The sequence below is a fragment of the Marisediminitalea alba genome (assembly GCF_002993365.1).
GTDB lineage: Bacteria > Pseudomonadota > Gammaproteobacteria > Enterobacterales > Alteromonadaceae > Alteromonas > Alteromonas alba.
Map to the genome: position 1 here is coordinate 1 of NZ_PVNP01000030.1, position 43,944 is coordinate 43,944.

General features: G+C 48.1%; 59 protein-coding genes and 1 rRNA gene. 27 read left to right on the forward strand and 33 right to left on the reverse strand.

The features are described 5' to 3' along the window. Positions 1-100, forward strand: a 5S ribosomal RNA gene (rrf, locus tag C6Y40_RS03625); the annotation flags it as partial. A 561-nt stretch (positions 101-661) separates the two neighbouring features. Here the strand turns inward: rrf and C6Y40_RS03630 are convergent. The 28 genes from C6Y40_RS03630 to C6Y40_RS03755 all read right to left on the reverse strand — a co-directional run bounded on the left by C6Y40_RS03630 (position 662) and on the right by C6Y40_RS03755 (position 17,485). Then, complete coding sequence (locus C6Y40_RS03630) at positions 662-1,876, reverse strand: phage minor head protein (protein ID WP_105933384.1); 1,215 nt, start codon at positions 1,874-1,876, stop codon at positions 662-664. 4 nt (positions 1,877-1,880) lie between these two features. Next, positions 1,881-2,783, reverse strand: a complete 903-nt coding sequence (locus C6Y40_RS03635) for a DHH family phosphoesterase (protein ID WP_105933385.1) — start codon at positions 2,781-2,783, stop codon at positions 1,881-1,883. 17 nt (positions 2,784-2,800) lie between these two features. Then, a complete protein-coding gene (locus C6Y40_RS03640; RefSeq protein ID WP_170308398.1) occupies positions 2,801-4,246 on the reverse strand; it encodes a phage portal protein family protein in 1,446 nt (481 codons plus the stop codon). Beyond that, on the reverse strand, positions 4,236-5,867 hold the full coding sequence (gene terL / locus C6Y40_RS03645; protein WP_105933387.1) for a phage terminase large subunit: 1,632 nt from the start codon (positions 5,865-5,867) through the stop codon (positions 4,236-4,238). The genes C6Y40_RS03640 and terL overlap by 11 nt, the downstream gene beginning before the upstream one ends. Then, positions 5,860-6,357: a DUF1804 family protein gene (locus C6Y40_RS03650; RefSeq protein WP_105933388.1), complete on the reverse strand. Its 498-nt coding sequence runs from the start codon at positions 6,355-6,357 to the stop codon at positions 5,860-5,862. Before C6Y40_RS03650 ends, terL begins: the two co-directional genes overlap by 8 nt. Then, positions 6,357-6,575: a hypothetical protein gene (locus C6Y40_RS03655; protein WP_105933389.1), complete on the reverse strand. Its 219-nt coding sequence runs from the start codon at positions 6,573-6,575 to the stop codon at positions 6,357-6,359. Before C6Y40_RS03655 ends, C6Y40_RS03650 begins: the two co-directional genes overlap by 1 nt. After that, positions 6,575-7,093, reverse strand: a complete 519-nt coding sequence (locus C6Y40_RS03660) for a hypothetical protein (protein WP_105933390.1) — start codon at positions 7,091-7,093, stop codon at positions 6,575-6,577. Before C6Y40_RS03660 ends, C6Y40_RS03655 begins: the two co-directional genes overlap by 1 nt. Next, on the reverse strand, positions 7,081-7,488 hold the full coding sequence (locus C6Y40_RS03665; protein ID WP_146129485.1) for a M15 family metallopeptidase domain-containing protein: 408 nt from the start codon (positions 7,486-7,488) through the stop codon (positions 7,081-7,083). Before C6Y40_RS03665 ends, C6Y40_RS03660 begins: the two co-directional genes overlap by 13 nt. Positions 7,489-7,516: 28 nt before the next feature. Further along, the gene (locus tag C6Y40_RS03670; protein WP_146129486.1) at positions 7,517-7,834 is read right to left on the reverse strand and encodes a hypothetical protein; all 318 of its coding nucleotides are present in this window, start codon (positions 7,832-7,834) and stop codon (positions 7,517-7,519) included. Between the two features lie 86 nt (positions 7,835-7,920). Continuing rightward, positions 7,921-8,325, reverse strand: a complete 405-nt coding sequence (locus tag C6Y40_RS03675) for a Mor transcription activator family protein (protein ID WP_170308399.1) — start codon at positions 8,323-8,325, stop codon at positions 7,921-7,923. Next, positions 8,322-8,723: a regulatory protein GemA gene (locus C6Y40_RS03680; protein WP_105933394.1), complete on the reverse strand. Its 402-nt coding sequence runs from the start codon at positions 8,721-8,723 to the stop codon at positions 8,322-8,324. The genes C6Y40_RS03675 and C6Y40_RS03680 overlap by 4 nt, the downstream gene beginning before the upstream one ends. After that, complete coding sequence (locus C6Y40_RS24670; protein ID WP_170308400.1) at positions 8,716-8,889, reverse strand: hypothetical protein; 174 nt, start codon at positions 8,887-8,889, stop codon at positions 8,716-8,718. The genes C6Y40_RS03680 and C6Y40_RS24670 overlap by 8 nt, the downstream gene beginning before the upstream one ends. Beyond that, entirely contained in the window at positions 8,889-9,497 is a 609-nt protein-coding gene (locus C6Y40_RS03685; protein WP_105933395.1) for a hypothetical protein, read from the reverse strand. The genes C6Y40_RS24670 and C6Y40_RS03685 overlap by 1 nt, the downstream gene beginning before the upstream one ends. Before the next feature lie 16 nt (positions 9,498-9,513). Beyond that, on the reverse strand, positions 9,514-9,687 hold the full coding sequence (locus tag C6Y40_RS24675; RefSeq protein WP_170308401.1) for a hypothetical protein: 174 nt from the start codon (positions 9,685-9,687) through the stop codon (positions 9,514-9,516). A 16-nt stretch (positions 9,688-9,703) separates the two neighbouring features. Next, positions 9,704-9,949 carry a hypothetical protein gene (locus tag C6Y40_RS03690; RefSeq protein WP_105933396.1) on the reverse strand — a complete coding sequence of 82 codons (246 nt, stop codon included), beginning with the start codon at positions 9,947-9,949 and terminating at the stop codon, positions 9,704-9,706. Beyond that, positions 9,924-10,178: a hypothetical protein gene (locus C6Y40_RS03695; protein WP_105933397.1), complete on the reverse strand. Its 255-nt coding sequence runs from the start codon at positions 10,176-10,178 to the stop codon at positions 9,924-9,926. The genes C6Y40_RS03690 and C6Y40_RS03695 overlap by 26 nt, the downstream gene beginning before the upstream one ends. Continuing rightward, on the reverse strand, positions 10,175-10,396 hold the full coding sequence (locus tag C6Y40_RS03700; RefSeq protein WP_105933398.1) for a hypothetical protein: 222 nt from the start codon (positions 10,394-10,396) through the stop codon (positions 10,175-10,177). The genes C6Y40_RS03695 and C6Y40_RS03700 overlap by 4 nt, the downstream gene beginning before the upstream one ends. Before the next feature lie 38 nt (positions 10,397-10,434). Beyond that, on the reverse strand, positions 10,435-10,710 hold the full coding sequence (locus tag C6Y40_RS03705) for an HU family DNA-binding protein (protein ID WP_105933399.1): 276 nt from the start codon (positions 10,708-10,710) through the stop codon (positions 10,435-10,437). An 86-nt stretch (positions 10,711-10,796) separates the two neighbouring features. Continuing rightward, positions 10,797-11,075 carry a hypothetical protein gene (locus C6Y40_RS03710; RefSeq protein ID WP_105933400.1) on the reverse strand — a complete coding sequence of 93 codons (279 nt, stop codon included), beginning with the start codon at positions 11,073-11,075 and terminating at the stop codon, positions 10,797-10,799. Further along, the gene (locus C6Y40_RS03715) at positions 11,065-11,775 is read right to left on the reverse strand and encodes a DUF3164 family protein (protein WP_105933401.1); all 711 of its coding nucleotides are present in this window, start codon (positions 11,773-11,775) and stop codon (positions 11,065-11,067) included. Before C6Y40_RS03715 ends, C6Y40_RS03710 begins: the two co-directional genes overlap by 11 nt. Before the next feature lie 10 nt (positions 11,776-11,785). Beyond that, positions 11,786-12,817: an AAA family ATPase gene (locus C6Y40_RS03720; RefSeq protein ID WP_105933402.1), complete on the reverse strand. Its 1,032-nt coding sequence runs from the start codon at positions 12,815-12,817 to the stop codon at positions 11,786-11,788. Then, complete coding sequence (locus tag C6Y40_RS03725) at positions 12,807-14,528, reverse strand: Mu transposase C-terminal domain-containing protein (protein ID WP_105933403.1); 1,722 nt, start codon at positions 14,526-14,528, stop codon at positions 12,807-12,809. The genes C6Y40_RS03720 and C6Y40_RS03725 overlap by 11 nt, the downstream gene beginning before the upstream one ends. Next, a complete protein-coding gene (locus tag C6Y40_RS03730; protein ID WP_105933404.1) occupies positions 14,528-15,544 on the reverse strand; it encodes a hypothetical protein in 1,017 nt (338 codons plus the stop codon). The genes C6Y40_RS03725 and C6Y40_RS03730 overlap by 1 nt, the downstream gene beginning before the upstream one ends. Next, positions 15,537-16,004 carry a hypothetical protein gene (locus C6Y40_RS03735; RefSeq protein WP_146129487.1) on the reverse strand — a complete coding sequence of 156 codons (468 nt, stop codon included), beginning with the start codon at positions 16,002-16,004 and terminating at the stop codon, positions 15,537-15,539. Before C6Y40_RS03735 ends, C6Y40_RS03730 begins: the two co-directional genes overlap by 8 nt. A gap of 3 nt (positions 16,005-16,007) precedes the next feature. Then, positions 16,008-16,454: a hypothetical protein gene (locus tag C6Y40_RS03740; RefSeq protein WP_105933406.1), complete on the reverse strand. Its 447-nt coding sequence runs from the start codon at positions 16,452-16,454 to the stop codon at positions 16,008-16,010. Then, positions 16,451-16,726, reverse strand: coding sequence for a hypothetical protein (locus C6Y40_RS03745; protein WP_105933407.1), 276 nt, complete (start codon positions 16,724-16,726; stop codon positions 16,451-16,453). Before C6Y40_RS03745 ends, C6Y40_RS03740 begins: the two co-directional genes overlap by 4 nt. A gap of 19 nt (positions 16,727-16,745) precedes the next feature. Then, complete coding sequence (locus C6Y40_RS03750) at positions 16,746-17,210, reverse strand: hypothetical protein (protein WP_105933408.1); 465 nt, start codon at positions 17,208-17,210, stop codon at positions 16,746-16,748. 11 nt (positions 17,211-17,221) lie between these two features. Further along, complete coding sequence (locus C6Y40_RS03755; protein ID WP_105933409.1) at positions 17,222-17,485, reverse strand: helix-turn-helix domain-containing protein; 264 nt, start codon at positions 17,483-17,485, stop codon at positions 17,222-17,224. A gap of 126 nt (positions 17,486-17,611) precedes the next feature. Here C6Y40_RS03755 and C6Y40_RS03760 point away from each other — a divergent pair, with 126 nt between their 5' ends. The 6 genes from C6Y40_RS03760 to C6Y40_RS03785 all read left to right on the forward strand — a co-directional run bounded on the left by C6Y40_RS03760 (position 17,612) and on the right by C6Y40_RS03785 (position 20,884). Further along, positions 17,612-17,983, forward strand: coding sequence for a helix-turn-helix domain-containing protein (locus C6Y40_RS03760; protein ID WP_105933410.1), 372 nt, complete (start codon positions 17,612-17,614; stop codon positions 17,981-17,983). A gap of 31 nt (positions 17,984-18,014) precedes the next feature. Beyond that, positions 18,015-18,611, forward strand: coding sequence for a hypothetical protein (locus C6Y40_RS03765; RefSeq protein WP_105933411.1), 597 nt, complete (start codon positions 18,015-18,017; stop codon positions 18,609-18,611). A gap of 142 nt (positions 18,612-18,753) precedes the next feature. Next, positions 18,754-19,233 carry a hypothetical protein gene (locus C6Y40_RS03770; protein ID WP_146129488.1) on the forward strand — a complete coding sequence of 160 codons (480 nt, stop codon included), beginning with the start codon at positions 18,754-18,756 and terminating at the stop codon, positions 19,231-19,233. Between the two features lie 18 nt (positions 19,234-19,251). Further along, positions 19,252-19,464, forward strand: a complete 213-nt coding sequence (locus C6Y40_RS03775) for a hypothetical protein (protein ID WP_105933413.1) — start codon at positions 19,252-19,254, stop codon at positions 19,462-19,464. A 35-nt stretch (positions 19,465-19,499) separates the two neighbouring features. Beyond that, entirely contained in the window at positions 19,500-20,399 is a 900-nt protein-coding gene (locus tag C6Y40_RS03780; protein WP_146129489.1) for a hypothetical protein, read from the forward strand. After that, a complete protein-coding gene (locus C6Y40_RS03785; protein ID WP_146129490.1) occupies positions 20,396-20,884 on the forward strand; it encodes a hypothetical protein in 489 nt (162 codons plus the stop codon). Before C6Y40_RS03780 ends, C6Y40_RS03785 begins: the two co-directional genes overlap by 4 nt. Positions 20,885-21,095: 211 nt before the next feature. Here the strand turns inward: C6Y40_RS03785 and C6Y40_RS03790 are convergent, their stop codons facing one another. From C6Y40_RS03790 to C6Y40_RS03805, 4 genes are all read right to left on the reverse strand, one after another. Then, on the reverse strand, positions 21,096-21,614 hold the full coding sequence (locus C6Y40_RS03790) for a hypothetical protein (RefSeq protein WP_170308403.1): 519 nt from the start codon (positions 21,612-21,614) through the stop codon (positions 21,096-21,098). A 61-nt stretch (positions 21,615-21,675) separates the two neighbouring features. Then, on the reverse strand, positions 21,676-21,888 hold the full coding sequence (locus tag C6Y40_RS03795) for a hypothetical protein (protein ID WP_105933437.1): 213 nt from the start codon (positions 21,886-21,888) through the stop codon (positions 21,676-21,678). Positions 21,889-22,190: 302 nt separating this feature from the next. After that, a complete protein-coding gene (dnaB, locus tag C6Y40_RS03800) occupies positions 22,191-23,528 on the reverse strand; it encodes a replicative DNA helicase (protein ID WP_105933417.1) in 1,338 nt (445 codons plus the stop codon). 1 nt (position 23,529) lies between these two features. After that, on the reverse strand, positions 23,530-23,760 hold the full coding sequence (locus C6Y40_RS03805) for a hypothetical protein (protein ID WP_146129491.1): 231 nt from the start codon (positions 23,758-23,760) through the stop codon (positions 23,530-23,532). Positions 23,761-23,958: 198 nt separating this feature from the next. Between C6Y40_RS03805 and C6Y40_RS03810 the strand changes: the two genes are divergently transcribed. The 20 genes from C6Y40_RS03810 to C6Y40_RS03900 all read left to right on the forward strand — a co-directional run bounded on the left by C6Y40_RS03810 (position 23,959) and on the right by C6Y40_RS03900 (position 42,672). Next, positions 23,959-25,176 (forward strand): hypothetical protein, encoded by a 1,218-nt coding sequence (locus C6Y40_RS03810; RefSeq protein ID WP_105933419.1) that lies wholly within the window; start codon positions 23,959-23,961, stop codon positions 25,174-25,176. Between the two features lie 2 nt (positions 25,177-25,178). Beyond that, positions 25,179-25,535: a capsid cement protein gene (locus tag C6Y40_RS03815; RefSeq protein WP_170308404.1), complete on the forward strand. Its 357-nt coding sequence runs from the start codon at positions 25,179-25,181 to the stop codon at positions 25,533-25,535. Positions 25,536-25,546: 11 nt separating this feature from the next. Then, the gene (locus tag C6Y40_RS03820) at positions 25,547-26,476 is read left to right on the forward strand and encodes a hypothetical protein (RefSeq protein WP_105933420.1); all 930 of its coding nucleotides are present in this window, start codon (positions 25,547-25,549) and stop codon (positions 26,474-26,476) included. A gap of 62 nt (positions 26,477-26,538) precedes the next feature. After that, positions 26,539-26,889: a hypothetical protein gene (locus tag C6Y40_RS03825; protein ID WP_105933421.1), complete on the forward strand. Its 351-nt coding sequence runs from the start codon at positions 26,539-26,541 to the stop codon at positions 26,887-26,889. Then, the gene (locus C6Y40_RS03830) at positions 26,889-27,380 is read left to right on the forward strand and encodes a phage protein Gp36 family protein (RefSeq protein ID WP_170308405.1); all 492 of its coding nucleotides are present in this window, start codon (positions 26,889-26,891) and stop codon (positions 27,378-27,380) included. The genes C6Y40_RS03825 and C6Y40_RS03830 overlap by 1 nt, the downstream gene beginning before the upstream one ends. Next, positions 27,377-27,823, forward strand: coding sequence for a phage virion morphogenesis protein (locus C6Y40_RS03835; RefSeq protein ID WP_170308406.1), 447 nt, complete (start codon positions 27,377-27,379; stop codon positions 27,821-27,823). The genes C6Y40_RS03830 and C6Y40_RS03835 overlap by 4 nt, the downstream gene beginning before the upstream one ends. After that, positions 27,820-28,275: a phage tail terminator protein gene (locus tag C6Y40_RS03840; RefSeq protein WP_105933424.1), complete on the forward strand. Its 456-nt coding sequence runs from the start codon at positions 27,820-27,822 to the stop codon at positions 28,273-28,275. Before C6Y40_RS03835 ends, C6Y40_RS03840 begins: the two co-directional genes overlap by 4 nt. Next, on the forward strand, positions 28,272-28,433 hold the full coding sequence (locus C6Y40_RS24680; protein WP_170308407.1) for a hypothetical protein: 162 nt from the start codon (positions 28,272-28,274) through the stop codon (positions 28,431-28,433). Before C6Y40_RS03840 ends, C6Y40_RS24680 begins: the two co-directional genes overlap by 4 nt. Beyond that, the gene (locus C6Y40_RS03845) at positions 28,433-29,368 is read left to right on the forward strand and encodes a phage tail tube protein (protein ID WP_105933425.1); all 936 of its coding nucleotides are present in this window, start codon (positions 28,433-28,435) and stop codon (positions 29,366-29,368) included. The genes C6Y40_RS24680 and C6Y40_RS03845 overlap by 1 nt, the downstream gene beginning before the upstream one ends. Positions 29,369-29,375: 7 nt before the next feature. Beyond that, positions 29,376-29,693: a hypothetical protein gene (locus C6Y40_RS03850; protein ID WP_105933426.1), complete on the forward strand. Its 318-nt coding sequence runs from the start codon at positions 29,376-29,378 to the stop codon at positions 29,691-29,693. Positions 29,694-29,872: 179 nt separating this feature from the next. Then, positions 29,873-30,010 (forward strand): hypothetical protein, encoded by a 138-nt coding sequence (locus tag C6Y40_RS25110; protein ID WP_420836924.1) that lies wholly within the window; start codon positions 29,873-29,875, stop codon positions 30,008-30,010. Further along, on the forward strand, positions 30,011-32,812 hold the full coding sequence (locus C6Y40_RS03860; protein ID WP_105933428.1) for a tape measure protein: 2,802 nt from the start codon (positions 30,011-30,013) through the stop codon (positions 32,810-32,812). It abuts the gene before it with no gap. Next, positions 32,812-33,408, forward strand: a complete 597-nt coding sequence (locus C6Y40_RS03865; RefSeq protein WP_105933429.1) for a hypothetical protein — start codon at positions 32,812-32,814, stop codon at positions 33,406-33,408. Before C6Y40_RS03860 ends, C6Y40_RS03865 begins: the two co-directional genes overlap by 1 nt. Beyond that, a complete protein-coding gene (locus C6Y40_RS03870; RefSeq protein ID WP_105933430.1) occupies positions 33,401-34,006 on the forward strand; it encodes a hypothetical protein in 606 nt (201 codons plus the stop codon). The genes C6Y40_RS03865 and C6Y40_RS03870 overlap by 8 nt, the downstream gene beginning before the upstream one ends. After that, entirely contained in the window at positions 34,006-34,419 is a 414-nt protein-coding gene (locus C6Y40_RS03875) for a DUF6950 family protein (protein ID WP_105933431.1), read from the forward strand. Before C6Y40_RS03870 ends, C6Y40_RS03875 begins: the two co-directional genes overlap by 1 nt. Continuing rightward, on the forward strand, positions 34,419-37,778 hold the full coding sequence (locus C6Y40_RS03880; protein ID WP_105933432.1) for a phage tail tip protein J-related protein: 3,360 nt from the start codon (positions 34,419-34,421) through the stop codon (positions 37,776-37,778). The genes C6Y40_RS03875 and C6Y40_RS03880 overlap by 1 nt, the downstream gene beginning before the upstream one ends. Beyond that, positions 37,775-40,162: a hypothetical protein gene (locus tag C6Y40_RS03885; protein WP_105933433.1), complete on the forward strand. Its 2,388-nt coding sequence runs from the start codon at positions 37,775-37,777 to the stop codon at positions 40,160-40,162. Before C6Y40_RS03880 ends, C6Y40_RS03885 begins: the two co-directional genes overlap by 4 nt. A 33-nt stretch (positions 40,163-40,195) precedes the next feature. Further along, entirely contained in the window at positions 40,196-40,348 is a 153-nt protein-coding gene (locus C6Y40_RS24685; RefSeq protein ID WP_170308408.1) for a hypothetical protein, read from the forward strand. A gap of 1 nt (position 40,349) precedes the next feature. Further along, a complete protein-coding gene (locus C6Y40_RS03890) occupies positions 40,350-42,116 on the forward strand; it encodes a hypothetical protein (protein WP_105933434.1) in 1,767 nt (588 codons plus the stop codon). Between the two features lie 289 nt (positions 42,117-42,405). Continuing rightward, a complete protein-coding gene (locus tag C6Y40_RS03900; protein ID WP_105933436.1) occupies positions 42,406-42,672 on the forward strand; it encodes a hypothetical protein in 267 nt (88 codons plus the stop codon). A gap of 173 nt (positions 42,673-42,845) precedes the next feature. On the opposite strand, the gene C6Y40_RS03905 is transcribed toward C6Y40_RS03900, so the two are convergent. Beyond that, a protein-coding gene (locus C6Y40_RS03905) for an IS630 family transposase (RefSeq protein ID WP_105932858.1) occupies positions 42,846-43,863 on the reverse strand; the annotation gives its coding sequence in 2 pieces (ribosomal slippage) (positions 42,846-43,418 and positions 43,420-43,863; 1,017 coding nt in all). Between the last annotated feature and the right edge of the window lie 81 nt (positions 43,864-43,944).

Below are 43,944 nucleotides of genomic sequence, written 5' to 3' on the forward strand. Positions count from 1 at the left end.
ACGTGGTCCCACCTGAATCCATTCCGAACTCAGAAGTGAAACACGTTAGCGTCGATGGTAGTGTGGGGTCTCCCCATGTGAGAGTAGAACACCGCCAGGCTCCTAATTGAAACGAAAAAGGTCGACCATGAAGGTCGGCCTTTTTTCGTTTAAGTAAAACTGAAAGTTCTACTTCGCGGTCGTCCGTTCCCGAAGGGGGCCCCCAGTCTTCGCCAGAGGCGAAGCCGCTCCGAACGGAGCAAGCAAAACAATTTGCTTGCTTGAAACCGTTCTCCGCCCCCATGTGAGAGTAGAACACCGCCAGGCTCCTAATTCGAAAAACAATGAACCCAGCGAAAGCTGGGTTCTTTGCTTTTAGGACTGGTACTGCCGTACCACTCCTATGAAGACCCAACCATCGAGGGTCATATCCATTACGCGCTTCGAACAGCGTCCTTGAGTGATACGTCCCTGTAGCGGGCATCCAGCTGTAGGGTAGTGATAGTTTTTAAATTAATCTGAAACGAGAAAATTACCCTCTAGCCCTTTTTCAATAAGGGATTCGGCCAATTTTTATCAGAACGCAGTTTTATAATAGGTTTTGAAATATTTTGGCACTCTTCGAGTTTTTACTAGTAAGAAAGTGGGGGTTTAGTGGTAAAAAAGTTATCTCAAATTACTACTAATTAGCACCGGCTAAACTTCCAAATAACAGTAGATATGGCCCGTTGATAAGTTCGGTACCGGATACCAGGAAAGCAGACTCAACGTAATTCAGTTCGCCTTGCCCAGCTATAGTCACTGTAAAAGCCAAGTACCCATTTTCACCTTGTTTAGCGTAAATCAGGCTTTGGGTTGATTGGTTGTATAACACTGCATCTGGGTTCCGCAGTATGGCCGGGATCTGGTTTATAGATGAAAGCGCGATACTCTGGCCAGCCGCACCATTTAGCATTTCGGCAATGCTTTGGTCGCGAATAGCGATCGCAGCGTTCGTTGGATACCTAAGTTCGTCGGCCAGCTCGTTGATAACGATGTTATTAACGTAACCAACACCAATAGCGCCGCTATCTATATCTGTTTTACCTTTTACCACCTGGTAAGCTACTTTATTTGAAAAGCGTTTAAACGGGTTTTCAAAGTGGTTTAAATCAATGTTATTAAGTGCCGCCTGCCTTAAATCGGCTGGCACTTCCATCAACTGCTGGCCAAATGCCTTTTCCGGGCCCAGCCATTCCATCCCAACGTTATAATCCCAACTAAATCCGATGCCATCATATTCTCGGGTCACTTCACCTGTTTCAGGATCCAGAGTGTCCGACTGGCGAGGCATTTCAACCGTTGATTCGGTTAGACCTTCCTCTTCCATATCATCCTGAGAAAGTGATCTCACGCCACAACGGCATAGCCAGTCATTTGGTGGGTAGATTAGCCGCCATATTAGGTGATCAATACGGATGACCTTAAGGTGCCACTTCATATGTGACTGCCGCACCCGTTCGTCGCCAACAGTAAGGTATTGCAGATACGGCCGGTACTCACGCATTCGCCATAGCTGTTCCCATTTTCCTGCCATATAGGCAGTAATCTTGTTGGTTTGGAATATAACGCGGGTGCGCCAGCCCCGTTTACCGTTGTATGACCAGCCGTGTTTATCGACTATGCGATCAAACTCTTTTCTGAAGTCGTTTAGGGTACCGCCAGATTCAATCACTTGGTTAACTGCATTATAAAAGTCAGTAGCGATGGCAAGCTTTGCCGCCCCGGCAACAGTAAACGCTTTTGAATGAACAGGGCCTACCAAATCCCGCCATTGGCGGGATGGTATTACGAGTTTGTTCTGGAAGAATTTAATGGCTTCCGTAAATGGCAAACCATCGACTTTTATATCAGCCATTCAATCAATTCTGCTGCTTTAATGAGAGTGTATTGAGGTCGTCGAACGCGATGCGGAAGCCTGCTGCATTTTTATGTCCACCGCCACCAAAAAAGCCAGCTATAACCGAAACATCAACACCGCCATCTTGCGAACGTAGGCTGTATGTCCTGCCTTTACTTGTTTCATAATAACAAGCAGCAAAGGGTTCATCTTTGCTCATTATGTTGCCAGCTTCGCTGCTAAAAAAATAAGGGGCGTTAAGCACTGGTACATCATAGCCAGCAATGACGGTTCTATGTGCAGCTGACCTGATAAGTTCGTTGACATCCTTCATATGCTTTCGCATAAGCGCTACACCTTCTTCATATAACGATTCGGTTGAGCGCTCTAATATGAGTTCATCCCATAGTGCAAAGTCATAAGGATAACTAAAAACAGCAGCTTGTATCTCTTTAGTACCAGGTAGCTCAAAACGCCATAGGTCTCGGTCTTGAATATGTTTGATTAGATCAGGTGCTGGTTCATCATGAAAGAAATCCCAAGCCAACATGGCACCAGAACGCTCCATATCAAACAAAGTACCAACTAAAGGTTTGTTTTGTGAAGCGCACCAGCGGCCTAACTCGATGAAAAAGCCATCATAGCCAAATACTTCTTTAACAGGCTCTAACCCCTTTAAATCTTCCTGAGCCGATTTATGGTGATCGAGTATCAGGATACTGTTTGCCTTAAATGACAGTTCTTGCAGTACATCGAGTTTATAGCTGAAATCAACAAGGATAACGTCACGGCCTGTAACGTCAGGGGCTTCATGTCCGTAATGGCCTGCATGAAATTCGACGTCATTACCCAAGGCATGACGTACGGCCCAGGCTGCACCGAATCCATCTGCACAGTTCCCATGATAGATACATAGCTTTTTCATTTTAACTCACCTTATATTTAACTTTCACTTACCATGCCGCGCCCAAAGTCACCTTCCAGCTCCTGAGTAACTACGTTACGTAGTGCTTCGGTATCGAGGTCGGCGTATGAACTTACAATATTGGCTAATACCTCTTCTAAGGTATCGCCGCTATCGATTGCCTGTTTTACCTGGTTAATGATCTGCTCTATGGCAATATCCTGCTCTGTCCATTCGTCCTCGGCTTTTGAGAATTGAGCCTGTTCACCAGGTGTATTTTCGCGCTGTTGATTGCCGGTAAATACAACGTCCTCGCCATCGGTGGGTTCAGATAGTTCCAGGCGTTTATAAATGTCTTCACGGCGAACAGGTACCAGCGTGCTGGCCTGCTTAAAGAAGTTAACATCGCCGGTATTCAGCTCTTTTTTGTCAACATACTTATATTTAGGCGCTTCAACGTTGGGTCCAAAATTCACCTCTGTGATCATCTTGAACAATTCGTTGTAGGTATCGGCCACCAGGGTACGGTCTGCTTTTAGGTTTTCTACCGTGCGCTGCGCATGCGTTTCGGCGGCAGCCCGGCTCCCACCGTCGATAATTTCCGTACTCAAGCTCTGGCTGGTAAGGGCCTTACTCATTTCGCGGTTACATAGGTTGACCAGTCGTTCCTGGGGCAGCTCACCGCTTGTTTTAGTCTCTAACAATGATAGGTCTACATCTTCGGGTATTGCGGCTACAGCATCCTCAAGCATGCTCTGCAGCCGTTCCACCAGTGCTGCAATGCCTTTATCGTCGGTACCTTGCGGGTATTTACCAATAGGCCATGGCACCCCGTACTTTTCGCAGAATTTAACGAAAAACTTCATGCCGCCGTTTTTGAACATCCACGGCCAAAAGCAGCAGCTTAATAACGCCAAACCATAGGGGTTTTGTCGGGTGGGCATATGACGCGTTACCAGCCAGCGATAGGGTTCTGGTGGTTCACCCTCTGGTTGCCGAATGGTGCGTATCAGTAGTTCTCCATCGGCATTAAAGGCATATGATTCAGTACTGATATCGAATAGCTTTTCCGGTACCAATTTGCCGTCTAATACTTGCCATTTTACATGGTGAACGCGTCGACCAACGAGCGGTGCCAGACCAATTGACCAGGTAATATCCGGCCAGCGCATGGCGCTGTTGGGTTGCCGGGTAAATATATTTTCACATAACTCCCTGGCAGCATCTGCCTGGGGGCTGTCATCACCGGCTTTTATCTCGTGTTTAAAACCCAGTAAACCCGCTCGCAGTGGGCGCACTTCGCCAATTACATGGGCGTCTGCCAGTATTTCGTTATACACGGCATAATCAATACCAGCTTTACGCAGAATAACGTCTGGGTCGGGTAGCTCGTTAAGCAAGTCAACCAGCTGCCGATCCAACAGGTTGTCTATAACCTCAGTGCCAGTCAGTGCGTTTTTTTTATTTATGACTTTATCCGCCATGTCCATACCCTCTCAAATCTGTTGTGCCCCGGCGCTTGGCGGTGCCTACTTTGGGGAGCCCGCCTGCACCGCTTACTGCCAGCATCCACAGCATGTGCAAACAATCCGGGCCATCATCGTGATCCGCTTCTGGCCAGTGGCGCAGTTGGTCATACAGCACGGTTTGAGAGCTGTGCAGCAATATCTCACCGTTAGTTATATAGGGCTCCAGGCTTTCAATACGCAGCTCTTTGTCTGTATTTGGCACAATGGCTCTGGTAGGTACAGCGATGCCTTTTTCTTTGCCTCGTTCTATTAGCCTGGTACGCATAAATTCCTGAAACTGCACCGCCTCTATGCCCCATACCATGCAGTTGTACTCGCGGTGGAACTTAATAATGTCCTCAATAATGAGGTTAGGAATACGCCGTTTAATGCTGGCTTCTACAACGTGTAAGTTGCCTTTTTGCCTGTCGTACCCGCCTACCAGTATGGCGCTGGGGTCGCGCTTTTTGTTCTTTTTACCCAATGAGGGATCGCACGCCCCGTAATACACCCAGCGGTCGGCCATGTGTACCCAGAATTTGATACCGGTAAAGGTGGCTTCTTCTTCGTTGGTGGGGTCGTTTTGAAACTCGCAGTCAAAGGCATGTTTGTCGTCGGCGCGTTCCATCATCAGGAATAGCAATGGCCGCTTTTCGGGCCAGCTCACTATTGCGCCTTCATCCATTGCTTTCTTGCGCTGCAGGTAGAATTGCTCTGCAGCGTCTTCGCCATCGTTGCGAAGGATTTCTTCCCATTTTTCCCACAAATCCATGTCTACGGGCCAGCGGATAATCGACTGGAATTTGGCGTGTTTAAAACTGGGGAGCTTTATTGTTCTGGCCAGTACTGAGTCATAGTGCAGCATGGTGCCGATATACATGATCTTCAATGAGCCATCAGGCGGCCCCAGCTTAAATACTGCTTTTTTAAGCCATTTAAATATCTTGTCACGCTGTTCAGGGCTTTTTACGTTTTCATCGTTTTCGATGTCGTCAAGCTTTACCCGGTCTGGCCGGTATGCCCCATGGCGAATACCCCGTATTTTTTGCCCAGCACCAAAGGCAGTTACTTTTATGTTGTTGCGAGTTACCATTACCCCTGCACGCCACACTGGCCCTTGGCCTGCTATGTCAGGATAGTCCTGGGCTAGTCTGGGGTTGGTATCCAACTCGGCTTTTATGGCCTCCAGCATGGGCGCTGCCTGCGTTTCAAACGCATCCATAATAATTACAGTGTTATGGGTTTTTTCGGTGATGATTTCCCATAGGGTATGCAGTTGGGTAGCTATAGTAGATTTAGCCTCACCACGCGGGGCTATAATGGCCTCACGTACGCCTTTTACCGTGGCTGATATCTCCGGCAGGCGCTTGAATAAATGCTTGTGTAATGCCGACTCCGTGTCATCAATATAGTGCGGAAAATAGGTTTTACAGAAGAACTTAAAGCCCGTAACCGGATCACGGGTTTTGCGGTTACGTTCGGCCCTGGCATCTTCGTCTGCGGCGAAGCCCTCCACCTCATTTTCAATCTGCAGGCGTATTTCATCCCCCAGTTGAGTAAGTACCTTTAAAAACTCATTTACCGAGGTTTTAGCCATAGGTTTTACTTACCTCACGGCCAAAGGGCTCCAGGATTTCTAAGAATACATGGGCATGCTGTGGGTAGTCGTTGCGGATAAAGGTGCTTAGCAGTTGCAGCAGCTCCATCGCAAAGCCGATTTTATCGAAGTTGTTGCTGGTACCCAGAAACTTACTCACCTTACTCATTGAGTCTGCCCACTTAGACATCAAATCCACCATGTCCTGGGGCTTTAGCTGTTCGGTTTGCTCGATGGACTCAAAGATACGCTCGCTTTGAATATAAAAGCGCTCCAGTACCTGGTTAAGCAACTCCTTCTTACCGCCCTGGGAAAGTAACAATGCATTGCGCGCGGTGTCCCAGTCGTCACCCTCTTTTTTTGCCCGGGCCTTCCAATTACGCGCCGTGCCATAGCTCACACCATGCATTGAGGCAGCAACTGTTAGGTCCTGCTGTTCATTCACATAGGAGCTACGTACCGCTAACTGGGTTTTGGATGAATGCGCCATTAACCGCTAATGCCCTTTTTAATCGCATCAATACTTATCGCCACAAATGCAGCCACCGTTGCTGATATCCCTGCACTGTGGGTTTCCTGCTTGCGCAAACGGGTGTCTAACCCCCGCTGGTGCTCCCACTGGTTTTTATTGTCTTCTTTCAGGCCATCCAGCTTGGCGTCTATTTCACCCAGTTTGGTAAATAGTGCCTGTTTTGTTACGTCATCCATTAGCGTTCTCTCTCACTGGCGTCCATTGATCCGCCAAAATAAAAACCAGTCACTTCTTTTCTTTCGTCAAACAGCGATTTAATTGCCATGCCAAGTACATTGCTAACAGCCGCAAGCAAAGCCGCATCGTGGCGAAAAAAGTGCAGCACCACGCAGTTAATGATCACCAAAGCCACAATGAACGGGAGGTTAAAGCGCATAACGCGCTCGGCTATTTTATCGGCTTGCTGGGGGTGAATACGGTAGGTTTGCCTGGCGTCTTTGCGGTCTTCATAGGCTGCTAGCTTTAGCACGTGCTCGTTTTGCAATAGCTGTCTTTTCAGTTCGCCAGCATAAACAAGATTAGTGGAAACGGTGTTTAATGCTTCGTCGGGCGTGTCTTTGCCGGTTACTTGTTTAGCCAGGTCAATTACCTTGTTGGCAACCTTACCCGTTACCGTGCCGCTGATTTTTTCTTTTAGCCAATCATCAACACCCGCCGCTTTGGCGAGAGCTAACGCAATGGTTACAGGTTCCATACGTTTTCCTCGGTGAGTTCAAAGTGGGGGTAGTCTCTGAATTTATGGTCAAGTGTGCGGCCATCGCTGTCCCAATCGCCGCCCCAAATAACCTGGTGTGTAATATCGCCAGCAATGTAAAGTCGCTTGGCCGTTACTAGTACCGCGCCTGCAAAGGCAGCAAACGCTGATAAGTCGTTCCAGTCGGTGTTTTTAAGCTCTGCAAAGTACGGCCCCATATCAATGGCCATGCTGGGGTACTGGTTATGTTTTGATAGTGGCCAGCGTAGCTCTGATTTGCCATCGGCTACCGCTTTGTTCTGTGCGTATTCGCCCCGGTGCCCTTCAAAAATACTGAAATCGATAAAGTTAATCAGCTCCAGGCAAATCACCATCCAGTCGCGGTGGCACGTCATTAGCTCCTCATAGGAATTACTGCTAAAGCTATACATTAGAGCCTCTCAGCGCGTTTTTTAAATCCTGGCAATGCTGAAGGGCCACAGAGGGTAAAACCGTTTTAGGTTTGGTTTTAAGACTTTCTGGGAGCGGGGCGAATTTATAGGTATGGTGGTAGTCAGCCGGGCGCTTTTTATTGCGGTTCATGGCTTCTTTGCGTTGCTGACTGGTGCGAACCATTGATACCGTGCTGCGCAACAAATTACGCAAGTGATGCGGGCATGTGTTGGCCAGCTCGTTCCTGCGTGCTTTGTCTTTGGCGCGGCATATTTTCACCGCTAACGAAATAAGGTCTGTGGCTTTCATAACCACAGCATGCAGCATCTATTTAGGGGCTATATCCCGAAGCTTTTTCCGTGGATATAAATGCGGGGAGGCGTTGTTATCGTGGGCTAAAAACCCGCGAATTTCAACTGTTGATTTTCTTGTGTGTCGCGGTCGACCGGATCGCCGCTGTTAATAATTTTTTGAATTTGATAGCGGGTTAGCTGGTATTTTTGAATTAGTTCACGCATGGTGAGGTTTTTAGAGTCTTCGCGTATTTCGTCGTTACGCAGGCGCTTTTCTACATAGTTGATTACCGGTAACTCAAACTCCTGGTTAGGCCACAACTGAGACAACGCGCGGTGTACCTCAATGCCTAACTTTTTACTGGCAGCGTGGGCTACTGTGGGGCTTTCGCTAATGTAAAAACTCTGACCACCATACTGCTGTAACAACTTATACGCGGCTTCCGGGCCAATAGCGCGTGCAATGATTTTGCCTGAGTTACTGAAGTGATCGAGAGTTAATTTCATTTGATTCGCCCTGTGCTGATGTTCTCCCGCGCGCACCATTGCTTAAGGGCTTCTACGATGTTTTGTAGCTGGCCCCGCTGTGCGCGGTAAAACGGTTTGCCCTGAGTAAAGCGCTTGCAGAATGTTTCCATTGCTGCCTTGCCTGGTGTTTTCAAGCAGTCTTCTTCTCCTAATCGCATCCATAAGAACTGAATGGTGCGGATCAGCTTTGCGTTTTGGTTATTGGGCTCCCAGCCCAGCCGTTTAAACTCGTTTAAAACCGCCTTAATCTCGGTTTTAGTCAGTTCGGTGCTGCTGGCTTTACCAGCAATGCGCTGCAGCAAGCCCTGGTAAGTTTCCTGATCCATATTCAGCTTAACCTGGGCAGCTTTTATCTGGCGGCGTAGTGGTTCAGTCATTGTGCTTCCATTTGTTATGAACAACCTCGGCGTTATCAATGCATGGGTTATCTTTTTCCATGCAGTTATAGCCACATAGTTGAACGTCAACCCAATCGGTAATGTCCTTATCTAATGCATGATCGGGAACTTCGACATAAAGAGTTACTTCTATTTCCTTTGCCATTACACGGCCTCCTTTTGTTCAGCGCGGTCTTTTACAAATCGATACACATCACCCAATTCATAAATATCCTGGTTACTGAATCCGGCCATCTGCAGCTCCTGGAAGTTCAGTGTGTCGAGTAAGCGAAAAAGCAAAGCGGTACCTTTGTCGGTCAGCCCAGTAGCAACAGGCAAGCCTGGTTGCACGTCTGCAGTTTTTTTTGGTTTTACAGGTACTTCTGGCTGTTTGGGAGCTGCTTTTACGCTATCGGCTTGGCGGGAGGGCTTCTTGGGTTCAGTTGGTGGCTTAGCAGTGGTCACCGGTGGTGCCATTACATTGCCTGCACCACGCTTATAGCGTTCTGCTCTTGTTTTTGCCGTTGGATGGATCTGCATTTTTTCTGCCCGGGCTTTTTCGATACCGGCTTCTGTCAGGGTGTAAACCCCGTTCTCCAATAACAGCACTAAACCTTCAGTGCGTAGTTCACGCAGCAGGTTACCCAGTTCGTACTTTTCAATACCCGTGGCCTCGTGCAGCTGCTTAGGAAAAATCAGCTTTTTGGCGCTGGCCAGTGCTGCCAATATCTGATCTTTTTTACTGATTGGTGATGTAGGTGCATCGTTAAACATGGTTTGCCTCGCAAATTTAGTTAATGTCGGAATAACTCAAGCCAAGCTCCCTGGCTAACTGCACGTCTTCCCATTTACGGCGATTCTTACACTGCTTTTTTTGATCCTCGGTCACTCGTGTGCTGGGTACCGTAGTGTTTTCGCTGTAACGGTCTTTTGCGCTTTTAATGACAAAGTGCCCTGGTTTCATGGTGTACCTCCGCTGGTTATTGCACTCGGCCAATACTGGCCGGAATGGTTTCTTTTGTTTCCAGGCGATCGGCGGTATCTCTGAGTGCTGCGATACCGCTTTCACGATGAATGTTGCTGATATAATCAGATACAGGGGTATTCTGATTAAACGGCGTTACCACCAGAAAGAACCCCATATCCTCGCCGTAGATGCGGCGCAGCTTTTTGGTTAAAAGCTTTGCCACATCCCGCAGTTCACGTTCTTGCTGCAACGTTGCCATTAATGGCCTCCACTACTTCATTACAGTGCGTTTCAACTGCTTCAGCCACATCAACGGCTGAGTTACCAACCAACACAGTCATACCGTTATCCATGACGATTTCAGTACCCACAAAATGTGAATCCCGGCCTTCGCCTTGTATGCCCTTCCAGCACGACACTTTTGAAAGGTCAACGCCTACTGATTTATCTAAGTGGCGGCCATAGCCCCGGAATAATTTGGTTTTCATGCTGCTGCTCCAGTTTGTTTGTTGCCGTGTTTGGCAATAATGTGCTCAACCTGATTTGGCATGTCGCCCACTAACAGCTCTGAGCCATCATCCATGTGTATTAAAGTGCCAACATGGCCTAAGCTCGAAATAAACTCCCAAGACACAATGCGCTCTAAAATAACGCCGGTTTTTAAGTGGGCTTTATTGCCCCAGCCAGTAAATTGATGCGGTGTCATAACTCGATCCTTGGGGGGCGCTAAGCGCCCCGGTTAAATTACGCGTTAACGCTGTCTTTTAAGGTTTTACCCGCTTTAAAAGCAGGTGATTTAGAGGCGGCAATAGTCAGTGGCTCACCAGTTTTTGGGTTACGGCCCTGGCGTTCGCCACGCTCTCTCACTTCAAAGTTGCCAAAGCCAGGCAGGCTCACTTTGCTGCCTGCTGCCAGGGTTTCGGTTACCGTGTCGGTAAACGCATCCAGGGCACGGGCAGCTGCTGCTTTAGAAAGGTCGGCTTTACCTGCGATAGCGTCGATTAATTGTGTTTTGTTCATAGTTACTCTCTTTGGTTTTAGTGGGCCTGTGCCCGGTTTAACGGCGCTGTTGCCAGTGCCAGTGGTGGCGACGGTAACGGAGTGATTTACTCTTCGTCATCGTCGGGATCTTCAATCTTTAACGGAAACTCACCGATTTGATTTTTGGCCAACATCAGGCCAATTTGCATCCCTTTAATGATGTCCGGGTTATCAATCTCGGTATCATTAAGGTGCACTACGTCAGCTTTTTTGGTGTACTGAATCAGCTGGTCGATTTGTGTTAATTTGCTTTCGTAGTGAGCCTCAACACGCAGGATCAGGTTGTACTGCTCCTGGTTTACAGAAACCTTTTCACCGTTGGAAAAATCGAGATTAAGCGGCATCGGGCTGCTCCTCTTTGGCTTCACTCTGGGGAGCAGTTGCAGCGATGCTGCTAAACTGCAGTGGCAAGGCTGTCCAAGAGTCGTCTCTGGGGTTGCGAATGTAAAACCGCAGGTAGGCTTTACTGCCGCTAATAAACAGGCTCTGCATGAGTGCAGACTTGGCACCTACGTATAACGGGTGGTCAATGTCTTTATTCAGCAGATCGATTAAGCGGGAGGTAGAGTACTTACCGTTCTTCGCCGTGGTGGCGATATCGATAAACTTAACCGCATCCGGCCCGGCCTGTTCTTTGAGTACTTCTGAGTACATCGCAAACTTTTGCATAGCTACTTCAATGCTGCTGTCGTGTTCGATGCGATCGTCAACGGCGCGCTGAATTTTGTAGTTACCGTTCACACTTACAAACTGCACGTTGCCCTTAATTTTGGTGAACTTCTTAATGCCGTGTTCTTCCACACAGCGCTTAATGGTTTCTTCAATCATGTTCATAGCAACATACTTAAACTCTGCCATGGCATCGTGCAGGGCTTTGGCTCTGGGAAATATGGCATTTACCAGGGCGTCTTCCTCGCGCTCAAGGTCGGTTAGGTTTTCCAGTTTCACCAGGTCGCCATTGGCGCGCATGGCATAGCCTGGTGGGATCTGAATTTCATCAGTCATAGGTTGTTCCTGTTTGGTTGTTGGTTTGGTTTGTGACATGTGCCCCCCTTTATATGGCTGATGCCTTGCGTGGAATTGCTGGAGGGTGTGCAATACCCATATAGGATTTGGCGATTTTGGCCATTAGCTCGCGGCTAATACCGCCATAGCTGGCGCTGTTCTCGCGGGAATGTTTATCGAGCATCAGCACCTGCTTAATTAAACTCTTGATTAGCTTTCTGGCGCTGCCACCAACCAGGTCAAAGGCATACCGGGCTACCTCGTCGAAGGTTTCGTATTTGGTGATCATGTCTTCGGTGATGTAGGGCTGCATCAGCAGCTTTACGTCTTCTGGCGATATCTTGTTGATGATCTCAGGCCAAAACACTACGCGGCTTTCAATCAGGTCGAAGCGGTTGTCGCCCATGGCAACATTGTTTCGTAGGTCAATGTTTCCGGCCAATACCACCCCGCAGCCGGTAGCATCTGAGATAGAGCGTAATGGATCGGGCGTGTCTTGCTGGCACTTGTCGGCTTCGTCGAGAATGATTAGTCGGCCCGAGTCTTTAAGCTGTTCAACAATGGCGTCGAATTTGTCTTTCTTCCGATGATTCGTTCCAGTTTTTATGCTCAAAGTTTTCAGCAGAGCATTCATAACAGATGTACTATTCATAAAACTGCTACCGCAGATATAAATAGTATTTGGATGCAACTCCCTGTAATGCATCAAGCTTTCAGTTTTACCTACGCCAGGTGAACCAGCCACAATGGAAAACCCCCCATCAACTTTAGCCATGCGGCACGCATGCTGAACAATCATCCATGTGCTGGTTTCAATAAAGTCCCCTGGGCGGTGTTCGCGCTCGGAGTCATCCATGATGGGCAGTATTTTGGCAATCAGGCCATCGGCCTTAACCGCTTGCCGTCCTGCGAGCAAAGTAGAAATATACGCATCACTTACCCCCGCGCAGCGTGCAAGCCAGCGGTTACTGCGTGACGGGCTGGCATTCATCCAGTCGATGATGTTGTGTACGTGGGTAATATCCTGCTCTGTATAGTTGTCGTTAAAGCTGGCAGGTTTTTCAATGGTTTTAGCGGCCATGTGTAGTTTCTCCTGGGTGAATAGATAAAGGGTCGAAGTCGTCGTCTTCCTCGGGTTCTGGGTCCGGTGCGTGGATAACGTTTTGCATCAGGCTGTCAAAATTCAGATCGTCATTTTGTGGGGCCTGGGCAGCCATCAGGTTGTTAAAACTTTCTTCCAACTGGTCGATATCGCTGGCCTGCTCAACATGCAGCGGAATATCGCGCCCGGCTTCCATGCGCTTTTCGTGGATCTTGTTGTTAAGGCGTTTGGTTTGCTCCAGCAGGCGCTTGCGCTGCGCGTCTTCAATACGGCTGGTAGAGATATAATCCTTTTTGGTTTTAAGTGTGGCAGTGGTAAGCCAGCGGCCGTCCATATCGAATAAACGTATGGTGCTATCGTCGTGCAGGTCGTACTCTGCAACGAGCTTTTGCCCTTCATACTGGTAAAGATACTCACTGATGTATTTACGCTTGTGCAGCGTTACCAGAGAGCGAGAAACGGATACTTCTTCGCGAGGTTTAACCAACAAGTTGTGATCAACCACTGGCACGCGTTCTAACTGCGACCATAACTCTGCTGGGGTGGTACCAGGTTCTTCCGGGTGTGGCCGGTTGTGATAGCGGTTTAGCCAGTCGGTGAAGGCTTCGCACCATTCATCAACAGTGGGAATATGGATCTTACCTTCCGCTGCGGCTTTCTCGGCTTTTACCGAGCTGCTGAACAAGCGGCTGGCGTCTGGGCTCATGTCGTAGCCGCAGTACGTATCAAAGTCTTTACCAAAATCGTCTTCCATAGTGCGGAAAAACCGCTCTACGTTTTTGGCTTTGGCGTTACCGGGTAATGCCCAGATTGGCTCAATACCAAATGAGGCATAAAACCCGGATGTTTCGCTATTCATTAGCTTTGATTTAAAGCCACTACCGTTATCGATATGGATCAGCGCCGGTACATGGTTATGGGTGCCCATAGCATGGCTGAGTGCAGCCATGGTGCTAACGCTGGATTCAGCCACGCTTATGTACCAGCCCACAATGTAGCGGCTGCGCACGTCCATAAATACGGTAAGCTCTGCCCGCCACAACTTGCCGGTACGCGGGTGGCGCAGGTATTGGTCGATAGTGTGGCCATCGCCCTGAAACAATACACCAACCGGCAGGTTTTCGGTGGTTCGGGAGATATGCTCGCGCAGGCCATCGTTATATTGTTTACGGCCCATACGCCAGGGCGAACGTTCCTGCAGGTCGGCTGGTAACGTGCTAAAGAAATACCGCACGTTATGCTCTCTGGCGCTTTTAAACCCGTACTTTTCGCGCAGGTCTCGGGCAACCTTGCGAATGCTGGGCTTTTGCGGCTTATGGTATAGCTCCAGCGCTCTGGCTTCCCAGCCATAGTCGTTACGTGCGGTACCACTGTGCTTTGGCAGTAACCCGTTTTTACCCGCATCGTCAAAGGCTTTACACCACAGGCGAATGGTGGCCGGTTTTGGGCCGTTTAATGCGGTATACGCTTTTACCAGGGTTTCGTCGGCATTGTTGTGTTCACACTGTTGTATAACGTGTGCCAGCGCGGCTTGCATGGTCATGGTGGTTGCTGCTTTTTGTACAGCAGTAACTACATGCATACGCTGGTTAGCGATAGAGCGGGCTTTTTCAGTAGCGCGAGTCCACGGATCACACTCGTGAATAACCTGCTCTATAATTTGGTTAAATTGGTGAACAGCCGGGTGCATTACTTACGCCCCCGCTTTTTACGTGGTTTGGTTGCATCGTTGTGCAGTAAAATAATGGTTTGGCGTTTGTCTTCGGCCGCTTCCCATTCTGCCTCACCATAGGTAGGTAACTCCGCATCAACGCCGGTCAGGTCGTCGCCAAAATGTTCTTCCAGGCGGTTAATGGCTACACCAATGTGCTTATAGGGTGCCGCTAAAAAATGATACAGCGCCTGTGCCGCCATTTTAGCCTGCTCATAATCCATGTTTGGGGCAATTAACCGTTCAACCAGGTTAACCGCTTGCAGGCCGTGTTCGTGAAGCTGCTGGCTTACTGATGGCGCTTCCTGGCGGATCATGGCTACCAGGGGCAAAAGGCCATAAATCTTCTCAGGTGCCTTGGTTATTTTTTCGCGATTCATTTCGTTAATCGCGTCGGCGTGCTGTATTTGCAGCTCTTCAAGCTGCTTCTTCAAATTTGCATTCTGGGCTTCAAGTTTGCTTTCGCTTTCAAAGTCCAGGTTCATTTGCTTAACCGCCGTTTTAAGGGCGCGCACGGGCATCTTGCTGAGTTCCTGCAGTTCTTCTGGCTGCAGTGATTTGATCTTCTCTTCTGGTAGGCGGGTTAACTCATTGAGTTGGCTAAAACTGAATGATTCAAGGGTGATGTTTTCATCAATTTCCAAATCGGCGGACGTCCGCCGATTTGAATTGTCATCATCCAAAAGCGAAGACGTATTCGCTTTTAGCCCTGGGCAATTTAAAACTAAATCAGCAACAGAGATTCGCTCACGCGCAGTTCGCTCAGCAATGCCCCTGGCTTTCAATTCCTTTTCAAATTCACCGTGCGGCAACTGCTCCTTCAACGCTTTATAGGCCAAACCCGCTTTAACGTGGTATAGACAGGCATAGACCTCGCTGTTTTCTACAATGGCCCAGAGTTCGCCCTGCTCGGCTGGTAGGGTAAATTCCTCTTCGCCCAGTTTGGTAATCAGCTGGTGCATAATGGTGTTAACGGGTGCTGCAGGCTTAGTCATTGCTTGCCTCCAGCCATACGTCGTACTGTTTTAATGCCGTTTCAAACTCGTTTAAAGGCATGGTAAACAGGGCTTCAATGTCAAAGATGCAAAGGGCTTCTATTCTAAAATCACGTTCACCGCATAACCGTAAAGTTCGGTAAAGGCTAATGTTCTGCCAATTACCTGCACCCTCGCCGCAAATGTTCCAGGCTGCAGATAGCGTGCTGGCGATAGCGTAGTAGCGCTCGTTCATAGCTACGCATTCACGTTTAAAGTTTTCGCTTATCACCTGGCACATTGAGTTGTGCCCGCTAATGATTAAACCGCCCAGAATCACTCTGGCGCATACCCGGCGTGCGGCTTCCAGCTCTTCGTTGTCGAACATCACAGCATGGGGCTGCAGGCAGAACTGCTTAATACAGTCCATGGTTATGCACATGCATGGGGTGTCGTCTAAACCTTGTATGGTAAACGTCATGGCTTATCTCCCTCTTATCATCATTTGCTGAAGAGCTCGCTCTATGTCTCTGGATTCCTTCTGGCGCATTTTGTTGCTCACATCCAGTTCGGCCTTTTGGCGCAGCAGGTCGGCGCGCATATCAGCCGGTTTAAAGCCCAGAGGGTTAAGCATTGCGGTCATCGGTTCTATAGACTGAAGCGCCCAGCAAATGGCTGGCATTACCCAGGCAGGTACACAGTTGTCCTGGCTTGGCGATAGCCACTTGTTTAACTGAATCTTTGTTACTTTTTGGCCGGTATCACGCAGGCATAAGTTAATGCGATCTAAAAATCGGTCCCGGCCCAGGCCGCTGTTGCGCTCGCATTGCTTAATAATTTGAATAACGTCCAGCTCTAAATCCAGGCTGGGCGCGTTTTCGGTGGTAAGCAGATCCAGATCGAGCTGGTCCAGTAAATCGCGTTGGGTCATGCATCACCTCCAACATCAGAGGAAATAAGTCTCCACGCGTTAGCGCCATGCTGGTCGTTTCCACCTATGGTTTCCCAAATCTCACCATTAGCAGTAAAGGCCAGGCAGCCAGGGCAGTAGTCTTGGGGGTGGCGCACTGCATCACGCCAGCCGGTCACATTGCCCATATACGTAATTACCGCGCCGCTTTTGTTCCAGTTGCACACGTGCGACTCGCGCCACGCATTGGCAACTTGCTTACTGCAGTTAATTTGCTCTTTAGAATTGAACATGTGTTAAACCTCCACCGGCTTACCGGTAAAAATTCGTAATGGTTTTACCGGTGACGCGGGTACCAGACTCACCTAGCATTAATGTGGTTTTTGAATCTGCGGAGAGAACTTGTGTACCAGGCTTTGGATAAACGCGTTGAGCGACCATTACTAAGCAGCGTTTTAACGCGTCAAGACATTGAGCAACTACAGGCTGAAGCGCGATCGGTTGGGGTGCGTGCACTTCTTTCACGATTGCCGCCTTTACATGCAGTGGAATGGTGCTTATCGGCGTGCCCAGGTACTCATGACACACTGCGTACAATGCCCAATCGGCGTCACTTGGTGTGGTTGGCTCTGGTGATTGCTGCGCTGCGCGCAGAACGCTTACGGGCACAACAAGGGCTTGCTGTTTCAAGAAATATAGAACATCTGGCCGCTGAGCAGCTTGCAAACCTATGTCGGTGGGTACGGGAGTCAAAATGAGAGAGCGAGTTGAGATCATCCTGGTTCCCCTTATGCGCTTAACAGCTGAGCAAGTTCTTGCTTTTTTTGCTCACGCAGCTGGGATTTTGAATGGTGGTAAGGCTTTACATCGTGAAATACATCGAGGAGATCTTTATCGATGGCTTTGCATACCGCTTCGGCAATTTCACGAGAATAGGAGGTTTTGTTGATGACCTGGCCAACAGCAGAGACGCTTTTGCCCAAAATTTCGGCCAGCATTTTGTTTGAGTAACCACGGGCTTTTAATTCCGCTTTAATTTCTTTCGGGGTCATAGTATGTTTACCTTACGTGTAGCGCTTTCAGTGAACCTTGCAGGGATATCTAAAAGCGTTTTGTTAATGTCGATGTTTATAATAGGTTCTAAATATGGAACCTGTCAACACTTTAGGTTTTAAAAATTGAACCTCTTAAAGGCTGAAAGAGAGCGGTTGGGGCTAAAACAGAGTCAAGTGTTTGAACATATTGGAGTTTCTAAAGGAACTTTTATTAGGTGGGAGCAAGATGCTCCTATACCCTCAGACAAGTTGGCTGGGTTAGCTAGTTTGGGTTTTGATATTAATTATGTGGTTACAGGTAAACGTTCGGTTAACACAAAACGAGTAGCCGAAATTGTAGAGCTTATAGAGTCATTATTAGTTGAGCATGGCAGGCATGTTAGCCCCAAAGGTAAAGCCCGAATCATTGCCGGGCTATTGGAATTAGAACAAGAATCACAGCAAGAGGTGAAGGCGTCTAACGTTCTGCCTTTTGTTACAGCAGCAGGTTTTTAGTATGTAATTTTCACGTAGTATGGAGTGAATTATGGATGATTTTGAAAGTAAGGTTACGCAACTCTTTAAAGAGAGTTTTTCGGAAAGTGAGGGAAGCTCTTCAGTCCCTCAAAACGTAACCACATCAGGCACTGGTAATATTGTGTCTATTGGTACTAACCATATCAATGTGACAAACCAGGAAGTGATCGTTAAACCTAATGTGATGCCTGGTAGCCATCACATCACAAGTGATCAGCAATATATCATCAGGCTGTTAGTCGATGACGTTGTTACAGCCGAAAAAGCTTCTAAAAAGAACCCCAGAAACCATGCTGCGGTTTGGACGGCCCTTAAGCGAAAGTTTAAATTCTCCTCATACAAATTCATCGAGCAGGAAAAGTTTCCAGAAGTCGAAAGCTACTTACGCCAGACGATAGGTAGATTAAAGCGTGCAAAATCAGCTCGCGGATTTTCATCATGGCGTAAGAGCCGCTACAGTTTCATTTATGCCCGCTTAAAAAAATTAGATCGGGTTGATGACAAAGATTGGTATCTGGAATTTAGTTTTGGTTGCAATTCGTTAACTGAATTAACCGATGACCAACTTCAACAAACTTATGACTGGGTTGCTTCGCTCAAGAAATAAGGCTCTGTAGCCAAGGAGGGCATATGAATTACAAAAAATCTATTTTCGCTTTAATCGCACTTTTAGCTTCGAATGTAATGCCATTCACTAACGGTACGAAACCCCCACCTTCGGCCAGCTACGTACACGTATGGATTACGTTATGATTAAACAAATCTTAGCTTTGGCAATTTTTTTAAATCTTGTTGGGTGCCAATCGAACAGCCAACAGCCAATAGTTCAGCCTGAAGAAAAAAAGCACATTTGGATTAAATATAAAGAACTAGAGAAAGCATGCAGAGAAAGTACATCGGCTCAATTTACGCTTCTTAAGCGAGAACTTAAAGGTAAATACGTTACCTGGAAAGGTACTATTCAAAATGTTGATCTCAGTTATGACGATACCATTTCGATCTTCATTGACATGGGAACCACGTCTAGTTACGGGTTTATTGATTTCAGTCGAGTAGTCTATCTATACAACCAAACCTACGATGACTATGTGCTTGGTTTTAGGAAGGGACAGCTAGTTGAGTATACAGGGAAAATCGAACTCATAAGTAACTATGACAGAATTTATGGAATGCAGTGCGATGTTCACTTGTCAGACTGGGATATCCTCTGGTCGGAAACATTAAAATAGCAACGGAGCGAGTCAAACATGAATAACGATAACCAAAATAGCATTCTTGAACAGATCGTCTATTCAACTTACGCAGTTCTACAGGACAAAGGGCTCCACCTGAATCAAATCAGGGATGAAGTGATCGAAAACGTTATGGCGAATGCGCCTTATACCTTCCTGGCCAGTGAGCTAAAAACAGAAATGATAGCGGCATTAACAGAAATTGTTGCTCAAATTGAAAAGGACTAATCATGCTTGTTAGGTTTGTAGGCTTCTCTATCGAAGTGCCTGATTCACTGCCACTATCTGAACTAATGGCATCATTAGCTGAGGAAAAAGCCAATTTTGAGCACGTTGATGATATTGGCCGCTTTATGTACGTCGACGATACCAGCAACAGCAAGTATTACCTTGGTTTAATGTTAACGGTTAAAAATCAACGTACTTTCTGTGAGCTTAAGGAAAACGGCGGGGCTCCTAAGATTCAAGTAAACAGTTTGGATGATGATTCCAGGATTACCGAATTCAATTTTTTTGTAATCAATAAGGCTTCGGGTATTGGCTTATATCAGTATTACCATCAGTCCTGTAGTATTAGCCAGGCAATGAAAAGCATGAAAAAGAAATTTTTACGCCTTAAAGACGTAAAAAAGGAAGTAGCGAAAACTACAGCGCAGGATGAAGGCAAATCGGAAGGTGCAGCCAAAAAAGTCGCTGGCAAGAAGTATAATGGTACTTTCAAATGGCAGGTGTTGATTAATAAATCGAGCTTACCCGTTTTATTGGCCGAGATGAAAAGAATTAAAGCGCTTGAGCTGGACTTTGCTTACCTTAAGCCAGAACAAAAAATGTTCAGACCTTTAACAGGTTTCGTGAATAAGCATCGCCGTAAATTTAGCTTTAGCTCTCAAGCGCCACTGCAAGGGTTGATAGATGCCGTTTCCAGTTCGGTAGATGAAGCAGACAGCGAAAGTGGCAGAGTATTTGCGGTTGACGAGAGTGGTATTGACCGTGTTATACGCATTCAGGACCAGCCAGATAGTTTTGGCGAATATGATTACGATGAACTTGCAGCTCAAATTAGCGATCTTACTGTTACCGATTTTGCAAGCAGCTGGGTGACAGATAAACTGATAGAGATTTGCGATGATCATAAAACGATATTTGAGGCGAAAATAAGATGATAATCCGGTTCCTCCTTTGCGCAGTAGTTGCAACACTTACGATTGGTGTTGTGCATTGCTTCGTGACGGATGCGCCAAAATTTATAAAGTTTTATGAAGAGAACCTGCGCGGAAACTTATTTGCCGGTTTCCTGACTGTTGGCGGTTTTCTGCTTTCGTTAAAAACCTTCATCCTGATAAAGCTCAAAGAAAACGTTTACGACCGACCTCAGTATAAAAAACGCTTTGAAGAGATGAAGAAACTTGATGAAAATTTGCAGGTATACGCACCGTTAAGAAATTTAAGTGACTTTTTATTTTGGTCGGTACTGGCCACCATTGGCGCAGCCATCGCCCAGCTCTCGATTGGCCTTATCGGAATTCAGTGGTTTGTTTATGCTGCTATCTGGATTTCGGTATTTGCGCTTTGCATTTTGATTGCATCCTTACTATTGATAAAAACCAGCCTGAATGACTGGTTCAAATTTATTAATGAAGATTCTTAATCTTTCTCAAAAGCCCTCTCAGGGCTTTTTTAGTGTTCAGGCGGTAGCTGTAAGCTTATTTTGGTAAAAATTCCTAAAATCATCTAGAAGTCATTATCAGAAAGTATTTGAATGCTGGTTTGCGTCTGTAATTTAATGCGTTTTTAGAGTGCTTTTAAAACGGTTTTCAACAGCTTTTTAGTTTAAAAACCGGTTTTCCCAAACCTCGTTTTCAAAGCCTTGTAAAAAACTGTTCCGGCTCAGGAAATCCAAACTGCATTAATGCTATCGATGGGCGAATGAGATCGTAAGGGGCAATATCCCCTTTGGTCAGTTTCGTAAACGTTGTAGATGATACTTTTAATATCTCTTCCCAGTCTTTAGGGCGGTCGCTAATTTCCATCATAAAATCGTAATCAAGACGGGATTGCTCCATTGGCGCTTCGACTCGGTTTTTGTTTTTTGGGTACCAGGTTGTTCCATTTATCCATAGCTGCTCTTGCCGCCGCATTGGAATATTCATCACAATGCAAAAAATACCTTCCGCAAACACCTTTTGTTCCTGAGTGAAGTTATCCCTTCCAAGTAAGAAGGCAAATGGGCTGGTTAAATCCAGTCCGAGCTCAACAATATAGTTTGAACGTTTGCCACTGGTTGCACCAATGGCCTCTTTCATGATCTGGATAAATGATCTTAACTGTTGGTGGGTCATGGTGGATGAATCGATACATTGCACGGTCATTTTATTCACTCAAAGCTATTTTAAAGCTTTAATAAAGCATTAAATTTGAATATTGTAAAATAAGTTTTGATTAAAGTGGCTGGCATTGGCATTCGGTTGATAACACATACCGGCCATCATCCAGTTTAAAGATCGTTCTGCCTGGCGCTTCTCTGTCATCACGAACACAAATACCGGTTAATGTTTTGGTAGTGTCGTAGTTAAAGCAGATCCGAAACTTCTTACCGAGCCAGCTACCCTGTTCAGGAAAGTCAGTAAAATTAATTTTTGTATGAGTACCCATTCTGATCTCCAGTTTGATGATTTTTCGCCAATGGTGAATATTTATAAGAACGTTGGTTGTTTTGCTTATTGCTGTGATGACAAAAGGCAAAATTAAAAATACGGCTAACGCAATCAGTACTTCTAGCCCCGTTAAGAATAAGTATTGCACCGTTTACTCCTCACCCCGATTGCCGGTTGAGGTTGATTTGCCTTTGTGCTCCTCGTGAAAGCAGATATGTAGAAACCAAACCATTAAAGCAATGATGTCCATAATTAGTGGCAGTCTGTATTGATGGGAAAGGATTAAATAAATCAGTAGTGTCATTGGTTAGCCCCGGTGCGGTTTGTGAACTTTGAATATTCCCCCTGAAACAACAAATGAGCGGTCCCTGTGGGGCCGTTTCGCTGTTTGCCTATAATAATTTCTGCTTCACCCGGATGTTCTGTTTCCGGGTTGTACACTTCATCCCGGTAAATAAACAGGATCACATCTGCATCTTGCTCCAGCGAGCCCGATTCCCGGAGGTCTGAATTGATTGGTCGTTTATCCTGCCGGTTCTCCAGACTGCGGTTAAGTTGCGATAACGCCACCACCGGTATCCCGAAGTCTTTGGCCATTTCTTTTAGGCTGTTTGAGATTTCGGCGATTTCATCCGCGCGGTTTTTCCTGGTCTCGCTTACCCGCATCAGCTGCACGTAATCCACCATTAGCATGCTGGGCTTACCGTGTTTGCGTATTAGGTTACGGGTGCGGGTACGAATGTCTGAGGGCGTTAGCGCTGCGGCATCATCGATAAACAGGTTGCCCCGTTCTTTGAGTGTGCTAATTACGCTAAACACTCTGGACCACTCTTCGTCATCCATTTTGCCGTTACGTATTTTGGTTAGGTTCACCCGGGCCAGAGACGCCCAGAGGCGCATCATAATCTGCTCTGAAGGCATTTCCAGGCTGTATACCAGCACCGGAGCCTTGCTTTGCATCATGGCGTTCTCTACCAGGTTCATAGCGAAGGTGGTTTTGCCTTGTGAGGGCCGGGCCGCAACCAGTACTAAATCACCTGGGGCCAGTTCGTATATCAGCTCATCCAGTTCGTTAAAACCGGTAGTGAGCCCTTTAGCCGGACCCCGTCCTTCTGCAATGGCTTGTAGTTTGTCGGCAATACTGAGCGTCATTTGCCCGATGCTTTGCATCTTTGTGGCTTCGTGCTGGGCATGGCGCAGGTTAAACAGGGCGGTTTCGGCGCGCTCCAGTATCGATGCTGCAGTAGCGCCCTGGTTGTCGTAGCAAGCGTCTTTAATTTTATTGCTGGCCAGTATCACCTGGCGTTGTGTGGTAAGCGTTTTAATGCGCGTTTTAGCCAGCATGGCTTGCGAATCGTTAATGCGGTTGCGCGCCAGCTGCAGGAGGTAGTCGGTATTACCCGCTTTATCGAGTAATCCTCGTTGTTCCAGGTAGTCGGCCACGGTGAGCGTATCAATGGGGCTGCTGTTTTGGTGCAGGTACCGAATAGTGGTAAATATGTAGCGGTGGGCTGAGAAATAAAAAAAATCCGGCTCTATGCCGTCCAGCAGGTCGTCGTGCTCGGTGGTTACCAGTAGCTCTCCTAATAGCATCTGCTCCGCTGCCATGTCCTGCGGCAACGTATTAGCAGGCACCATGCTAATGCATCTGGCTGTTAGGAATAGTTACCCGCCGTGCGGCCCAGCCTTCATGTTTTAAATCAAACGTGAGCAATGTATTGGCTGTTGCTTCACTTTCAAACACCAGAGCATGGCTAAGGTCGGTGGTGTAAATGGGGCGCAGTCGCTGGGTGATTTTAGCCAGGTAATGCGGCTGGGTTAGGTCAAAGTAGCGAGAGGTAAATTGCTGCAGTACCCAAACTGTTTTCATGATTGGCTCTCCGGCTGGGCTGTAAAAAAAAGCCCCTGGCTGGCCAGGGGCAAATGAGATACACATGTCCAAGGTGCCGGGTAAAAAACTCGTTGAATTTATTAACCAGCCCGGTTAGGTTATTAAAAGAAAAGGCATTTCTACCCCCGGAGTTTTCTTCGGGCGGCACGTTAAGTTTTCTCGGGCCATCATGGCTCCATGAAAACGAAAACCCCCACATTTAAAAAATTACCCATCAGCGAGGTTGTGGCAGATGCCATGGCCACGGTGACCGAGTTTCCCTGGCATGATGTTTTTTTTGCGGGGGAGCATACCGATAACACGGGTAAATCACGTAACTACAGCCGCGAAGACTTGCAGCAGGTAGTGGATAACTTTACCCCCAACAAAGCGCCGCTGGTGATTGGCCACCCCAAAACCAATGCCCCGGCATTGGGCTGGGTAACCGGTGTGCGCCTAACCGACGATGACCGCCTGGAGGTCACCGCCAACAACGTTAACGTGGACTTTGCCAAAGCCGTTGCGGCTAAGTCTTTTCCTAATCGCAGCGTAAGCCTGTATCGCACCGACAAGGGTTTAACCCTTCGCCATATTGGTTACCTGGGTGCAGTTGAACCTGCCCTGGAAGGCTTAGGCTGGCAGTTTAACGGTGCCGATGCCGACCCAACCGAAACCATTGAATTTAGCGCAGAACCGGCTGAAACCATTGAATTCAGCATGGAAATGGAACACCAGCGCACCCTGCTGGATATGTTCTCTAACATGCGTGACTTCTTCATAGAAAAGTTTTCCCAGGAAGACGCCGACCGCGTTGTGCCTAAATGGAGCCTGGACTGGATGCGGGAAGCATTAACCCGCGAAGAGGTGCGCAAAGAGACCCAGGAAGACCCGTTAACCCCCGAATTTTCTAAACCCAAAACTGAGGAGCCTGCAGTGACTAAATACACTCAGGAGCAGCTTGATGCTGCCATTCAACAGGCGAAAGATGACGCCGAGGCCAGCTTTAGCAGTCAACTGAGTGCTGAAAAGTCTCGTGCAGATAACGCCGAAAAGACCCTGGAAGAGCAAGCCTTTGCGGCGCGCGTGGCTGATTGTAAGGCCGTGGTGGACGCACAGATTGCTGCAGGCCACTTAACCCCAGCCACCGCCGCTGGCCTGGCTGAGTTTATGGCCAGCCTGCCCCAAGGCGATGATGCGCATACGTTTAGCTTCAGCAAATCTGACAGCGAAACGGTTGAGCAAAGCCAGTACGACTTTGCCAAGGCGTTTATTGGTGGTTTGGGTGCTAAGTCTCCCCTGGGCGATGATCCAGAGCTGGGCCACGACAAAGACCTGGACGCAAAAGCCGAAGAATATTCAAAGGCACATGGTGTTTGCTACGCAGATGCCGTAATTGCCGTAAGTCAAGGAGCATAACCATGGCGAATTACTTAAACAAAGCACGGGTAGCAATTTTAACTATTAGCGTACAAGCCGCTGCTGCATTGGCGCAGTGCCGTGCTGTTGGTGCAGACGGTAACTACGCCGCTGCCGGTGCTCACATGATGGGTGTGTCCTACAACCCGGCATCAGCTGGTGAACAGGCGGCGGTTGATGTATTGGGTACCGTTCCTTGTGAAGCGGGAGCTGCCATTGCTGCAGATGCTCTACTGGAAGTGGGTACCAGCGGCAAGCTAATCACTAGAACCACCGGCAAAGTGGTGGGCCGTGCGCTAACGGCAGCAAGTGGCGATGGCGCTATCTTCAACGCGTTATTAATTCCGGCTAACACATAAGGAGCAACGAAATGGATCGCGTATCAATTCGTACCGACAAAGTTTTAAGTAAAATTGCGCTGGGCTTTATGGCTCCGGGTTTAGTTGGGTTTGAGCTGTTTCCGCGTGTTTCAGTCGATGAAGCCAGCGGTAAAATCATCCAGTTTGATAAATCGGCCTTCCAGCTGATTAACACGCGCCGTGCGCCGGGTGAAAACACCAAACGCATTAAAGTGGGTTTTGAAAAAGGCAATTACAGCCTGACCAACAACGCCCTGGATGCGCAAATTCCCCGTGAGTGGTTACGTGACCAAGCGAGCACACCAGGTATTAACTTTCAGCGCCAATCGGTTGAAACCGTGATGCAGGTAGAGCAGAACAACCTGGAGTTTGAACAGTCTGGCCTGGCTCGGGATGCCACCAAATACGGCACCAATAACAAAATCACGCTGTCTGGCAGCGACCAATGGAGCGACTACGACAACTCAGACCCACTGAAAGATGTGTCTGATTACAAGGAAGCCGTCCGGGCAGCCACTGGGTCTTACCCCAACAAGATGGTTATACCGGCCTTGGTGCACAAAACGCTTAAGCACCACCCAAAGTTGTTAGCGCGTATGAGCAATAACGACCTGAAAATGCTAACACTTGAGCATTACCGGCAGCTGTTTGAAATTGAAAACATCGTGATTGCACAATCCATGGTGGTTGATGCTGATGGTAATTTTGAGGAGCTGTGGGGCCTGGACGTGATTCTGGCGTACGTGCCCACTGTTATCACCTCTCGCGCCATGCCGTCGTATGGTTACACCTACGTACTCAATGGCCAGCCGCTGGTTGAGCCTATGTGGTACGACAAAGCCACTAAGAGCTGGATTGCCGGTGTGGAATACGAACGCCAGCCGCTGCTCACTGGCATTGCCTCTGGCTTCCTAATTAAGAACGCCGTAGCGAGTTCATAAACCCTGAGAGCGAAGCAAGGACGATAACGGGCCACGGAGTTGGCCCTTTACAGGAGCCTGACATGAGCGAAACAACCCTGTTAACCGAATATGAGTGCGTAGAGCCGGTACAGCATAACCAGGAAAAGTATCTACCTGGTGCACCCATTAGCCTGAGTGGCAAGGACGCTGCGCCTTTGTTGGCCATTAACGCCATCAAAGTGCCTGCAGGCAAAGCTGAGCCTGTGGTGCCACAGCTTTCAACCCTTGAGCAATTACTGACCGTTATCCCCGGTGTTATCGAGGATAAAGCCAATTTAACCAGCAGCGGCTTACCGCTGGTTGAAGCCCTGACTGATGCGGTGGGCTTTGATGTGAGCGCGGATATGCGTAACGAAGCCTGGACGGCATTCCAGGCAAAGGACGCTGAATAGTGATCACGCCTGCAGCGGTTATCGAGCGCATTGGTACCTACGAACTGGGCAATATTCTGGCAGGCCGGGTTGAGGGTGACATTAACACCCTGGCCCTGGTTGCCCTGGCAGAAGGTGCTGATACCAGCAGCTTTACCGCTGAGGAACTTGCCGTGGCTCAAGCCGCTCTGGACCGCCTGGTGTTAGCCATTGATGCCGCTACCCGGTTGATTAACGGCTATGTGGCTAAGCGCCACCCTGCGGGGTTATCGCCAAGCGAAATTGCTAACAGCCCGTTGCCGGATATCGCGTTAGTACTGGTGAAGTACGAACTAATGGTAACAACCGACGAAGACACCCGAAACAATCACAAAGCCGCGATGGCGCAGCTGCGCGACATCAGCAGCGGCGCATTAAGCCTGGGCGCTGATGACCCAGCCAAACCCAGCGATACGCGCCTGGTGGTTGTGGGTGGTAATAGCCGTTTTGATTGGGGTGGGTTCGGCCTGTGAGCGCAACGTTTATTGAGATTAACCTGTCGGGTGATGATGTCTTATCGGTGTTTAACCAGGTAGGTACCTTTAGTCAACAACCAGCGGCCATGCTGGATGAAATAGGCAGTTACCTCGATAGCGATGTGGCAAAACGCTTCTACGAAGGCAAAGCCCCGGATGGCAGCAAATGGCTGGTATCGCAACGGGCCGAAGCCGAAAACGGTAAAACTCTGGTTGATACCTCGATACTGAGCAAAAGCGTTACCCACGAAGTGAGAGCGCAGAACCTGGTTCACGGATTAACCGAAAAATACGCCGCTATACATCAGTTTGGTGGCAAGGCCGGGCGTGGTAAGCGGGTAACAATTCCCAAACGGGAAATTATCGGCATTACGCCTGTACAGCAATCGCGCATCGATAAGATTTGTTTGCGCTGGGTAGAGAGTTGGTTTCCGAAATGAGTACACCCGTTTACAACCTGGATTTAAACGTGATTGAAACGGTGTTAAAAGCCGCTGAATTTAACGTTAAACCGGCTATGAGCATGCCCGCGCTGCTCCGTAGTGCAGTACAGCGTAATACCACCTTCGTTCTGCCATTGGACGAAGAGGCCGAAGACTTTGACGAAATCGGCGGTATTGATGTTTCGCAATACAGCATAGAGCAATTTGCCGTAGTGGGCGTGTTTCGAGCGGCCGGTAGCAACACTGGCAGCGTGGCAGGTAACGAACTGCTGATCTGGCGCGACCAGGTAAAAGCCGCGTTGATTGGCCTGATGATTGAGCCGTTTGAGCCCATCACGTTTCAGGCAGGACGCTTAATCGAGGTGAATAAAGAGACGCAGAATGTGGTGTATCAGCTGCAGTTTAAAACCACGTGCACCGTGGTAACCAATGTAAGGACGTATCCATGACCACCAAAAAACCATTTAAACACCCTGAGCTGCCAGCCGCGCTAAAAAAAGCCGTGGCGGCAGGCTTGCCAGGTGGCCAGTACAGGCTGGACGGCGACAAAGTGAGCCCGGTTGAACCCGATAACAAAGGTGCCAAAGGTACTAAGGAGAAAGCGTAATGGCTATGCGTTGGCGTGAAAAACTCATTTTAGCCGGTGTAGAAAGTACCTATGGTGCGGGCCCGGCAGCTGCACTGGACGCCTCAAATTACATCCGGCTAACAGAGCCCTCTATCGCGTTTGAGAGCGAAAACATTACCGATGAGTCGGTGCGATTTGGTGAAGGGGCGTATGAAGATATCCCGTTTGGTGAGCATATTACCCTCACGTTCCGGGTGCACTTGTTTGGCTCCGGCACCGAAGGCGTAGCCCCGCCGTATAGCGCATTACTGCGAGCCAGTCGCATGACTGAAACGGTTGATGCCGGTGTGAGCGTGGCATACACCCTGGCGTCTGATTTTGGAAGCTCCTTGGCGATGGAATTTCGCATTGGCAATAACCTGCATGCCATTAACGGTGCACGTGGTGCATTTACTATCATATTTGAAAAGGGTATTCCCATGTTGGAATTCACCTTTAAAGGGTTATGGGCCGTTCCTACGCATACCATTGACAGCTTACCTGCAGTCAATAATGCGCCGTGGTTGGGCTTTGTGCCCACAGGCCCAGGACGCACCTCAGCAGTAACGCTGTATGGCGAAACCGTGCGTCCTTACTCGCTTAATTTGAATCCGGGTAACGAAGCGGTGTACGACCAAAGCCTGGTGGATGAAACCATTATCTATTCTGATCGTGATGGCAGTGGCCAAATTCAAATTGAAGCCCCTACGCTCGATACCATTAACTTTTTTGCTCGCCACAGTAACCGCCAACATGGACCGTTAGCCATTACCCACGGTGCTACGGCAGGCAATATCTGCACCATTAGCTGCCCCCGCGTGCAGGTGCAAAAACCGTCTTACACCAACCTGGATAACAACAACGTTGGTTACGACATCGACCTTAAGCTGTTGCCGGATGCCGGTAACGACGAAATTTCACTTTTATTTACATAGGTGACATATGGCGTTTAAACGCAGCGCATTAAAAAACTGGATTATTACCCGCCCGGTAACTCTGTTTGGTGAAAACTCCGTTGAAGTGGATGTGCGGGTTATGCCCAAAACGGATGGTGAGGCCATTATCGCAAAAGGCTCAGATGTTGAGTCTGTAAAGGGCTTTGTATCGGCTATGCGCGGGTATCAGGACGAAAAAGGCAAAGAACTGGGCTTAGAGGGCTTTATTGCTGATCTGGAATCTGGCGTGCTTCCGCCAGCTGCTGCAGGCGGCGTAGCGTCTGTTGCTATTAACGCCCAGTTTGATGCGGCCATAAAAAACTAACGGAGGTTGCCGAAGCCTGGGCAACCGGAGGTAACCAGAACAGCAAGGAACTGGAAGATGACTGGGTATTCTTTGGGGGCGACCTCAAAGACCTGGTTAAACCGGATACCGACATTGAAGTTCATCCTGATAATTGGCTGGCACTACAGGCCATTCGGGTTTCACAAACTCAATGGGTATTGGACAGCAAAAATCGCAAATACGCCCTGGACTACCAGCGTGCAGAAGTCTGTTGGCAAAAACTGGGGTTAATCGTTGAAGGTGACGACTTTTTTAAAGTGCAGCACCTTGAGCAACTGTTACGAGAATCGGTGTAGATGGCAAATTATAACGTAGCATTACGGGTTGGTTATAACGGCAAGGCGGTGAGCGCAGGTGCTGCGCGTAACGCTTCCGATATAAATCGCCTGCAACAAGCTACCTACACCCAAGGGCGTGCCAGCGCCACGGCTGCCGCCCAAAATACAGCGTTAGCGGGTAGCTATCGAGCGCTTGCTGGCGCTGTCAGCTTATATGCTGCAGGCGCGGCCGGTATTAACTTTATCCGCGCCGCATCCGATGCTGAGATGCTGCAACTGAGGCTGGAAAACCTGACTACCAGCGCCTCGCAAAATGCCGAAGCACAGCGGTATTTAGAGGAAGCAGCTGATCGTCTTAATGTGCGCTATTCAGTACTGGCAGACAGCTATACCCGCCTGTTAGTGCTGGAAAAGCAGCGTACCGTTACCGCGACGGAATCCCGCGAAATTCTGGAAGGCATGACCAACGTAGCCCGCACCTTGGGTGCGAGTAATGTGCAGGTTAGCCAGGCCATGTACGGTATGACCCAGGCATTTACCCAGGGCCGCGTACAGGCGCAGGAACTTAACCAGGTAGTGGAACCTCTGCCAGGCTTATTACAAGCCCTGGATAAAGCCGCTGGGGTTGCCAGTGGCGGCTTCCGTAAAATGGTGGTGGATGGTGAAGTCACCAGCCAGATGTTTAAGCGCACGTTAATTACCGCATTGCAGGACTATGAAGGCGCAGCGGAAAATGCCGCTAACACTATGTCTGCCGCGTTTAATGACTTCTTGTCGGAATACGATAATCTGGCCAAACGCCTATCGGCACCGATTAACTCGGCCATAGTGCCACTGGTGACCACAGCAACATCGGCCCTGGAGCTGCTCGGTGATAACGTTGATGTACTGGACGATTTAGCCGTAGCAGCGGGAGTTGTAGCCGCTGTGTATGCTGGACGTTTAACGGGTTCTATTGCGGACGCGATAGCCCGGAAGATGGAATTAGTTGCCGCATCCAATGCAGAAATTGCGGCGAACCAACGCACTGCCGCCAGTACGCTCACGGCCGCTAACACCCAACTTCATTATGCACAGCAGCTGCAGCAAGGTGCTGTGCGCCAGTTGGCCGCTGCAAAAACCGATGCCACCAGGACGGCAGCGGTTAACAATCTGGCGGCTAGTAACGTGCGACTGGCAGCTGCTGAAAGAGCCGCTGCTACCGCAACAACAACCTACGCAGCTGCTGCGAGTGCCGCCACAATTAGCACACGGGCGCTAACGGCTGCTAAGGCGATTCTCGGTGGGCCAGCTGGCATAGCAATGACTGCCGCTCTGGCACTTGGTTACTATGCAACGTCTGCAAACGATGCCTCTTTTGAAACTCAAGAGTTAACGCAGGACGTTACGGACCTCATTGCTAAATACAAAGAGCTTGATCAGACAGGTCGTAAATACGAAATCCTAAATATAACGTCACAGGAACAGAAGTTTCGTAAATCCCTGATAAGTGCGCAAGCCGAACTGACAAAGCTCGAAGACCCCGTTAACCGCATTCTCAAAAAACGGATGTTTGGCGAAGGTGATCCAAACAAAGAACTGCAAGATACCGTTCGTATTAAAGAGTTGAAACTTCAAATTGAAGAGGCGGATAAGCAGCTTAATATTCTAGCGGAAACGAAATCGAAGTTATTCAACGCTACATTACCTGGGGAGTGGTTGCCTGTTGAAGAGGAGTCCAATGCGCCCGCTTCAGTAGATTACTCCAAACAAGTTTCTGACCTCGAAACCTTCCTGGATGGCCAGGAAGGCCGGATTAATGGCAGCTATGTTAAACGCCAGCAAATGCTGGACAAAGCTTATGCTGAGGGCGGTGTAAGCCAGCAAAAATACAATGACCTCTCGACCCGGTTAGAGCTGCAGCGTGATCAGGACATTGCAGAACTGCGTGAACGGGCAGCAGCTGAAGAAGCACGCCGCCAAAACGACATGTATAACGCAGAGCTTAATGCTATGCGGGTTGCACATGAGCAACAACTGGCTGAAATCCAGGGTTTCGAAGATCGCAAAGCTTTACTGCAATATCAGCTACAAAAAACCGCAGCAGACAAGCGTAATGAGCAATTAATTCTTCAGGCAGAAGGTTTTGCCAACCAAAAGGAAAAAGACGACCACGCACGGGCAGAGGCATTGCTGCAGGCTGAAACGCGCCGTACTGGCGAAATGCAGCAACTGCTATTCAGTAAAAATGAATGGGAGCGTAAAAACGAGCTGGAAAAAACCGATGCGGTGTTAGCGATTGGTGAATATGGCTTCAAGCAGGCTGCAGGCCAAAGCAAGAAAGCTTTTGCCATGTACAAAGCTTTTAGTATTGCCAAGGCTGTTGTTAACACCTATGAAATGGCAACAGCATCTTATGCCGCATTAGCCCCAATTAATCCTGTTTTGGGTTTTGCGGCTGCAGCAGCTGCTGTTGCATACGGTTTAAACCAGGTCGCGACAATTAAAAACCAGCAATACAGTGCGGCTTATCATGGTGGTGTTGATTACGTAGCTAATGAGCAAACGGCATTAATACAGCGCGGCGAACGGGTGGTTAGCCCTCGCCAGAACGTTGGGCTCACTAAAGCCATTGACCGCATAAATGGTGGCGATGCGATGCGCGGTAACACGACTAACAACTTCCACTTTTCTCCAACCTTTGAAACCGATGGTAGCCCAGGCTCTATGCAGCAAATCGAATCGCTTGCTGTGCGTTTATTTGCACAGTTTGAAACACAGCTTGCCCGCAAACTGAAATCCGGTACCGGCGAGTTTTACAATGCAGTGAGGGCCGCATAATGATTTACGACCTATTTAGCGCCAAAGCCCCCGCTGATAGCCTGTTTTACATTAAGGCTGGCAGCTCGGTAGAGGACAACCCGTTTAATCCCCGCGTTATCGTAGCCGAGGGCGACGAGTTCTGGGATGGCAAATTAACCTACCGTAACCTCTCCTATGAACAATCGGTTGCCATGCGTACGTTTATAAACAAGCTGCGTGGCCCGGTTGGCCAGTTTTGGTTTAAGGATTATGCGCATCAGCAAAGTAACGCCTGGGGCGGCAATCCGGTTGTGGACGGTAACAACCAGGACGGCACACTTTTAGGCGTTCGCAACCTCACACCCAACATCTTATTGCCGGAGGGCGATCGTTTTCAACTGGGGGATTTTCTGTACGAGCTAACCAGTGATATTGCGGTGGATAGCTCTGGCGAGGCTGAATTGGAGTTCCTGCCTGATATCCGGCTGATACCGTCTGATGGGGATGCACTCATCGTGAATGATCCTAAATGCAAGTGCATGCTCTACGGTGGGCAAACGCCACCACAGCCGTCTAGAGGTAAAGCCGTCTTAACTGATTACGAATTTACATTCCGGGAGAGTATTCGTGATTAGTAACCCTACTATCCTCAATGCCATGAATACTGATGTATCCAGACTGCTGTTTCTGGCTGATATCAACTGGCCTACTGGCCATGTGTACACACATTCCCGCGCTGGTGAAAAATACTGGGACAGCAGGAAATGGATTGGTGTAGGCCAGTTCGCCTCGATCGAGAACGCGTCCAGTGGCGTTCAGCTTGGCGACATGAACATGACACTGCAGACGACTGACTTGGCGATCGTTAATGATGCCATTAAAGACAATGCCGTTGGCCGGGATGTAAAAATCTACCTGGCGTGTACGGACGAACACCGGCGTATTATCGCCGCTGAGCTTATCATTTATCGCTTTATAGGTCGGGTACCCGTTGAAACCGGCCCGGTAAATACAATTCAGCTTAACCTGGTAGGTGCACGCGCACGGTTTAAATCAGCCAAGAAACACCTACGCTATAGCGCTAAGAGCTGGCGCAGAGCATATCCTGACGATAGCTATTGTGATGATGTAGAGGCACTTGCGAGTAGCCCATTAAATACTTATGACGGAAGCAATTCAGTAGGTAGAGGCGGTAGAGGTGATGGAAGCACCACCAATCGGAGGCATCGTTAATGAGACTGCCGGATTGGCTTGATTCCACTAATTCGTATCTGGAAACCTGCAGAACTAAACAGTTTGTTTGGGGAGAGCACGATTGCTGCTTATTTGCTGCAGAGGTAGCTAAGCGGATCACAGGGATTGACTACGCCCAGGATTTTCGTGGCCACTATAGCACCGAGAAAGGTGCTCTGCGGGCTATACGAAAATATGGGGCTGGTAACCTGCCTGACACCGTTAATAAATACCTCGGTGAGCCGGTACCGCCACTACTACTGCGCCGTGGTGATGCTGCGCTAATGAAAGTAGACGGTTTAATTGGCTATGCCATTGGCGTGTGTTGGGTTGGGGGCTTAGTTTATGTTGGTCAGAATGGGCTGGTATCCATGCCACTAAACTATGCCATATGCGGCTGGAGGGTTGGTTAATGGGTACGGTCGCTATTGGCGCAGGGATTATTGCTGCCGTAGGCACAGCTGCTGTCATAACGGTATCAGGGGGAACACTAATAGCAATCGGTGTTGCTACTGCGGCTGTAACCCAACTGGTTATCAAAGAATTAATGCCAGATGTGGCAACCAACGTTAAATCTAACCAGGATATGACTGTGGGTAAGCCAGTGCCCAGGATTGTGGTTGGTGAGACGGTGATTAGTGGTTCCATCATTAAATACGATAAACAGAAAATCGATAAGAAAGAATGGAATCTGTTTTACCTGGCATTAGTACCACACCCGTGCGAATCCGTGTTGCTTTATCAATTAGAAGGCAAGCGAACCTCGGCCATGCTTGGTGAAGGGTACTATATGGAGGCACGTCTGGGCGACCAAACCGGGCCTACAAGCCGTAGCCTGCAAACCATGACGAATGTAGACGGCACATTCATCGGTACTAACGCAACTGATGTGTATTGCGAGTTCGTGGTTGATGGGGAAATCTGGCCGAACGGCATTCAGGATCTCAAGTTTAAAGTGCGCGGCATTCGCTGCTACGACCCCCGCAAGGATGATACGGCCGGTGGAAGTGGTACACATCGCATTAACGACGAGACTACGTGGGAGTGGACGGACAATGCGGCCCTGATTAACTTCTGGTGGAAGCGCTTCAACAACTCGGTTAGTTATTCCGATGAGATGTTCGATATGGCCAATATTGCGTATGAGGCCAATATCTGTGACGAAGTGGTCACGTATACCGACAGTAATGGGGTTCAGCGGACTGAGAAACGTTATACCTGTAATGGCACATTCGACTCTACAGTTGGCCATGAAAGTATCGAGAGCGAGCTGCTAAAGAGCTGTGGCGGCCGCTGGATAGAAAACGCGGGCGGTGGGCAGTTCCGCCTGCAAGTAGCCGCGTATCGTGGTCCGGCCATATTTACCATTACTGAAGCGCACTTGGCCAGCCCGCCACGGCGAACACCTCATACCTCGCTGACCGATAAAATAAACACCATTAATGCCTCTATTGTGGACAAAAACCGCTTTTATCAGGATGCAGATATAACCCCGGTTGTATCGACAAATCTGATAGATAATCGGGACGAAGGCGTTGAATACGAAGACGATGAGCAGCTGCTATTTACCCAGACTGAAAGTATGGGCCAGCGCCTGATGGTGATTAAGCTGCTGCGTAATGCTGCTGGAGACAGCGCAGAGCTGGTATTAAAGCGCTGCTATGCCAATTTTGTTGCGGGCTCGGTTGTGTATTTAAACATGCCTGAGCACCTGCTGGTAGGTAACTATGAAATTGAAAAAAGCGACTTAAACAGCAGCAATGGCCAGGCTTCACTGACCATCAAAGAAACCAGTGCCGAAATGTATAATCAGGCGCAAACCCCGCCAGATTATGACGCGACGCCAAATTTCCAAATCGATAATACCTATGTTGATCCAGTAGAGACCCTGGCTTATACACCAACACCGGAGAGCAGCTTTAGACTGGGTGTATTAACCTGGGACCATCCTGCCTCAGAGAGCGTGGTGCGCTACGTTGTGACCATCGAGGACAACGGTACCGTAGTCAGAAGTGGCGAAACCATAGAGCTTTACTACAACATCACGAACCTACCTGTGGGCAATTACACTGCATTGGTTTATGCCGTTAATACGTTTGGCAAGCCCAGTGACGTTATTAGCCGGACATTTAGTACAGAGGTTCCGTCGACACCAACTGGCCAGATTGGTATTCAGGTTTTACCAGGGCGTGTGATCATCACCGGGCCCACGCTGCCTAACAGTTCATCAACCTACGAGTGGAAATATTACTTTTCAGACAGTTTTGAAAACGCGTTTGAAGGTGGTTTAAATAAGGTTTTAACCGTTACTAACACGCCTTCAGATGGCACATTGTACGTTTGGTACCGGATTGTTGATGGTGACCTGATTGATCCGGGTTGGGTGCCTTTTGCTGTGCCTAATTTGGTGGGGATATCGGCAGATGAGGTAACGCCTGAACTCATAGCGGATATGATCCTGCCAGAGTCCACGTTTTCTATTAAAGATACGTTTGCCAGCATTGCTGCAGACCTCCAACAAGCGAGTAATGAGTACTCAGAAAACAGCGGCAACTATACGTTATTGGCCAGCTCAGTTGTCGAATTGAATGCAGACCTGGGTTTAGTAAAGCTTGATATGCAAACCCTTACTAGCCAAATGTCTGCTTTCGATTCTGAAATAACACTAACCAACTTTTTAAATGCGGGCTTTGGTTATGAGGATGGTAACGGTAATTGGGTGGAAGGCGCAGCTTTTGTAAGGGCTTTTGATGAGAAAAGGATAGAACAACCTGGCGGCAACTATGTTTCAGTGTATGACTACTTTGAGCTGCTGGAGACCCGTACCGGCGATTTAGAAGGTTTGTACCAGTTCGGTATCGAAACCTATAACAGCTTCACCGGTATCGAAATTAAGAATGGCACCAGCAATGTCAGCTCTGTACGACTGTTCATGGATAACCTGGTGTTTGCGGGCAAGGATGGCAGCGTGGGTTATCAATACAGCGCTACGTTGAGTCGACATATCTGGTATGGCGCTAGAGTGTCGATTGGTACCAATGAAATGATTGTTGATGACTCAGAAAACCCATTCGGTCCTGATGGATTAAGCTACTGGCGTGGCACTCCGATTTTGGATTTGGGTGAGCCGGATTTAGCCTTACTCACTAAGGCAAATGCGGATGAATGGAGAACGCCTGACGGTGAATGGTTCAGGAAAGGCGCAGCCACATTGGCTGGCCCTGGACTTAAAATTGTCGATAGTAATGGTGATCCGTTAGTCGAATATGACGCCGTGAACGATACTATCAAGAATTACGGCACGTTCTATGCCGCCAATATCATTGGTGGTTTGTATGGCTCAATCAATAAGACGGTAACGCAACCCGCTAACGCCGTATCGACCACACACCAGGTCTTTTTAACGATCACTGCTACTGGGCAAATTGTCGGTGGAACGTTTGACCGTATCCTAAAATCTGAGCCGCTTAGACTTACTTGGATATCACCTAACAACCTTGACACCGCCACATTTGTGATTGATGTATTGGTCGATGGCGTGGTTGTTGATAGCGCGAGTCAATCTGCATCAGCACCGGCAGGAGCTGATATGTCTGTCACCTTTAGCATGCCAGCGTTCCTGGTTATCGTGCCGGGTAAAACTACCGATACCAGCATTCAGTTCAGAATATCCAGCACTGCGGCCACCGCAGGCCCGACAACCATCACTGGCCAAGCCGATGGCGGCATCGTCAACCTTTCAGTATTTAAAACAGACGGGAGCTTGTCATGAGCACCTACAAACTCTCAGATGTCACCGCATCTTATGGAAGCCAGGTCGTCCAAATAAACAATGCAGATTCAGTGCTAGGCGCACTAAAAGGCTCCTTAGTACAAATTGGTACACAACAGGCCGTGTTCCTTGATGCTGTAGATGTCGAAAATTCTCAATTTTCGCTTACATTCCCCTGGCCTTATCCCGATGCGGTCAATGTGGAGTGCACTATCGCGCCAATATCGAATGTTATTGCATTAATGGATGTGTACGAAAAGGCCAAAACAACACTAGATTTATTATTGGCGCAAACAAATGTTACCCCGCCCACCAGGAAAGTGGCATCTGTCTCTGAAGCTATTTCAATGGTTAACAATGGCGATCTTTCAGATGGTGACGAGTTTTCCACCACCGCATACCGTGACGGATGGGCGGCTCAAACTGAAGCGCCAAAGGGTGGAAATAGCTATCAGGTTAAAGAATCAACTAGTTCAGGGGCACGGCCCGCGCATGATGGCGGTGAAATCATCCATGTGGGCAGTACCGAGTTTTATTTGTTAGGGCTGTTCCCAACAGATCCTACACCACACCAATTTGGTGCATACGGCGATGGTGCCAACTTAGATACTGTTGCATTGCAAAATTGGTTAGCGTACAGCGTTAAAACCGGTGTAGGACATGTACCGAAGGGAGAGTTCCTGTATGACGCTGAGTTAGGTTTGATTGATAAGCCCGTGAGTATTTATGGTGCCGGTAAAACACAGTCTTTATTCAAGGCACTTCCTACTTTTACTGGGTGGACAATAAGAATTAGAGAAACCGGCTTCGTTGTTTCTGGGTGGAACAAGGACCAGACAACATATGATTTTAACGGCGAAGTGAGTGGGGTTAATTTTTCTGAATTCGCGCTGTCGGGCAATAGAGGTAATGGCTCTTCTCAGGGTGGAATTCTGTTTTTAGACAGAAATGACAACGTTAATTTTAATTCGGTCTGGATCCATCATTTTTCAGCTGGCGGGTTAATCATAGGGGTTCGAGATATTCGGGCATCAGCCTATATACGAGAATCCGAATTCTATGATCTGCAGGTTCGTATGTGCGGTGATAGAAACAACCCAGCAATGATCTTATCGTCAGACGGTACTGGGGACGCAACCAATCAGGTTAACTTTTACGGATTGAAAGTGGTTTGGTCACACGGTGAAGGTCTGGTAATCATGAATGACAATACCAATATCGCACTGCGCCGCGTTTATTTCTTTGGTTGTATGGTCCACGGCCAGGAAGGAAGCCTTCTTGAAGGCCGAAATCAAATCACAATCAAAGGGAGCGTTAACCTAGTTTCGTTTTACGGATTACGTATTAACGCAACGGAAATTAACTCGTATTCAATTAGCCTTGAGGGGCATAACGGCCTATACCCTACCGCCATTACTGCTGATATCGACATTACAACCGGTTATGGCGGCGGCATTCAGGTATTGGGTGGTCGGAATCACCGTTTCAACGTGAAAGGTTTGTTTGTTGACGGCTCAGAACTCAGTATCGGCGTTGATGTTGATGGTCCGATAGAAATGCTGGGCGCAATTAAAGAAGACTGGGAAATCGTTGGTGATGAAATCGCGATTGGTAAATGGGTTAGTAGTTACCTCAGCGAACCTGGCCTACCGGCTCGATTCGACGTGATTGCCGTAGGCTTAGAATCGGCAGTACAGCCTGAAATCCACGCGTTTCGAGGGAACCCGCACGCTAAACTGGCCTCGCCTGCTGGTTCCGTTATTTTAAACCGTACCGGTACACCAGATAAAAACTGTGACTCGATGTACTCGAAGGTGTCCGGTGATGGTAAATCTGGTTATTTCCCTGTTCAACTTTGCTTAGGTGGCACCACTGCAGAACGTCCTGTAGAGCCAACACTCGACCAGATATTTATAGATCACACATTAGGCTATGTCATTTATTGGGATGGTACAGAATGGCGACCAGCATTTAACCTGGGCGGGAGTGATTTACCAGACCTGACTATTGATGTGAACTCATTAGATTCCATCGGCTATTCATTTGCTGCGGATGCATCCACAAACCTACCAGGTTCAGGTGGCTATTTCATTCACACCTGGGGGGCAAATGGTGAAGTTAATAACTCAGTTCACTTTGCTGCCAGACAAGGGCCGGTAAATGAGGTTCACGTACAGACAATTGATGATGACACCCCAAATGGGTGGAGCCAATTACATCATACGGACAATCTGGTATTTGCACAAAATAACGGTACTTCATCGGTAGCCAATAACGGCACCACGTCGGGTGCCAATCTCAATCCGTCGAAATCAGGTAACTGGCGAAACGTTTCTGGCAACTCTCTTGCAGTGGGTGCGTATGGCCTGTGGATGCGGGTTTAATCGTAGATAACTTTAATCACTATAGGTGGCGAAATGATAGTTAAAGATTTAGTTGAAAGCATTGTCCCCGACCTGGTGCCAGACTTGGGAGACAAGCCGGTCTTACGATTATTCCCGTTAATTATTACCGATGATGAGCGTGTAATTATAACTGATAATGAAAACATCCTAGTAGTGGAGAAATAATATGGCGGCAGTACAACAAACAATTACAGTCGGCAGTGATAGCAATGTTCCTGCCACAAAAATGCAGGGTTTTACTGATGAAACGATGTTCAACGCCTTAAGCAAAGCCAGACAATTGCAAACCTCTAAGCCTGGGGCGACTGCAACCAATAGAGCGGATGCGCAAGCAAAAATTACTGGCGGGTATGTTGAAGTCGGAGACTTGGTGTATATCGAAACGCGACAGGCTAACTACCGACTAAAAGATGCAGGAAGTGCCGGGTTAAGACCTGTTGATAACGGCGGGAGCGTTCTGCATGTCGGCTCAGCGGGTCTGTACCTGGAAACTAACTTTATCTATTCACCCTCACCGGCTCAATTCGGTGATGAAGATGATAAAACCACAACACAAGCCATGCAGGCGTTGTGGGCATGGGGCTCAGCCAATTTACGGGGGATTAATCTCGAAGAAAAAGAATATGTCATTACTGCACCTATCGGTAAGTTCACCAAAGCACTGACGGTAAAAGGTGGCGGGCCAACAAAATCTGTGATCAAGTTGGCAGCAACGATGACTGGGTGGGCAGTCGATTTTAAAGAAACCGGTTTCGTTGTGTCAGATTGGACGCGCGATGATGACACGATAACTTACAATGACGAAGTTAGCGGCGTTACGTTTAAAGATTTTTCAATCGTCGGCGATAGAAGCCAAGGCTCTGCGCAGGGTGGTGTTAGGTTTTTCGACAGAAACGATAACATTCACACAAACGGTTTCTGGGTACAGCACTGCTCATTAGGTGGATTTGCATGTGGCTTTTTAGAAGACAGAACAGTTGGTTATATTCGTGAATCTGAATTCTATGACTTGCAAATTAGAATGTGTGGGGACCGGACAAACCCCGCAATGTACATCGGTTCGGCAGGTACCGGCGATGCAACCAACCAACTTGATTTCTATGGATTAAAAGTCGTTTGGCCATTTGGGACCGGATTGTTAATGGAGAACCTGGCAACGAATAATAATATGCGCAGAGTCTATTTCCATGGGTTTATGCTGCATGGCCAAGAGGCCCCCGTGGGTACCGGCAAAGATTTATTGGCTATAGTCGGTAACATCACAAACGTTCGATTTAATAGTTTTCGGACAAACGCCGCTGAGTCAGGCGGTTTTGGCATGGCAATACGCGGTGATGGTAACGGCAACTACCCAACCGGTGTGAAAGCGCAAATATGCACCACGAACGCTCACGGCGGCGGCATTAAAATAGAAGGTGGCCGTAACCATGTTATTGAAGTGGATAGCATGTTCACGAATGAAAATGAACTGGAAGTCGATGCGGCAGTAGATGGTTTTATCTCGATTACTGGCATTAAAGACGGTTGGAATATGGTCATTGACCCTGTTGTCGAGCGAAAGTGGCTATCAACCTACTACAGTGAAAGCCAGATCCCTGCCCGCTTTGAGCGTATCAAATTAGGCTCAAGTTCTGAATATCAGCCTGAGTTCATTCCTGGTGTTGGCTCTCCGGAAGGTAGTGTTATTGCACCAGTTGGTAGTATTTTTCTCAATCGGCAAGGTAGTGCAGAAAAAAACTCTGATCAACTGTGGATGAAATTTTCCGGAAGTGGAGCATCAGGATGGTTTCCCGCACAGGCAATTGTTAGCTCAACAACAGCTGAACGCCCAGCCAGCCCTACTGATGGGCAAATGCTAATCGATAAGACGCTAGAAATGCCTATTTGGTATATAAATGGTGCGTGGCGAGATTCTCAAAGTAATTTAGTTTAGACAAAAAAAGAGATTCAACATGACTTATTCAACTACAACACACCAGGGTGTCGTAGTCGAAGAATACGTAACTGGCCGCATTCTTCGGATTACCCATGAAGGGCAAAGTTTTAAGTTCTTTGCACAATCAGAGGGGACATCCGGAGTGGCCATTTACATAGGTCATGGAGCATTAACAGCGGCCATAAAACGTGCCATTAGGGCATGGGCCGCCGAACGCGGAGTTACTATAGGTAGCTGGGGCCGAGACAAAGACTTAAATACAGCAATAAAGTTATAGGAGCACGATATGCAGAATTTAATCAATCAACAAGAACTACCAGATGACGGCGGTGTGAAATTAGTGAACATTGACCCGAAGAACGGAACATTCAATATCTATAAACGTAATCCAGATGGCAGCTACCCTTCCGCACCGTATAAGACGGTTGATAACACGTCTGAACCGAAAGATACGATCTTCTATGCTCCCACCCCAAAGGGACTTATTTGGAAGGTTGAGCTGCTGAGTGGAGCTGAGGCTAGTTTCACACGGCATGCAACTCGAAACGCGTAAACAAGCAGGATTTAAAACCTATTGTAATACTTTTTAAATCCTGCCGCCGCACTACACCAGCTCGCCATCCATGCCTCGCGTTCATCACTTGTCGAATGCCACCGGCATTCGCCATGCTTCTACGAAGCACCGTTCTTCACCCCCATGTGAGAGCTTTCTTATACCATTCCATCTTAATATTTGGTCAGTAATGCCCAGTCTCTCGAACACATATTCATGATTCGCTTAGTGTCATCGACGAAATCGTTCCAAGCTGTGGTACATGCATCAACGATATCTTCGTATCCCTGGAAGCATCTGTTCGCTAAATGATGTTGCCGTATCCAACTCCACACCTGCTCTATGGGATTCAGTTCAGGAGAATAGGGTGGCAGTTTCATAATTGTCAGGTTTTCAAAGTCATCGGCTATATCATCGGTATGCCAACCAGCACCATCCATCACCACCACGGCATGGCGCCCCGGTTTTGTTTTCTGTGAGATTTGCATCAGGTGTTGACGCATGATGTCTTTGCTCACATAGGGCGAAATGAACGCTTCGGTGTCGCCAGTAGCTGGACATACCGCGCCAAACAAATGTGCATATTCAAATTGCTGTTGCTTCACAACTCGTGGGCGACTTCCCGTTGGGGCCCAAATGCGCGTTGTCGTGTTTTGCTGGCCAAAACGAGCTTCGTCCTGGAACCAAACATCTATGCGATCCAAGGCGAGATGCCCCGGAGTGTTAAGGATCGTTTCCAGTAGGAAGTTTTTTATATGCATCCTGGACGCCTGTTTGTTGTTTAGGATGTCGAGAACGACTCGTTATCCAACTAAACCCCAACGATTTTAACAGCTTATAGATTGCATTATGATGGTAGGTAACGCCAAATGTTTGCTCAATATAGGCTAAAATACTTTCCCCGGTAAGCCTACCTCCTTCATGTTTATCCTGGCTATGCTCTTCGATGTATGAACAGAGCGTTTGCTTTTGCCGTTCTGTGAGGTAGCAAGTTCGACCTTTTGCCTTTTTGGATTCCAGACCTTCAAGGCCATTGGTAAGGTAATTGGATACCCACAGATTCACACTTGTCCTACTGACTTTGAGTATTTCAGCGATATAAGTGCGGCTCTTGCCGTCAAGAAAATGAGAAAGGGCTAAGAAGCGTATACGCTTCCGACTATCTTTTTCAGATTTTGAAAGGGCGAGCAATTGCTCTGATGTATATTTCAAACTAAATGGACTCAGGAATGTAATGTGGCAATTAGATCACAAATCTAGATGGAATGGTAT

Excerpts from the sequence above, each read along its gene's own strand:
- C6Y40_RS03710 (WP_105933400.1), bottom strand. The coding sequence starts at position 11,075 with ATGCCGCTTAATCTCGATTTTTCCAACGGTGAAAAGGTTTCTGTAAAC.
- C6Y40_RS03655 (WP_105933389.1), bottom strand. The coding sequence starts at position 6,575 with ATGGATGACGTAACAAAACAGGCACTATTTACCAAACTGGGTGAAATA.
- C6Y40_RS03885 (WP_105933433.1), top strand. The coding sequence starts at position 37,775 with ATGAGCACCTACAAACTCTCAGATGTCACCGCATCTTATGGAAGCCAG.
- terL (WP_105933387.1), bottom strand. The coding sequence starts at position 5,867 with ATGGCTAAAACCTCGGTAAATGAGTTTTTAAAGGTACTTACTCAACTG.
- C6Y40_RS03770 (WP_146129488.1), top strand. The coding sequence starts at position 18,754 with ATGATTAAACAAATCTTAGCTTTGGCAATTTTTTTAAATCTTGTTGGG.
- C6Y40_RS24685 (WP_170308408.1), top strand. The coding sequence starts at position 40,196 with ATGATAGTTAAAGATTTAGTTGAAAGCATTGTCCCCGACCTGGTGCCA.
- C6Y40_RS03840 (WP_105933424.1), top strand. The coding sequence starts at position 27,820 with ATGAGTACACCCGTTTACAACCTGGATTTAAACGTGATTGAAACGGTG.
- C6Y40_RS03820 (WP_105933420.1), top strand. The coding sequence starts at position 25,547 with ATGGATCGCGTATCAATTCGTACCGACAAAGTTTTAAGTAAAATTGCG.
- C6Y40_RS03735 (WP_146129487.1), bottom strand. The coding sequence starts at position 16,004 with ATGACGTTTACCATACAAGGTTTAGACGACACCCCATGCATGTGCATA.
- C6Y40_RS03755 (WP_105933409.1), bottom strand. The coding sequence starts at position 17,485 with ATGACCCCGAAAGAAATTAAAGCGGAATTAAAAGCCCGTGGTTACTCA.
- C6Y40_RS03715 (WP_105933401.1), bottom strand. The coding sequence starts at position 11,775 with ATGTCACAAACCAAACCAACAACCAAACAGGAACAACCTATGACTGAT.
- C6Y40_RS03635 (WP_105933385.1), bottom strand. The coding sequence starts at position 2,783 with ATGAAAAAGCTATGTATCTATCATGGGAACTGTGCAGATGGATTCGGT.
- C6Y40_RS03675 (WP_170308399.1), bottom strand. The coding sequence starts at position 8,325 with ATGAAATTAACTCTCGATCACTTCAGTAACTCAGGCAAAATCATTGCA.
- C6Y40_RS03660 (WP_105933390.1), bottom strand. The coding sequence starts at position 7,093 with ATGGAACCTGTAACCATTGCGTTAGCTCTCGCCAAAGCGGCGGGTGTT.
- C6Y40_RS24670 (WP_170308400.1), bottom strand. The coding sequence starts at position 8,889 with ATGGCAAAGGAAATAGAAGTAACTCTTTATGTCGAAGTTCCCGATCAT.
- C6Y40_RS03785 (WP_146129490.1), top strand. The coding sequence starts at position 20,396 with ATGATAATCCGGTTCCTCCTTTGCGCAGTAGTTGCAACACTTACGATT.
- C6Y40_RS03695 (WP_105933397.1), bottom strand. The coding sequence starts at position 10,178 with ATGAAAACCAAATTATTCCGGGGCTATGGCCGCCACTTAGATAAATCA.
- C6Y40_RS03825 (WP_105933421.1), top strand. The coding sequence starts at position 26,539 with ATGAGCGAAACAACCCTGTTAACCGAATATGAGTGCGTAGAGCCGGTA.
- C6Y40_RS03745 (WP_105933407.1), bottom strand. The coding sequence starts at position 16,726 with ATGTTCAATTCTAAAGAGCAAATTAACTGCAGTAAGCAAGTTGCCAAT.
- dnaB (WP_105933417.1), bottom strand. The coding sequence starts at position 23,528 with ATGGTGCCTGCTAATACGTTGCCGCAGGACATGGCAGCGGAGCAGATG.
- C6Y40_RS03795 (WP_105933437.1), bottom strand. The coding sequence starts at position 21,888 with ATGGGTACTCATACAAAAATTAATTTTACTGACTTTCCTGAACAGGGT.
- C6Y40_RS03775 (WP_105933413.1), top strand. The coding sequence starts at position 19,252 with ATGAATAACGATAACCAAAATAGCATTCTTGAACAGATCGTCTATTCA.
- C6Y40_RS03845 (WP_105933425.1), top strand. The coding sequence starts at position 28,433 with ATGGCTATGCGTTGGCGTGAAAAACTCATTTTAGCCGGTGTAGAAAGT.
- C6Y40_RS03680 (WP_105933394.1), bottom strand. The coding sequence starts at position 8,723 with ATGACTGAACCACTACGCCGCCAGATAAAAGCTGCCCAGGTTAAGCTG.
- C6Y40_RS03685 (WP_105933395.1), bottom strand. The coding sequence starts at position 9,497 with ATGTTTAACGATGCACCTACATCACCAATCAGTAAAAAAGATCAGATA.
- C6Y40_RS03725 (WP_105933403.1), bottom strand. The coding sequence starts at position 14,528 with ATGCACCCGGCTGTTCACCAATTTAACCAAATTATAGAGCAGGTTATT.
- C6Y40_RS03750 (WP_105933408.1), bottom strand. The coding sequence starts at position 17,210 with ATGATCTCAACTCGCTCTCTCATTTTGACTCCCGTACCCACCGACATA.
- C6Y40_RS24680 (WP_170308407.1), top strand. The coding sequence starts at position 28,272 with ATGACCACCAAAAAACCATTTAAACACCCTGAGCTGCCAGCCGCGCTA.
- C6Y40_RS03860 (WP_105933428.1), top strand. The coding sequence starts at position 30,011 with ATGGCAAATTATAACGTAGCATTACGGGTTGGTTATAACGGCAAGGCG.
- C6Y40_RS03705 (WP_105933399.1), bottom strand. The coding sequence starts at position 10,710 with ATGAACAAAACACAATTAATCGACGCTATCGCAGGTAAAGCCGACCTT.
- C6Y40_RS03740 (WP_105933406.1), bottom strand. The coding sequence starts at position 16,454 with ATGACCCAACGCGATTTACTGGACCAGCTCGATCTGGATCTGCTTACC.
- C6Y40_RS03720 (WP_105933402.1), bottom strand. The coding sequence starts at position 12,817 with ATGGCCGCTAAAACCATTGAAAAACCTGCCAGCTTTAACGACAACTAT.
- C6Y40_RS03805 (WP_146129491.1), bottom strand. The coding sequence starts at position 23,760 with ATGAAAACAGTTTGGGTACTGCAGCAATTTACCTCTCGCTACTTTGAC.
- C6Y40_RS03850 (WP_105933426.1), top strand. The coding sequence starts at position 29,376 with ATGGCGTTTAAACGCAGCGCATTAAAAAACTGGATTATTACCCGCCCG.
- C6Y40_RS03665 (WP_146129485.1), bottom strand. The coding sequence starts at position 7,488 with ATGACGTGCCACCGCGACTGGATGGTGATTTGCCTGGAGCTGATTAAC.
- C6Y40_RS03640 (WP_170308398.1), bottom strand. The coding sequence starts at position 4,246 with ATGGCGGATAAAGTCATAAATAAAAAAAACGCACTGACTGGCACTGAG.
- C6Y40_RS03880 (WP_105933432.1), top strand. The coding sequence starts at position 34,419 with ATGGGTACGGTCGCTATTGGCGCAGGGATTATTGCTGCCGTAGGCACA.
- C6Y40_RS03815 (WP_170308404.1), top strand. The coding sequence starts at position 25,179 with ATGGCGAATTACTTAAACAAAGCACGGGTAGCAATTTTAACTATTAGC.
- C6Y40_RS03730 (WP_105933404.1), bottom strand. The coding sequence starts at position 15,544 with ATGACTAAGCCTGCAGCACCCGTTAACACCATTATGCACCAGCTGATT.
- C6Y40_RS03670 (WP_146129486.1), bottom strand. The coding sequence starts at position 7,834 with ATGAAAGCCACAGACCTTATTTCGTTAGCGGTGAAAATATGCCGCGCC.
- C6Y40_RS03630 (WP_105933384.1), bottom strand. The coding sequence starts at position 1,876 with ATGGCTGATATAAAAGTCGATGGTTTGCCATTTACGGAAGCCATTAAA.
- C6Y40_RS03690 (WP_105933396.1), bottom strand. The coding sequence starts at position 9,949 with ATGGCAACGTTGCAGCAAGAACGTGAACTGCGGGATGTGGCAAAGCTT.
- C6Y40_RS03765 (WP_105933411.1), top strand. The coding sequence starts at position 18,015 with ATGGATGATTTTGAAAGTAAGGTTACGCAACTCTTTAAAGAGAGTTTT.
- C6Y40_RS03700 (WP_105933398.1), bottom strand. The coding sequence starts at position 10,396 with ATGACACCGCATCAATTTACTGGCTGGGGCAATAAAGCCCACTTAAAA.
- C6Y40_RS03900 (WP_105933436.1), top strand. The coding sequence starts at position 42,406 with ATGCAGAATTTAATCAATCAACAAGAACTACCAGATGACGGCGGTGTG.
- C6Y40_RS03810 (WP_105933419.1), top strand. The coding sequence starts at position 23,959 with ATGAAAACGAAAACCCCCACATTTAAAAAATTACCCATCAGCGAGGTT.
- C6Y40_RS03650 (WP_105933388.1), bottom strand. The coding sequence starts at position 6,357 with ATGGCGCATTCATCCAAAACCCAGTTAGCGGTACGTAGCTCCTATGTG.
- C6Y40_RS03865 (WP_105933429.1), top strand. The coding sequence starts at position 32,812 with ATGATTTACGACCTATTTAGCGCCAAAGCCCCCGCTGATAGCCTGTTT.
- C6Y40_RS24675 (WP_170308401.1), bottom strand. The coding sequence starts at position 9,687 with ATGAAACCAGGGCACTTTGTCATTAAAAGCGCAAAAGACCGTTACAGC.
- C6Y40_RS03890 (WP_105933434.1), top strand. The coding sequence starts at position 40,350 with ATGGCGGCAGTACAACAAACAATTACAGTCGGCAGTGATAGCAATGTT.
- C6Y40_RS03875 (WP_105933431.1), top strand. The coding sequence starts at position 34,006 with ATGAGACTGCCGGATTGGCTTGATTCCACTAATTCGTATCTGGAAACC.